Origin of the sequence: Amycolatopsis acidiphila, from assembly GCF_021391495.1 — a bacterium.
Classification (GTDB): Bacteria; Actinomycetota; Actinomycetes; order Mycobacteriales; family Pseudonocardiaceae; genus Amycolatopsis_E; species Amycolatopsis_E acidiphila.
On sequence record NZ_CP090063.1, the window covers coordinates 2,886,361 to 2,943,245 of the forward strand.

The following is a 56,885-nucleotide window of genomic DNA, read 5'->3' on the forward strand; positions in this document are numbered from 1 at the left end:
TCGTCACCCACATCAACGCCTACGACATGCGGATGTACCTGCGGATCGCGCCGGAGCTGTACCTGAAACGGCTGTGCGTGGCGGGCATGGAGCGGGTCTTCGAGCTGAACCGCAACTTCCGCAACGAGGGCGTGGACGCGACACACAATCCGGAGTTCACGATGCTGGAGGCCTACCAGGCGTACGCCGACTACGACTGCATGCGGGTCCTGACCCGGGAGCTGGTGCAGCAGGCCGCGATCGCCGCGTACGGCGCCCCGGTGCTCCGCCGCCCGGATGGCGAGCACGACATCTCGGGCGACTGGCCGGTGGTGACCGTGCACGACGCGGTCGCCAAGGCCCTGGGGGAGCCGGTCACCCCGTCGACGACATCGGCCGAACTGCGCTCCTTCTGCGCGGCGGCGGGCGTCCCCTTCGCCGACGACGCCGGGCGGGGCGAGCTGGTCCTGGCCGCGTTCGACCAGCTCGTCGAGCCGGCCACGGTCGGCCCCACGTTCTACACCGACTACCCCAGGGACGTCTCGCCGCTGACCCGGGAACACCGCTGGGACCCGCGACTGGCCGAGCGCTGGGACCTGGTCGCCTTCGGCGCCGAAATCGGGACGGCATACACCGAGCTGACCGACCCGTTGGAGCAACGCCGCCGCCTGGAAACCCAGTCGCTGCGGGCCGCGAGCGGGGACGTCGAAGCAATGGAACTGGACGAGGACTTCCTGCAGGCGCTGGAACACGGCATGCCCCCAACCGGCGGCCTGGGCCTGGGCATCGACCGCATACTCATGCTGCTCACCGGCGCCCCCATCCGCCACACCGTGCCCTTCCCCTTCACCCGCCCCCGCCACTGAGCTGAAGGACCGAAACCTTGTGAGCACGCTGGCTGAGCTGTCGCTGACCGACTGGTGGCCCCTGCGCGGTCTACTCGTCGCTGCTCTGGTGGTCATCGGAGTTCTGGTGTGCCGAGTGCGGCGGCGCCCGGCGCGGGTCATGCTGAGCTTGTTGGTCGTGGTGCTGGCTGTGATGAACGTGTTGTCGTGGATCAATGCGTCCTACGGGTACTACCTCACGATCGGCCAGGCGATCGGGCTGCCGGGCCGGGACGCCTCGTCGCTGGAAGCGCTCAACCGGTCCCGTATGCCGGCCTCAGGTGTGCTGATCAGCATCACGATCCCCGGCCACACCGCGCACTTCTCCGCACGTCCCGCCGAGGTGTACCTACCACCGGCCTGGTTCGCCCGGCCCCGCCCGAAACTGCCGGTGCTCCTGCTCCTGCACGGCACCCCCGGTTCCCCCACTGACTGGACGGACGGCGGCGGCGCCGCGGCGACTCTCGACGCGTGGGCCGGAGCCCACGCCGGGATCGCGCCCATCGTGGTGATGCCCGACATCAACGGCAGGTTCGACGCCGACACCGAATGCGTGAACGGCCCCGCCGGCCAGGCCGAGACCTACCTGACTCAAGACGTGCCCGACTTCGTCACAAGCCGCTTCTTCACGCAACCGCCCGGTAGTCACTGGGCCATAGCGGGTCTGTCCGAGGGAGGCTCCTGCGCGGTCATGCTGGTCCTGCGCCATCCGGCAAGGTTCGCGGTCTTCGCCGACTACAGCGGGCTGGCGGGACCCCGGTCGGGCGACGGCAATGCCCTTGGCGACACCGTTCCGGCCCTGTTCGGCAACTCGCTCGCCGAATTCCGCGCCCACGAGCCCGGGTGGCTGTTGACGCACCAGCGCTATCCCCAGGTGAACGGCTGGTTCGAGGTCGGCGACCAGGACGGCGACCCGCTGGCTGCGGCCCGGCAGCTGGAGCCGCTGGCGACCGCGGCGGGCGTGTCGGGCCGGCTGACCATCGTCCCCGGCGGCGGCCACAGCTTCTTCCTCTGGCGCAAGGCGTTTGCCGACTCCTTGCCCTGGATCGCAAGCCGGCTCGGCCTGGCACCCGATGCCACCTCCCGACCTCGATAGCGCTGTGCGCTTCCGCCGATTTCCCGCAGCGGGCGGTCCACGCTTGTCAGTCGCAGTGCCGGTCGCGCCACACGCTCCACGGCAATACCACAGCGACCGCGGCCGGCAAGAGCCACACACTGGCACTCCAGTACGGGCCACCCGGTAGGCGATCCCGAGCGCGAGGACCACCGCGACGGCGATACGCCAGTCGTCACCAACGATGAAGTCGTACCAGAAGGCGCCGAATGCGCGGATCCGCGCGATCACGGCAGCCTCCCGTCAGGCGCGGCGACCGCAGCGGGGACCACCCGACCGCCGAAGCAAAGCCACCAGTGCGAGCGCGAACAACGCCACCGCCGGGACGATAGCCAGCAGCGCGCCGTCGGCGCCGGGCCACTGGGCGCCTCCCCTCGCCACCCCAGAAGATTCCGAAGCCGGTGAGCATCACGCCGACGACGAACTTCAGCGTGTTCTCGGGAACCTTGGCCAGCGGGGCCCGGATGGCGAATCCCGCCACGGCGACGATGGCGACCGCACAACCGGCGGCCAGTGCCGCCAATGGGACGTCGTGCTGGTTGCTGCCGAAGGTCAAGGCGATGAAGGCGAGCTCCAACCCTTCCAGGAGCACGCCTTTGAACGACAGGGTGAAGGCGTACCAGTCGGCGACCAGACCGCGGGTGTGTGCCGGTGCCATTCGAGCAGCGGTCACCGCGGTCTGGAAGATCGCGGCCCCGTCGTGACGCGCCTCGTGCCTGCTCGCCCGCAGTGTCGCCTTGCGCAGCCACTGCAGCCCGAAGATCAGCAGCAGCCCGCCGACCACCAGGCGCAGGCTGGTCAGCGGGATCACCGAGAGCGCCGGGCCGAGCGCGGCGATGAGCACGGCGAGCGACAACAGTGCCGCGAGCACCCCCATGCCTGCCGATCGCCAGTGGCGGACGGTCCGGCGGCGAGCACGGTGGTCACCGCCTCGACCGCGCATGCCAGGAACACCGCGAGGAACAATGCTCCAGTAGTCACCGCGATCTCTCTGCTGAACCGGAACCGATCGTGCGCCAACGAGTCTGACCGGTTGCGCCCGTGCCGCCAGTTTCCCAGGCTCTCACAGGACTTCTTACCTTGCTCTAACCTTCGCTTGACCGGCGCAACGCCCTGGCGTTCGTACGCTCGGTACCAGCGACATCATGCGTGTCGCCGATACGAGGAGAGCTAACGGGGATGCGGAGTCCGCGATTTGCGAGACGTCGTACGACGGTTGATGCAGGAGGACCCACCCATGGCGACGCATGAACAGGATATCGGGGCCGGTGCTTCGACGGAGAAACCATCCGTACCGCCGGCGGGTGCGGTGCGTTGTTCCGACGCCGAACGTGAACGAACGAGTTCCGCGTTGTACGTCGCAGCGGGCGAGGGACGACTGTCGATGGATGAGGTCGAGGAGCGGCTGGTGCAGGTGTACACCGCACGGTACCGCCACGAGTTGGAGGCGACCAGCGCAGACCTACCGGCACCGGCCGCCGCAAGCGCGGGCTGGCGGCCTATTGCGACGATGGCGCGCCGACAGCTCGCCGCGGAGGTCGCCGCACTGACCGGCCGCGGCGCAGCCAGCCGGCGCCACAGGGTCGTGCTCGCGCTCGCCGCGTTCGCCATGGTGTTGTTCTTCGTCGTGACGGTGACGCTAGCCCTGCACGGCATCGCGGGAGACGGGCCGGAACATCACGACTTCGGCGCGGGGCGTGGGCCGGGTTAGACGGCGCAAGATCTCGCGCGGGAGGCTTCTAGGATGGACGTCCACGCCGATGACGGTCGCGCGCGTGACAGGGTGATCGTCAACAGGTTTCTCGGATCACCCTGACGTACTGGATCATGATGTTCGCGGCCACGACGCTGGGCGAGACCAGGCTGCTGTGCTGGATCGCATTTGTGCTGACTCGCCCTCCGCGCTTCAAGAGGCGACTTCACCGGCCGGTCGACGTCGGTCCCTCTGGGAGCGCATTCCTGATGAATCAACGCAGAATGTTCACCGCGCGCGCGACGACAAGGGTCACCAGCACAAGAGACACCACGGACTGAAGGAGCATCGTCAGTTTCGCCCAGATCTTCAACGGCATCACATCAGTGGGGCTGAACGCGGTCGCGTTGGTGAAGGCCAGGTACAGATAGTCCACGTAGCCCGGCTCCCACTCGGCCGGCGCGAACTCGGGGTTGGCCATCTGCGGAAACAGCAGATCCGGATGAACCGCCGTGCCTGCCGCCCGCGCCGTTGGTCCTCCGCGGTCGAACTCCCAGTACCACAACGAGAACACCACGATGTTGGTCAGGTAGATCGTTGCTCCCGCAGCCAGCAGGGGGCCGGCCTGGTCGGCGACCGAACCGTTGACAATGCCGTCGACGAGACGGACCGCCGATCCCGCGTTGCCCGCGCTGACGACCAGCAGCAGACCTAGTGCGACCTTGCGAGCGTGCCGGTGCTCGGTACCTGCCCGGCCCGGGCCGAGTAGCACCAACGTCACCAGTAGCAGGGCTGAGAGTGCGGGAAGCAACCAGTGCGGCTGGACGACCAGCTGGTCGGGAAGCACCATCTGCAGACCTATCACCGCGGCGACTGTGACCGCGGCGGGCCAACGGTGCGCACCGGCCGTCGAGCGCCGCCACGCGGGCAGTTGCCGTGAGGTCATGTCCGTGCTGCCTGAATCGTCAGGCATGGCGGGGCAGTAGCGGCGATTCAACGGCTCTGGCCTGGGGAGCCTGAGCAGGCCCGTCAGGCATCGGCGCTACAAGCAGTCCCAGCATGTTCCACCTCCTTGATGCGCGCGAGTTCAATCTATGTGTGTGTCGCTCGGCTCGCTGGCCGGCGTTCTGTTCGTTCAGCGTCCTCTCAGGAAAGGTGACGTGCAGGACGGGGACGTAACGATCTGGATGGGCGCTGTGGACACCGAGCTGCCCAGCGAGAGGGCACACTTTCCGGTGGTCGTCGCTGTGAGGTTCCTGGGCATTCCGAGCCGTCAACGGTGGCTCCGGTGCTGGAAACAGGATTCGCTCCGGTATCACGATGGGATCGCGCCTTACAGCACGTGGGCGGTCACCGCCGTCTCGGTCCCGGGGTGGGAGTCCGCCGTCGACCCGAATCGGGACTTCACATTCCTCATCGTCCATCAGGCCGGCACCCGACCCGGTGCAGGCCGTGACTGGTGCCCTCCGCGCCGACCGTGACTATACGAACACGGTCCCCCTCAGCGGCTATCCCTACGCCAGCGATTCACCCGGTCGTTGGCCGCGACACCCACCACGCAGTCCGGCCTCGACCAGCAACGGTTCGCATGCGCGGGATCTCCGGACGGTACCAGCGGCGGTCCGTGGGTCACCGCGGCGACCCCGGCAGCCGGGGAAGGTACGGTCGCCAGCGTGATTCGGCGGCTACGAGCGAGGTGGCGCCGCACCAGCACGTGTCTGCCGCACCAGCACGTGTCTACAGTACCTACTTCGGTGCGGATATCGACGACCTCTACCGAAGGGCCGTTCACTGACCGGAGTGCCGCTGACGATGAGCGGGAGCACACTGGTCTCCGTGGGTGTGCCTCGGAAATCCGGCCCGGTTCCGATGGGGCCGTCCCGGGTGCTGGCTCTCGTTGTTCTCACGGCCGGGATCGTCGCGGCAGGAGCGACTGCAGGCCCCTGGTGGTTTCTCTTCGGCTGCACGATTTTCGCCTTGCTGTTCTTCGGCGACGACAGCACCGCGGGCTAGCGTGGCAGTCGCCGTCAGGGGGTGGCGGAGTTGTCTGGCGGTACGGTGGGGACGGGGTTCGCGGCGGCTCCGGAGACGGCGAGGGCGGCGACGTTGTCGTGGGCGGGATGTGCGTGGCCTGCCGGTCCCGCGGCGTAGGTACTGAGCAGCCGCAGGGTGATCGCGCTGATCGCCTGGTGCGCGGTGGTGTCGTCGTGGTCGTTGGCGCAGCCGGGTTCGAGTGCGCAGATCCAGTACTGGGTTCCGGCGGCGAACACGGCTGCTCCGCTGGGCGTGGTGTAGTAGCTGGTATCGGCGAAGCCGGGCCGGCCCTCGCAGGTCAGTGGGGAATGGAACAGTATCTCGATCGGGCGTGGGGTGGGCACCGCGAGATCGACCTGTTCGTATTCATTGCCGACCAGCCCGGGCAGCACCTGTCCGTTGTGGACGATCCCGGACAGCAGCCAGTTCGTCTCGTCAGCGGCTCGCAGGTCCGCGTGTACGGGGTTGCACTGGTAGAAATCCCCCAGTAACACGCTTTCGGGGCGGGGGAACGGCGGTGAGCGCCATTCTGTGGTCGCCTCGAGCGGGTTCGTCAGGTGGTCCGGATCTTCGTCGAAGGACTTGTAGTCCACTTCCAACCGGTCGGGCCCGAGTGCGGTGGGCTGGAAACGGATGTGCCGGTAGATCTCGTTGCCGCCGAAGAACGCCAGGTTGACTCCGTGGTCGCGGGCGGCGGTCACGTGCTGGCGCATCGCGGTGGACCAGTACTCGTCATGCCCCAGTGTGACGATGGCGGCGGCACCATCGGCCAGATGGGGGTCGGCGTGGAGGTCGACGTCGGTGGCGTAGCCCAGGGGTAGACCCGCCTGTTCGGCGAACCGCAGCAGCGGCAGCTCGAAGTAGAGGAAGTCCCCGGCGCCTTGCATGTCCCTGGCTTGGTAGGGCCGGTCGAACGACACGGCGCGCGAGCGGTCGGCCTTGCTGCCCGACGGAGAGTTGTACAGGCTGTAGCCACCCCACTGGTTGTAGGCCTGCCAGGTGGTGACGGCGTTGACGATGACGATTTTGCCGTGGTTGTCCGGGCTTCGTACCGTCAGCGGCACGAACTGCTGAGCATTGTCGTCCCCGTCGAGACGGAACAGGTAGTCCCCGGGCGCCCAACCGTCGGTCGGCACGGTGAGCGAGGGCTGCCAGGGTGCCACGACAGTGTTCGTGGGGTGTTGCACCACGGGGGCGGCCTGGACATGTCCTTGCTGTGGCGGGGACTGCCACACTCGGAGCGCGTCGGAGTCGCGGTAACCGCCCATCCGGTACGCGGTGACGGTGTAGTGCGCGGCGGTGGTGCTCACGAACAGCCGCACCTGTCGGCCCGGCAGTACGGAGGTGTGGTCGGTGTAGCCCTCGATCGCGTGCTCGGGGCCGGGATGGGTCAGTTGCCACCCGGGCGTCCCGGCGGGGCCCGGCAAGGATGAGGCCCGTGCGGCGCTCGGCTTGGGCCTGGCGGTCGGTGCCGGTGCCGCGGAGCAGGCCGCTGCCGCTGCTGCGACTGTCACGGCCGCGAGCAACGCGCATCCCACTCTTTGCGTCGGCACGTCAGCAGTGTCTCAGCACGTCGTAGTCGCTGCTGGTTCAGCGAAGGGGAATTTCTTTTGTTCAGGCGAATGATCCGTAGTCAACGGAAGGCAAAAACCGCCCGGAAACGGGATATTCCGCTCGCGCGGCCAACCGTTAACCCGCCGTTTTTTCCGCATTTTCCTCCCGTGTGGCCGCCAGCCACGACCTTCGCGTTGAGTTCCGTGCGGTCAGCCGGTTCTTGGCTCCTCAGGAGGAAACACTGTGCGAACACCATGGTTTCGGGCCGCGCTCGTCGGCGCCACCGGTCTGCTCGCGGGCACCGGGGTGGCGCCCGCCGCGCAGGCCGCCCCGCGAACCGACCACGTCCTGCTGCTGAGCGTCGACGGGCTGCACCAGTCCGATCTCGCGTGGTACGCGGCCGCGCATCCCGGGTCCGCGCTGGCGGCCTTGGTGCACCAGGGAACCGAGTACACCCACGCCCGGACTCCCGTCCCCTCGGACTCCTTCCCGGGCATGGTGGGACAGTTGACGGGCGGCAACCCGGCCACGACAGGCGTGTACTACGACGACACCTACAACACCGCCCTGTTGCCCGCCGGCACCACCAAGTGCACCGGGACGGCGGCGGCTGCGGAGGTCGACTACACCGAGGACCTGGACCGGAACCAGAACAGCATCGACGCCGGGCAGGGCCTGCCCGGTCTGCCCGTGGGCGTGCTCGGGATGACCGCCGACCCGCGGGCGCTGATCGATCCGGCGAAGCTGCCGGTGGACCCGAAGACGTGCAAACCGGTTTACCCCTACCAGTACCTGCGGGTGAACACCGTGTTCGAGGTGGCACGCCAAGCCGGCCTGCGGACGGCATGGTCGGACAAGCACCCTGCGTACGACATCCTCAACGGCCCCTCGGGCACCGGGATCCAGGACCTGTTCACCCCGGAGATCAACAGCGCGACCCCGAGCGGGGACTGGACGACCGACAACGCCGACACTCGCACCTACGACGGGTACAAGGTGCAGGCGGTGCTCGACGAGATCGACGGCTACGACCACTCCCGCACCACCAGGACCGGCACTCCGGCCGTGTTCGGGATGAACTTCCAGGCGGTGTCCACCGCGCAGAAATTGCCTTCCTCGGACGGGAAGCGGGGCGGCTACCTGCCTGGCGGCACCCCCGGACCACTCCTGTCGGACACCCTGGACTGGATCGACCGGCAGGTCGGCGTCATGACCGCCGAGTTGCGCGGGCAGCACCTCGGCGGCGACACGACGATCATCCTGTCCGCGAAGCACGGCCAGTCCCCCACACAGCCCTCCGCGCTGACCCGGATCGACGACGGGCCCCTGCTCGCCGGGCTCAACGCGGCCTGGCGGGCCGCACACCCGGGCGCGGGCGACCTGGTCGCGCATTCGGTCGACGACGACGCGATGCTGTTGTGGCTCAACGACCGCTCGCCCGCGGCGACGCAGTTCGCCCGTGGCTACCTACTCACGCAGCGGGGGACGGGCAACGGCATCGACGGCAAGCCCAAGGCGTACACGCAGTCGGGCCTGCAGAGCGTGTACGCGGGCACGGACGCCGCGCGCTACTTCCAGGTCACACCCGGCGATCCGCGGGTTCCCGACCTGGTCGGCGTCGTGCAGTACGGGGTCGTCTACACCGGTGGCCAGGGCAAGGTCGCCGAGCACGGCGGCGCCGCATCGGACGACCGTGACGTCCCGCTCGTGGTGAGCGGCACCCGCCACCAGGTCGTCGGCAGCACCGTCGAGACCACCCAGATCGCGCCGACGATCCTGGCCCTGCTGCATCTCGACCCTGCCGCGCTGCAGGCGGTGCGCATCGAGCACACCCAGGTACTGCCGGGTGAGCAGCACTGACCAACGGCGATTCCGGGGCCGCCGGCGCGGGCCCGGCGCTCGCGGCAGGTCTGGTCGCGTGGCTGCTCGCCGAACGCGTCGGCGCTCGCGCCGCGATTTGGGCCGCCGCGACCGGATATACGGTCGTCATCGGGTCGACTCGCGTCTATCTCGGCGTGCACTGGCCCACCGATGTACTGGGCGGTTGGGCGTTCGCCGCTACGTGGCTCGCACTCGCGCTGACCATCCGCGCGCTGATCTCGCGCAGAAGCACGAAGGCAAGCGGCCGGTAAAACCTTAGCCTCGCCTATTTGAGGGCAGCCTTACCTGAACTAGCGTCCGGGTACCAGCTCGACACATCACCCGGGAGTCAGCGTCATGTCGTCCGCCCAGATCGCCCTGCTCGGAGCCATCGCCGGGGTCACCATCTACCTCGGCCTTCCGTTCGGGCGGCTGCGTGCGCCGATGCCCAAGCTCAAGACCTTCCTCAACGCCACCGCTACCGGGATCCTCGTGTTCCTCCTCTGGGACGTCCTCGCGCATGCCTGGGAACCGGTCGACACCGGGCTGAGCGAAGGCCGGATCGGGGCCGCGCTCGGCAACGGCACGGTACTCGTCGTCACGCTCGGCATCGGCCTGCTCGGGCTGGTTCACTTCGACCAGGCCCGCCGGGTCTCCGCACCACGCGGCCACGGCCCCGGTGCCGCCACCGTGGGTGAGCTGAGCCCGGGAACGGAGGTGGAACCGGGACAGCGGCTGGCACTGATGATCGCCACGGGAATCGGACTGCACAACTTCGCCGAGGGCCTCACCATCGGCAACTCGGCCGCCGCCGGCGACCTCAGCCTGGCGGTGCTGCTGGTGGTCGGGTTCGGGCTGCACAACGCGACCGAGGGCTTCGGCATCGTCGCGCCGCTGACGGGCCGGCGCCCGTCCTGGGGCCGGCTGGCCCTGCTCGGCCTGATCGGTGGTGGCCCGACCCTCGTCGGCACCCTTGTCGGGCAGAGCTTCGTCAACGACACCGTCTCCGTCGCGTTCCTGGGTCTCGCCGCGGGCTCGATCCTCTACGTGGTGATCGAGTTGCTCGCGGTCGCTCGCAAGACCGGCTTCAAGACGATCACCACATGGGGCGTGTTCGTCGGGCTGGTGCTCGGCTTCGCCACCGACGCCGTCGTCACCGCCGCCGGAGCATGACGTCATTGCCCTGTATCGACTCTTGGTCGGCTTCGGTCGACTGCGGGGGTCTATCCCGTGATCGGCTCTGGCCCGAATCCGTTGGTAGCACTGGGGGGTGTTGGCCGAGCAGGATGCGGTGGTGCAGGAGAGGGAAGCCGGCCCGGTCGTACGTCTGCCGCTTGATCATCTTGGTTTTGGTGTTCACTCCTTCTGTTCGTCCATTGTGGAATGACTGGGTGAGGGCGGCGTTGACGGCGTGGCGGTCGAATTCGAGTCCGCGGGGGTAAGCGTGCAGGTGGGGTAGGTCCTCGGCCCGGGCCTGGTCGATTCAGTCGGTGAGACGGTCATCGTTGCCCGCTGTAGGGGTGAGCAGAGCCGCGAAGTCGCCAACGAGGGCGGCCGGCGCCGTCATCTCATGGCAGGCGGTCACGGCGGCGTCGAGTACTGCGGTGCGCGAACGAGCCGGTCGGGTTGATCAATGCGGGCGTATCGCTTCACGGTGTTCAATGCCAGGTTCAGTCGGCGTGCGAGCTCAAGCAGACCTACGCCGTGATCGAGCAGCTCGTGGACGTCTTGCCAGCGTTGGCGGGTGGTCTCCGCCCGCGCGCCCTCACGCAGTGGCGGACCGGTCTTGCCCCAGCAGGTGCTGTGCGCAGCGACCTCCTTCAGCACGGCCTCGGCGAGGTTGTGCCACAGATGCCAACGGTCGGCGACCTGCACCGCAGCGGGCAGGGCTTGACGGATTGCCTGGGCATAGGTGACCGAACCATCCCGGCACCACCACTACACCGGGATGCTCCCGCAGCCAGGCTTCCAGCACCTCTGCTGTGCGGCCTGGCAACACGTCAACACGCTAGCTCCCCTCGTGCCGATGCTGGCCACCGCCGGTCAGTCTCCGGCAGGAGACGGGTGGGCGTTCGAGTGGAAGTGGGACGGCGTGCGCGCCGTGGTCGCGGTGGACGGCGAGAAGGTGGCGGCCTGGTCGGCAACGGCCGCGACATCACCCCCACCTACGCCGAACTGGCCGCGCTCCCGGACCTGGTGGAACGGCCGGTGCTGCTGGACGGGGATCTGGTTACCCACGACGACCAGGGCCGCCCGGACTTCGGCCGAGTCCGGTCCCGGATGCACGTGCGCCACTCCGGGACGCGGCTGCTGGCGGATTATCCGGTGGCGTTCTATGTGTTTGACCTGCTCCACCTCGCCGGCGCCGACCTCACCCGCGCCCCGTACGAGGAGCGCCGCGGGCAGTTGAACGACCTCGACCTGGACACCCCGCCCCAGATTCGGGTGCCCGATTGCCACACAGGTCTCCCCGGCGCCGAGCTGCTCGAGATCGCGCGGCAGAGCGGCTTGGAGGGCATCGTCGCCAAGCGGCTGTGCTCCCCATATCAGCCCGGTGCCCGGTTGCGGGACTGGATCAAGACCCCGCTGCGGGAAACCCAAGAGGTGGTCGTCGGCGCGTGGACGCCGGGCGAGGGCCGCCGCACCGGCACGCTCGGTGCGCTCCTGCTCGGCATCCACGACGACGAGGGGCGGCGAGTTTACGCCGGCCACGTCGGTACCGGCTTCAGCGACCGCGCCCTCGACGAGATGCGCGACCGACTCACCCCGCTCGCCCGCACCCGCATCCCGTTCGACCTGCCGGTGCCGCGGGAGTACGCCCGCACAGCCGGTGGTCGAGCCGGTCCTGGTCGGCGAGGTCGAACACCGGCAATGGACCTCCGACCGCCGCCTGCGCCATCCTTCCTGGCGTGGTCTGCGCCCCGACCGCAACCCAGGCGAGGTCCGCCCTGCCTGAGCGATTCCCCAACATCGGCTTGTACTGCCCGCGCTGTCATGGCGGCGACTTCCCCGACCTGGACCACTACATCGAGGTCAACCACATCGCGCTGAGCGACTACGGGCCGGCCTTCGCGGCCTGGTTGCACCTGACCAGCGGACGCCGCTGGGACGGGGACGAGCGGCGGACGGACCCCGAGCCTCCGGAGGTTGTCGGTGAGCGCCCGGGAACAGTGAGCCCGTACCCGCGGCGACGCGTAATGCGCCTCGCGTTGCTACCGAGCGGGGCGGGGACCTTTGCCCCTGTTTGCGGGTGGGTGACGAGGGCAACCATCGGTTAGTGGCCGTTTCAGCTCAGAGACGACGGGGGAGACTGTTCGGAATGAGCGTGACCGCGGAGGTCGGGCCAACGGGCATGGATCCCTTCCGTCTCGTCGTGGACCGTCTCACCACAGAGCACGAGGAGATGCCGCCGGAAGTGCTGCGGCACGAGGTCGCCCGGGCGCGCGCGGCGTTTGCTGACGCCCGGGTCACCGGCCTTCGTGCCCATCCTGGTGGAGCGAACTGTCCGGCGGAGGTTGTCGGACTCCTCGGTCGGGTCCGACTTCCCCGGCGCGGGGGCCTTTGATCATCCCGGCTCCTACGTTGGGTCGATGCCGCTGCTCACGTGGAGCTGGTACACAGCTAAGCGGCTGTTGGCCGAGGAGCTGCCGCGGCGTTGGGCCCACACGCGGGGGGTGGCTCATCGCGCCGCCGAGGTCGCCCGGATGCTGCCGCGGGAGGATCGCCAGATCCTGGCCGCGTCGGCATGGCTGCATGACATCGGGTACGCCGAAAATCTTGTGGACACCGGTTTCCACCAGCTCGACGGGGCCCGCTACCTCGTCGCCCAGGGAGTGCCACGGCGGGTGTGCGCCCTGGTCGCGCATTACGCCGGCGCCGTTGCCGTTGCCGAGATCCGGGGGCTGTCCGCTGAGCTGGAGCCCTTCGAGGATGAGGGCGGCCCGGTGCGCGACGCGCTGTGGTACTGCGACATGACCACCGCGCCGGACGGGACTCCGGTGTCGTTCAGCGAACGCATGCGCGAGTTGCGCGCACGGCGCAGCGCCGATGATCCCGTGATCCACGCCCTCGACCGGAACGAAGACGAACGCGCGGCCGCGGTGCGGCGCACAGAAGAACTTCTGCCCACAGCCACAACCCACGTCTGATGGCCAACCTCCCATGAACGGGTGGCCCCAGACGGTGCGAGACCCGTCCGCCTTGGGCGCAGGAAGCTCTGGGTAGCCGGATAATTCCATAAAGTTATCAGGGGGTATGTGGCGCAGGGGCAAGTCCCTGGGTGTGGTGTAGGTGGGTGGTCACCGGTGATCCGGTTTCGGGTCCGGCGGTGAGGGCTGGTGCGGTGGGTTCCTCCTGTTCGGCGGGATGGGTTTCGGTGGTGATGGCGCGGGACCGGGTGAGGACGTCCAGGCCGGGGTAGCGGCGTCCTTCGATCCATTCGTCCTGCTGTTCGGCGAGGACGGCGCCGACGAGCCGGATGATCGCGCCGCGGTCAGGGAAGATGCCGACCACGTCGGTTCGGCGGCGGATCTCCTTGTTCAACCGCTCTTGGGGGTTGTTCGACCAGATCTGGCGCCAGATTTGCTTGGGGAACGCGGTGAACGCCAGCAGATCCGCCCGGTCGAGGCGCGATTGGAGCCTGGGACGGCGAAGAAGTACCGGTCTTATCTGGACAAGCACGTGCTGCCTGAGTGGCGGGCGTGGCCGTTGATCGGGATCTTCAATAGTTACGTGGAGATCGAGAAGTGGGTCTCGGAGTTGCATGAGGACTACGCGGACTCGACAGTGGCCTCGATCTTCGCAACGTTTTCGACAGTGTTGAATGCTGCGGTACGGGCCCACATGATCCCGGCGAACCCGTGCGGGGGCGTACGGGTCACGTCCGGGGCCTACAACGTGGAACGGTTGGTGGCGGCCACCCCGGCGCAGGGGTTGCCGGCCGCTATGCGGCTCTACGCGGGTCACGGAAGGCAGTGCGGCCGTAGCCCTCGTGACGAAGAACACAGGGGGACGTCGGCGTGCGAGGAAAGGACGGACGAAGACGCCGGCCGGCACGCGGTGGGTTCCGTTGCCTCCAAGTATCGCGGTGCTGTATGAGGAGCTGCTCGACGGTCACTCGCATCCGTTTGTGCTGTGCACGCCGGAGCGGAAGCCCTGGCGGCGCTCGAACTTTCGTCAGCGGTACTGGCGCCGGCGTGGGACGGCGTCGAGCCGGACGATCCGTGTTCAAGAGGTCACATTCCGGCGATCCTGCCCTGGTTCACCTTTGACGAGGGGCGCCACACTCACTCGACGTGGTTGATCGAGGATGGTGTTCCCGAGGTTGCCCGCCGGGCGCGGCTGGGGCAGAAGATGAAGGGGATGGCCCGGATCTACGATCATGTGACACCGGTCATGCAGCAACAGATCCTGCAGGCGTTGGAAGCCCGCTGGTGGGGATCGATCGCGGTCTTGACGCCGGGGGAGCGGGCCGTGCTGTTCGGCTGGTTTCCCTGGCTAGCGTCGTCCTTTGGCGGCCGCCGTTTCGTGACGTCGCAGCAGGCCATCGCCGAATTACCGCCGAATGTGGCCTGATCAGAACCGGTCATGATCGCCGACAGGCCCGCTGACCTGCAAAAACAGATGGTGCGCGATACTGGGATTGAACCAGTGACCTCTACCGTGTCAAGGTAGCGCTCTCCCGCTGAGCTAATCGCGCGAGGTGGAGACGGGATTCGAACCCGTGTACACGGCTTTGCAGGCCGTTGCCTCGCCTCTCGGCCACTCCACCGCGACAGGCCCGAGAAGGCCTCTCTCCGAGCGGACGACGGGATTCGAACCCGCGACCCTCACCTTGGCAAGGTGATGCGCTACCAGCTGCGCTACGTCCGCGTTACCTGCGACTCCGGTGTTCCGAACCCCGTCGTCGTGGTGTGGCAAAACAATATCGGACCCGGAGAACCGCGATCACAGGGGGGTGCCCCTTGTGACCGCGCCGGGCCATCAGCCCAGATCGTTCGGGATGAGGTGGGTCAGCGCGTCGTCCACGTCGACCCACAGGTGCTCGTTCCCGGGCAGTACGACGTCGTAGGTGCGGTCGAGGAAGTCCGCCAGCTCCTGGGCCGACGCCTCGAACATGGCGTGCCCCGAGGGGGAGTTCAGCTCGATCAGCACGGACTCGGGGTCTTCGACGGACGGCCGGATGCGCACGTCCCCGTCCCCGGCCTCGGCCAGCAGGCCGTCGGCGAGCAGGTCGCGGGCGAAGACCCACTCGACCCAGCCGGCGCGACCGGTGCGGAACGCGGCCACGACCGCATACGGGTCGCGCGTGTCGTAGCGCAGCTCCACCTTCACCGGCACCGCCGGGGTGCGCGGCGCCAGCAGGTCGAACACCGCCGTCGAGCGGAGCGTCACGTGATCGTTACGCATGGTCTTACCTTTCGTCTCCCTCCACGGCCCGCCCGGCCGGGAACTCCGGTGGGACGCATTGGCAACCCGATTCGCTCACTGTTAGACGCACGATCACCCAGATGAGTTCATCGGTCCGGCCACGCCGCCATCATCACCCTCGTCCGATCAGCCTCGGTGTCCGCCCTCGTGATCGTCCACCTCGTACATACTGCTCGGTTTGGTCGCCGAACGACAGCGTTGCGTCTCCGATGTCGCAGGTGACATGGCTCGCGGCCGGGCGAGCTGCGGGCTCGCTACCACTTGGTTGTTCGCTCCGTACCTGGTCGTACGCGGACGGTGCGCGGACAAGACCACCCGTTTGTCAGAGCCGGAACGGCATCCGCTAGAGTTCTTTCTCGTACCGCACGGGGGCGATTAGCTCAGCGGGAGAGCGCTTCGTTCACACCGAAGAGGTCACTGGTTCGATCCCAGTATCGCCCACGCCCCGAAACCCCAGGTCGGAGTTCGACTTACATCGAGTTCCAACCCGGGGTTTCGTCGTTTTGTTCCGGCGTCGCCCTCTCTCACGCAGTCGGGTGACCGTCCGCGCGATGGACCTCCCGGACGTCCCATCCCTTGCCGGGTCGAAGTCCTCCCCGGCGCGATGGTCGACTCCCGCCACCGGCAGCGCCACGACCTCCGGCTTCCAGTACACCGCCTCCGCTCTCTTCGGGAGGTTTGTCGGCGTCAGGACGGTTGCGGGGTTTTCCGCTGCCCTGCCAGCGCTGTAGCATCTGAAACGCTCACTCTGCCTATTGAAACGAGGTGAGTCTTGTCGGCCGACCGGAATCTCGATCCTGATGAAGGCGCCGGCGACGGGCCTCTCGCCGAAGACCGCGACTACTCCCTGCGTGCCGTCGACCGGGTGTGCGCGATCCTGGACCTGTTGCAGCAGTCCGTGGACGGTATCAGCCTGAACACCGTGGTCGAGGCCACTGGTATGCCGAAATCCTCCGCGTACCGCTATCTGTGGACGCTCGAGGCGCATCGCTACGTCGAGCGCGACGAGGAGACCGGGCTGTGCCGGCTCGGGCTGGGGTTCCTGGGGATGCAGTCGCGCCACCTCGAACTGCTGCGCGAGGTCGCGCGCCCGTGGCTGGAGAAGCTGCGCGACGAGTTCGGCGAGACGTCGAACCTGGGGGTACTCGACAGCGACCGGATCATCTACGTCGACATCATCGAAAGCCGGCGTGGCGTCCGGCTGGCCGCCTCGCGCGGTGACCGCGACCCGCTGCACTCCACGGCGCTCGGCAAGGCCATCGCCGCGCACCTGGCGGAGGACAGGATCCGCGACGTGCTGGCCCGGTGCGGGATGCCGCGCCGGTCGGCCAACACGATCACCACCGTCGAGGACTACCTCGCCGAGCTCGACACCGTGCGCTCGCTGGGATACGCGGTGGACAACCTGGAGAACGAGGCCGACGGCCGCTGTGTCGCCGTGCCGTTGCTGGGCGCCAGCATCCCCGCCGCGATCAGCCTGAGCGCGCCCGCCGCGCGGTTCCCGACCAAGGACGTCGGCCGCGCCGCGAAGGCCCTGATCGACGTGGCCTCACGCATCGTCTCGCGCCCGCGGGCCAACAGTGGCACGAACGACGCCGCCTGACCCGCGCGCGCCGGAGGTCCGGGGGAACCCCGGCGCGCGGGGAGGGCGGATCTCGCGCCGGGGTTCCGACTGCCGGCCGTGGTAGTCAATGGCCAAAGAGGCACACACGGCCGACGGTCCCTGACGGCATTTCTCGATCGCCGACGCCTCTCATCGTCGTGTCTGCCGATGCCGGACACAATGCTCCATCCGAGTTAAATCGAAACGCTTGTTTCATCTGTCGGTACCACTGAGAAGTGGTGATGGATTTACCGGCTACATTCCGTGATTGTTCGGCGCTGGGCAACGGCGATCCGCCGTCACCTTCCCGTGACGGCCGCGTGCTCGAACCGTGCCGCTCCCAACAGGAGATATCTGCGAACTCGCTTGTAACGCCACGGCGAACGGGACCGACTCCCCGGCAGGTGTGGCACGAATGGGGGTAGTGCCGCCCGGGCACGAAGATTACTGAATGTGATCACGCGGCGTGTGGCAGGCATGCCGATCCCCACAGCCAGCCGATGGGCGGAGGTCGGATGGAAGAGTCGTTTCCGGGCGGCGAAGCGGTCACCGATATCGGGCCGCGACGCCCGCGGCCGAGCCCGCATGCCGTGCGGACCCCGCCGCGGGCGTCGTCGACCACCTGGGAGGCGCGCTACCGCGCCTGGGTGATCGGCTCCGACGTGTTCGCGACGCTGCTGGTGATCGCCACCACCGCCTTCGCGATCTTGGAGATCACCGGCCGCCCCTACTTCCTGCACGCGTCCGGGACCGCCGCCGCGATCCTGTGCGCGCTGCCGCTCAACCGCGCGTGGAGCCGGCACCTGCTCGGCGAGGGCGCGGAGGAGTACCGCAGGCTCGGCCGGGCGCTGATCGTCGCCGGGGTCGGCGTGGCGCTGGCGGGTCTGTTGTTCGGCGCACTCGACGTGCAGCCGTGGGTGTTCCTCGCCGTCCCGCTGGTGGGGCTGATCGCGTTGCCGCAGCGGTACGTGCTGCGGCAGTTCGTGCACCACGCGCGCAACAAGAGTGGGACATGCATGCTGCCGGTGATGGCGGCCGGGGCGCCCGGCACGGTGCGCGACCTCATCGAGCGCACGCGCGCCGACTCGCACGTGGGCTGGCGGGTCGAGGCGGTCTGCACCGACAGCGGGACCGGCGAGGTCGGCGGGACAGCGGTGGCGGGCCGGCTGGACGAGGTCGCCGAGCAGGTGCGCCGCGGGGGCTACCGCGTCGTCGCCGTCACCTCCGACCCGTACTGGACCCCTGCCCGGCTGCAGCAGCTGGCGTGGGACCTGGAGGGCACGGGCGCGGAGCTGGTGGTCGCGCCGGTGCTGATGGAGGTCGCCGGGCCGCGCCTGAACGTCAGCGGCGTGCTGGGGATGCCGTTGCTGCGGGTCAGCGCGCCCGCGTTCACCGGAGGGCGGCGAATCATCAAGGAGGCGTTCGACCGGGCCACGGCCGCCGCCGGGCTCCTCCTGATCTCGCCGGTGCTGCTGCTGATCGCGCTGCTGATCAAGCTGAACGACCGGGGCCCGGTGTTCTACCGGCAGCGCCGGGTCGGCCGCGACGGCGACAGCTTCATGATGATCAAGTTCCGGACGATGGTCGTGGACGCCGACCGCATCCGCGACGAGCTGCTGGCGGCGAACGAGGGTTCCGGGCCGCTGTTCAAGCTGCGCCGCGACCCGCGGATCACCAGGGTCGGCGCCGTCCTGCGCCGGTACTCGCTCGACGAGCTGCCGCAGCTGTTCAACGTGCTGGGCGGCACGATGTCGCTGGTCGGGCCGCGTCCGCCGCTGCCGGAGGAGACCGAGAGCTACGAGCGCGCGGCGCGCCGCCGCCTGCTGGTGAAGCCCGGGCTGACCGGGCTGTGGCAGGTCAGCGGGCGCAGCGACCTGAGCTGGGACCAGAGCGTCCGGCTCGACCTGCGCTACGTCGAGGACTGGTCGCTGGCGCTGGACATGGTGATCCTCTGGAAGACGGCGCGCGCGGTCGTGAGCGGGCGAGGCGCCTACTGAGGCCCGCCGCCCGCGACGGACCCGTTCCGCGTGGCTTGCTTAGATCACAGGGTGCTTTCCCTGCAACTGCCCGGAATCCGGCACGTCGCGCTCCTCGGCGCGCACTGCGACGACCTCGCCATCGGCGCGGGCGGCAGCCTGCTGACGCTGTGCGCGGGGCGACCGGACCTGACGGTCCACGCCCTCGTGCTCGGCGGCGGTGGCACCGCCCGCGAGGACGAGGAACGCGCGGCCCTCGCCGACTTCTGCGCGCCGGCCCGGCTGGAGCTGACCGTGCTGGACTTCCCCGACGGGCGGATGCCGGCGCACTGGCTCGAGGTCAAGGAGGCCGTCGCCGCCCTGCGCGGGCGGCTGGACGCGGATCTGGTCCTCGCCCCGCACCGCGGCGACCGGCACCAGGACCACCGGCTGGTGGCCGAGATCGTGCCGCAGGTCTTCCGCGACCAGCTCGTGCTCGGCTACGAGATCCTCAAGTGGGACGGCGACCTCGCACAGCCGGCGGTCTACCAGCCGTTGACCGAGCAGGTCGCCCGGCGCAAGGCCGAGCTGCTCGCCGAGCACTACCCGTCACAGCACGGCAAGGACTGGTACGACGAGGAGGCGTTCCTCGGGCTGGCCCGGCTGCGCGGGGTGCAGCAGCACACCCGCTACGCCGAGGCGTTCCACGTCGAGAAGCTCAGCCTCGCCCTAGGCTGACCAGCAGCTCACGCCACGACGGCGCCGCGGCGTCGCGAGGGCTGACCACGCTGACCGGCAGTGGCCAGGCGATCGCCAGCTCCGGGTCGTCGTGGCGCACGGCCAGGTCCTCCGACGGGTCGTGCGGCCGGTCGATGCGGTAGCAGACGTCGGCGGTCTCGGTCAGCGCCTGGAAGCCGTGCAGCATGCCCGGCGGCACGTACAGGTGCGCGAACTCGGTGTCGTCGAGCCGGAGCTCCAGGCGGCGGCCGAACGTGGCGGAGTCCGGCCGGATGTCGATCACGGTGTCCAGCACCGCGCCGTGCGCGCACCGCACGAGCTTCGCCTCGCCCCGGCCGGACCGCCCGTGCAGCCCGCGCACGACGCCCCGGTGCGAGCGTGACTGCGAGTCCTGGGCCTGGGCCCCCAGCTCGATCCCGTGCTCGCGGGCGATCGCCGCGTCGAACGTCCGGGTGAAGAAGCCGCGGTCGTCGTGGTGCGGCTGCGGCCGCAACACGTACACGCCCGCGATCTCGGTTTCGGTCACCTGCACGGCTAAGTTGCTCCTGTCCTCGAATCTCGACTGATCTACCGGGAGAACCCGTGCCATCTTGCCGGGCCTGCGGCGCGGCCGCCGGCGACCTCGTCCTCGACCTCGGCGAGCAGCCGCCGTGCGACCTGTTCCCGCCCGCCGGCGACCCCGGCCCCGACCCGCTGTTCCCGTTGCGGATGTGGCTGTGCGGGCGGTGCTCGCTCGCACAGCTCGTCGAAGACCCGGGCACGAAGGAGGAGCCGGCCGGGGTGGAGCCGCGCGCGCTCACCGAGCAGGCCGCGGACGCGGTGCGGGCGCTCGCCGGGGCGGGGCTCGTCCGGCCGGGCGCCTCGGTCGCGGAGTACGGCAGCCCGCACGGCGGCTCCTGGCTTCCGTTGCTGCGCGCGGAAGGCATGCGCGAAGCCGCGCCGGACGAGCCCGCCGACCTCGTGATCGACTGCTTCGGGCTGATGCACGACGCGGACCAGCGGGCGGCGATGGCGGCCAGGGCCGCCCGGCTGGCGCCCGGCGCCACGCTGGTGATGCAGTTCCACTCGCTCGCGTCGATCCTGGCCCAGGGGCAGTGGAACGCCTTGCGGCACGGGCATTTCGCGTACTACTCGCTGCCCTCGGCGAGCGCGCTGGCCGGGTCCGCGGGGCTGCGGCCCGGGCGCAGCTGGTCGTTCCCGCTGTACGGCGGCACCGTGCTGCTCGAGCTGAGCCGGGACGGCGCACCGGACGCGGGCACCGAAGAGCGGACGCGACGGGAGGTCGCCGCCGGGGTGACCGACAGCGCCCGGGTGGCGGGGCTCGGCCGCGCGGCGCGGGACGGCGCGGCGCGGCTGCGTGCCCAACTGACCGATGTCGCGGACGCGGGAAAGCGCGTTCTCGGCTACGGTGCGGCGTCCCGCGCGGCCGCCCTCCTGCGGCATGCCGGAATCGATTCGGGACTGCTGCCGGCGATTGTGGACATTTCTGCCGTCAAGCACGGCAGGCGAATGCCCGCGAGCGCAATTCCGATCGTCCCGCCGGACTTCCTGCGAAGTGATCTTCCCGACGTTCTCCTGCTGTTCGTGCCCGACCTGCTGGCCGAGGTCCGGGCCGCGTTCCCGGCCCTGGACGAACACGGCTGTGAATGGATTCTGACCTAGGGGTTCGTGCAGGTCAGGTGGCGCCTGGTCCTGGTGCGCTCACGCACGGCGGTGGCGTTCACCCGATCGATCCTCCCTGATCACCCAGTTGCCCGTAACGCCGGAGGGGTGCAGCCCTATAGTCACGGTGAAAACATACTGGGCGTGTGCCTGGGGGCCATGGGACGAGGGGCGGGCGATCATGCCGGAGGCCGATCGGCCGTCGTGCCGGCTGTGCGGGTGCGCGGAGCTGACCGGCGTGCTCGACCTCGGGGCGAGCCCCCCGTGTGAGTCTTTTCTGGCCGAAACCGAATTGGACTCGCCCGAATTGACGCATCCGCTGCATTTGCGGCTGTGTCCGAATTGTTTTCTGGCCCAGTTGCCGCCGTTGATCGATCCGGCGGAGACATTCACCGAGTACGCCTATTTCTCGTCATTTTCCCACTCGTGGCTCAAGCACGCCGAAACGTTCGTCACGACGGCGGTCGACCGGCTCGGCCTGACCGGCTCCGCGTTCGTCGTCGAGGTCGCGAGCAACGACGGGTACCTGCTGCGCAACGTCGTCGAGCGGGGCCTGCGCTGCCTGGGCATCGAGCCGTCGGTCAACGTGGGTGCCGCGGCGCGGGAGAAGGGCGTGCCGACGCTGACGGCGTTCCTCGACGCCGGGGCCGGCGCGGCCGTCCGGCGCGAGCACGGGCCGGCGGACCTGGTGGTGGCGAACAACGTCTACGCCCACATCCCCGACGTGCTGGGCTTCACGCGGGGGCTGCGCGAACTCGTCGCGGACGACGGCTGGGTCTCGATCGAGGTGCAGCACCTGGCCAGCCTCATCGAGCTGACCCAGTACGACACGATCTACCACGAGCACTTCCAGTACTACACGGTCGCGACCGCGCAGCGCGCCCTCGCGACGGCCGGGCTGGCGGTCGTGGACGTCGAGAAGCTGCCCACGCACGGCGGGTCGATCCGGCTGTGGGCGCGGCCCGAGGCCGCCGCGGGCGAGCCGAGCGAGCGGATGCGCGCCGTGCTGGCCGAGGAGCGCGCCGCCGGGCTGCACGACCTGAGCGGCTACCGGGACTTCGCAGCCCGGGTCGAGGAGGTCCGCCTCGCGCTGCTGGAGTTCCTGATCGCCGCCAAGCGGCGCGGCGAGCGCGTCGTGGGCTACGGCGCGCCCGGCAAGGGCAACACCCTGCTCAACCACTGCGGCATCCGGCCGGACCTGCTGCCGTACACAGTGGACCGCAACCCCTACAAGCACGGGCGCTACACGCCCGGCACCCGCATCCCGGTCTCCGCGCCCGAGCGGATCGCACAGGACCGCCCCGACTACGTGCTGGTCCTGCCGTGGAACCTGCGCGCCGAGTTGACCGCACAGCTCGGCTACATCGCAGAGTGGGGTGGACGGCTGGTGTTCCCCATCCCGCGGCTGGAGATCGTGACTCCTGAGCGAGAGGTGAACTGACAAGATGAAGGTGGTGCTCTTCTGCGGCGGTTACGGCATGCGGATGCGCAACGGCCCCGCGGACGACGTGCCCAAGCCGATGCAGCTGGTCGGCCCGCGGCCCCTGCTGTGGCACGTGATGCGCTACTACGCCCACTTCGGGCACAAGGACTTCGTGCTCTGCCTCGGCTACGGCGCCCGGCACATCAAGGACTTCTTCCTGTCCTACACCGAGACCGCGTCGAACGACTTCGTGCTGCGCGGCGGTGAGGTCGAGCTGCTCTCGACCGACATCAGCGACTGGTCGATCACCTTCGTGCACACCGGGATCGAGTCCTCGATCGGCGAGCGGCTGCGCCGCGTGCGCGAGCACGTGGCCGGTGAGGAGATGTTCCTCGCCAACTACGCCGACGTGCTCTCCGACGCCCCGCTCGACGACATGATCGCCGGCCTCGAGGCGAGTGACGCCGGCGCCTCGATGATGGTCGTGCCGCCGCAGTCGACGTTCCACTGCGTGGAGCTCGAGGGCAGGCAGGTTCGTTCGATCAGCTCGGCCAGCCAGCTGCCGGTGTGGGAGAACGCCGGGTTCTTCGTGCTGCGGCAGGAGGTCTTCGACCATCTTCCGGAGAACGGCGACCTCGTCGAGGACGCCTGTGGCACGCTCGCCGGGAAGGGCAGGCTGGTCGCCTACCCGTACCGCGGGTTCTGGCAGCCGGCGGACACGTTCAAGGAGCGCGCCGCGCTCGACGCCGCGTACGAGAGCGGCGAGCGGCCGTGGATGTTGTGGGAGAAGACGGCACCGGTGGGGGCGGGGACATGAAGGTACTGCTGACGGGACACCAGGGCTACCTCGGCTCGGTGATGGCGCCGGTGCTGCGCGAGGCCGGGCACGAGGTGTTCGGCCTCGACTCGGGGCTGTTCGCCGACTGCGTGCTCGGGCCGCGGCCCGACGACCCGCCGGGCGAGCCGGTGGACCTGCGCGACGTGACGGCCGACCGGCTCGCCGGGGCCGACGCGGTGATCCACCTGGCGGCGCTGTCCAACGACCCGCTCGGCTCGCTCAAGCCCGATCTGACCTACGACATCAACCACGCCGCCTCCGTACGGCTGGCCCGGTTGGCGAAGGACGCCGGGGTGCGCCGGTTCCTCTACGCCTCCACGTGCTCGGTGTACGGCGCGGCGGGGGAGGACCTGGTCACCGAGGACGCGCCGCTGCGCCCGGTCACCCCGTACGCGGAGTCGAAGGTGCGTGTCGAGGACGACCTGCACGCCCTCGCCGACTCCGGGTTCAGCCCGGTGTACCTGCGCAACGCCACGGCGTTCGGCTTCTCGCCGCGGCTGCGGGCCGACATCGTGCTCAACAACCTGGTGGGCCATGCGGTGCTCACCGGTGAGGTGCGGGTGCTCTCCGACGGCACGCCCTGGCGGCCGCTGGTGCACGCGCTCGACATCGCGGCGGCGTTCACCGAGGCGCTGGCCGCACCCGTGGACGCGGTGCACGACATCGCGTTCAACGTGGGCACCGAGGTCAACAACCTCACGGTGCGCCAGATCGCGGAGGCCGTCGTCGAGGCCGTGCCGGAGTCGAAGCTGCTGATCACCGGGGAGTCGGGACCGGACCCACGCTCCTATCGGGTGGACTTCTCGCGGATCCGGGCCGCGCTGCCAGGGTTCGCGGCAGGATGGTCCGTGGCCGACGGCGCGCGCGAGCTCGCCGGCGCCTACACCCGGTACGGGCTGACGGCCGCCGATTTCGAGCAGCGGTTCACGCGCCTGGCGTGGCTGCGCGAGCAGCAGGACCGCGAGCTGCTCGAAACCGATCTGCGACGCCGACGAACCTGAGCCTCGCCCGAGCGTCTGACAGATATCTCCCCTCCCCGAACGTTGACCCCGCCCGTGAGGAAGCCCAGCGCGTGACGACAATCGACTCCCCGCATCGCGTCACCGACGCCAGCAGACCCGAGTTCGAGAACCTCGGCGACGCCGTCGCCGTGGCCGCCCGGCGCACCCCGAAGCGCAGGCTCGAGCCCGACGTGACCATCGTGGTCCCGGCCAAGAACGAGGCCGCGAACCTGCGCGAGATCCTGCCCGAGCTGCCGCCGGTGCACGAGGTGCTCGTGGTCGACGGGCACTCCGGCGACGACACGCTGCACGCCGCGCACGAGGCGCTGCCCGGCGTCCGCGTCATCCAGCAGACCCGCCGTGGCAAGGGGAACGCGCTCGCGTGCGGGTTCCTCGCCGCCTCCGGCGACGTGATCGTCATGTTCGACGCCGACGGCTCGGCCGACCCGGCCGAGATCCCGCGGTTCGTCGACGCCCTCGTCGGCGGCGCGGACTTCGCGAAGGGCAGCCGGTTCGCCCCTGGCGGCGGCAGCCACGACATCACCGCGCTGCGCGCGGCGGGCAACTCGGGCCTGAACCGGCTGAGCAACACGTTGTTCAGCGGCGGGTTCACCGACCTGTGCTACGGCTACAACGCCTTCTGGCGGGACCTGGTGCCGCAGCTGGCGCTGCCGCCGGTGTTCGCGCCGCCGGGGCCGCAGATGCTGTGGGGCGACGGGTTCGAGATCGAGACCGTCATCAACTGCCGGGTCGCGGCGCTGGGTCTGTGGATCACCGAGGTGCCCAGCGTCGAGCGCAGGCGCATCCACGGCGAGACCAACCTGCGTACGTTCAGCGACGGCGGCCGCGTGCTGCGGACGCTGGTCGCGGAGTGGCAGCGCGTCGGCAAGCAGCGGCGCACCCGCCGCTTCGGCAGGTTCACCCCGACGCCGCTGCCCGGTGCCGCCTCGGAGAGTGTGGGCGAGCCGGTATGAGCACCGGAAGACCGGACGCGGTGACCGCAGGGCCGGCCGGATACCGGTGTCCGGCATGAACCCGGCGGATCCGGCCACCACGGTCGTGATCTGCGCCTACACCGAGCGGCGCTGGGACGACGTGGTCGCGGCACTGGCCTCGGTGCGGGCGCAGACCGTGCCCGCCGGCGAGGTCATCCTCGTGATCGACCACAACCCGGGCCTGGAAGAGCGGGCGGCCGCCGAGTTCGGGGACGTGCTCGTGGTGCCCAACGCCGGCCGCCGCGGCCTGTCGGGCGCGCGCAACACCGCGATCGAGCTCGCCAAGGGCGAGGTGATCGTGTTCCTCGACGACGACGCGGTGCCCGAGCAGGACTGGCTCGAGCAGCTGCTCGCCGGCTACCGGGACCCGCGGGTGCTCGCGGTCGGCGGTGCCGCGCGGCCGGTGTGGCCGGACGGGCGGCGCGCGCCGCTGCTGCCCGCCCGCGGCGCCGGCACCGGCGAGCTCGACTGGGTCGTCGGCTGCACCTACACCGGTCAGCCGGTGACCGAGACGCCGGTGCGCAACCTGATGGGCTGCAACATGTCCTTCCGGCGCGAGGCCTTCCAGCTGGCGGGTCTGTTCACCGAGGACCTCGGCCGGGTCGGGCGCACGCCGCTCGGCTGCGAGGAGACCGAGCTGTGCATCCGGCTGCGGCAGGCGTCCCCGGGATCGGTGATCCTGTTCCGGCCCTCCTCGGTCGTGCGGCACCGGGTCACCCCGGACCGGCTCACCTGGGGCTACCTGCGCCGCCGCGGCTGGGGCGAGGGCCTGTCGAAGGCGCTGGTGTCGCGCTCGGTCGGCGCGGACGCGGCGCTGGCCACCGAACGGGACTACCTGCGCCGGGTGATCCCCGCGGCCGTGCTGCGCGAGCTCTCCCGCCTGCTGCGCGGGCAGCGCACGGGCCTGGCCGGCCTGCTCGCGGTGTTCGTCGTGGTCGGCGCGACCGCGCTGGGCTACGCGCGCGGGAAGCTGAGCGGACGGCGGTTGCAGATCCGGGTCAGCACGCCGAAGCTCGTGCACGGCCCGATCCACGTCGCCACCGTCGACATCCACAACATGCCCGCGCGGCTGCAGGTGCCGGCGCGCACGGTGGGGCACTACCGCGCGGCGCAGGTGCTGGTGCGCGACGGCGCGCGCACCCTCGACGTGGTGCTGCTGCCGGTGCGCCGCGGGGTGGTCCGGCTCGACCTGATCGGCATCGGGACCCCGGCGCCCGCCCCGGCGCCCGAGTTCGAGCGCCCGCTGGTCAGCGTGGTGATCCCGACCGCGAACCGCAAGGCGCAGGCCGTCACGAGCGTGCGGGCCGCGCTGGCCGCCGGGTACCCGCACCTGGAGATCCTGGTCGTCGACAACTTCCCGCCCGGCCCGAACGGCGACGACTGGCTGCGCGAGGAGGTCGAGAAGCTCGGCGCCCGCTACCTGGTCGAGACCCGCAAGGGCGTGAGCGTCGCGCGCAACACCGGCGCGCGGGAGAGCAGCGGCGAGCTGATCGCCTTCATCGACGAGAACATCAGCGTCGAGCCGGGCTGGTTCGACGCGGTGGCCGAGGAGTTCGCCGCCGACCACGAGGTCGGCTGCGTGACGGCGATGGTGCTGCCGGCGAGCCTGGAGACCGACGCCGAGGTGCTGTTCGAACGGCTCAAGGGTTACAGCCACACGGTGCGCCGCCAGCGGCTGGACCGCGAGACCGTGCGCGAGGACCCGCTGTACCCGCTGTCCATGGCGCGGTACGGGCCGGGCAGCTGCACCACGTGGCGCCGCGAGACGTTCGAAAGCCTGGGCGGCTTCGACCCGCTGCTGGGCGCGGGCACCCCGGCGGTGGCGGGGGAGGACCTGGACCTGTTCGTGCGGCTGGCCCGCGCCCGCGGCACGGTGGTCTACACCCCGCACGCGGTCGCCCGGCACACGCACCGCGCCGACTGGCTGGAGCTGCGGGAGCAGATGCGCGGCTACGGCGTCGGCCTCGCGGCGATGCTGCTGCTGTCGGTGCTGCGCCGCCCGATCGGGGTGTTCTCCGTCGTCCGCCGCATCCCGCGTGGGATGGCCCGGCTCGCGTCGCGCACGCCGGAGCTGCCGCTGTCGGACCGCGCGGCCCGCTCGCGGCTGCGGCAGCTGCGCCGCGACGAGCGGTACGGCATGCTCAGCGGCCCGCTGGCGCTGGGCCGGGCGTGGAAACGGCACCGGTTCGATGCGCGTTCGGGCTCCCGGTAGACAATTGCCGTCGGGCTTGAACGGAAGGGTGCAGGTGGTCGAGCAGCTGAAGATCCGGCGAATCACCGCTTACTGCCTGCTCGGCGTCTGTTTCGTCACCGCACTCCTGATCGTGCTGAATCTCCACTCGCCCGTCCGGACCCTCGCCGTGCTGGTGTTCGTCGGCACGGCGCCGGGCTGGGCGATGATCTCCTACGTCAACGTGCGGCACCTGTCGGTCACCTGGATCAGCGCGGTGGGGCTGTCGCTGTCGGTCAGCCTGGTGGTGGCGCAGATGCTGGTGCTGACCCACGCGTGGCACCCGGAGGCGGCGGTGGTCGGGATGGTCATCGCCACCGCGGCGCTGCTGGTCCACCACGTGCTGCGCAGCCGCCCGCGGAGCGTGTCGTGACCGGGACGCGGCCCGCGCCCGCGCGCGGCATGGTCGCCGACGGCCTCGCGCTGTCGGCCAGCGCCGGGATCACCGCGGTCGCCGGGATGATCGGCTGGGTGCTGGCCGCGCGCCTGCTGCCCACCGCCGAGGTCGGCGACACCTCCGCGTTCGTGTCCGGGTTCCTGCTCGTCGCCGGCGTCGCCGAGCTGGGCCTCGGCCCGGCGATCCTGCGCTGGCTGCCGCGCTCGGGCGCGCGCAACCGGCGGCTGCTGGCGCGCAGCTATCTCGCGGTGCTGCTCGGCGGCCTCGCCGGGTCGGTGGTGTTCGTGCTCGTGCCTGCCGGCGGCGAGGTCGTGCACCGGCTGCCCGCCGGGGTGCTGCTGTTCATCCCGGCCGCGGTGGGCTGGACGCTGTTCCAGTTCCAGGACGCGGTGCTCACGGGGCTGAACCAGGCGCGCTGGGTGCCGGTGGAGAACGGGTCGTTCAGCGTCGCGCGGCTGGCGCTGCTCGGCGCGCTGGCGCCGGTACTCGGCTCGCTCGGGCTCGTGCTGTCCTGGATGGTGCCGACCGTGCTCGGGGTCGTCGTCGTGACGGTGCTCGTGTTCCGGCGGGTGCGGCCCGGGCCCGCGCCCGGCGTGCTGCCGGACCGGCGGGAGATCGTGCGCCTGCTCGCCCCGACCTACCCGGCGACGGTGTGCCTGGTGGTGCTGTACAACCTGGTGCCGCTGATCGTGCTGCACCGGTTCGGCGCCGAGGCGAACGCGGTGTTCTTCGTGGTGTGGACGGCGATCAACGCGCTCGACGTCGCCGCCACCGCCTTCGTCAACCCGCTCGTGGTACGGCTGTCCGCCGAGCCGGGGAACGCGCGGCGCCTGGTGCGGGAGGCCGGTGGCAGGCTCGTCCTCGTCTTCGCGCCGGTGCTGCTGATCGGTGGCCTGCTCGCCGGGGTGCTGCTGGCGATCTTCGGCCCGCAGTACACCCAGGGCGCCGGCCTGCTGCGGATCCTGCTGGCGTCCCAGCTGCCGCGCCTGGCCGTGGTGCTCGGCGTCGGGGTGCACCTCGCCGCCGGGCGCGGCCTCGGTGTCGCGGCCCTGCACGCGATGACAGCGCTGGTCGCGGTCGTGCTGGCGCTGGTCGTGCCGAGCCAGCTCGCCTTCGGCGTCGCCCTGCTGGTCGCGCAGTGCGTGCTCGCCGTCGTGGTGCTGGCCGACCTGCGGGTGCGGCTGCCGGGGGCCCGCCGGTGAACACGCCCACCCGGTTCCTGCGGCCGTTCCGCCCGAACCGGCCCGTCCGTCGCTACCCGGGCCGCAACCAGCCGGTGCACTACCCGCCGGCCAGCAGCCCGACCCGTTACATCCCGGTCGCGGGCAAGCTCGCGCCGCCGACGGAGGGCACGTCGCCGCCGCGGCGCGCGGTCGAGTCGCGGCCGCGGCTCGGGCAGGGCGCGGGACGGCCCGCGTTCCTGGCCGACCCGTTCTTCGGGCCCGCGCTCGCCGGGATCGGGCTGATCCTGTGGGTCGTCGGGCTGCACCCGATCCCGCCGTCGGAGATCGGCGGCATGGGCCTGGTCGCCGAGCTGTCGATCCCGACGCTGCTGTCGTACCCCATCCTGATCGCCGCGGTGGTGCTGGAGCTGCTGCGCTACACCCCCCGCACCTGGTTCCTGTCCGGGTACACCCTGCTCGGCGTCGTGTTCGTGTACGGGCTGCAGCCCGCGGTCGAACAGGTCGCGCGGCTGCCGGTCGGCTGGCTGCACGTCGGGTTCGCCGACTACATCGCCTCGCACGGCGACATCCTGCACAACTACGACGCGCGGTTCTCCTGGGCCGGGTTCTTCTCGCTCGTCGCGATGATCACCAAGGCGGCCGGCATCCCCGACGCCGTGCCGCTGCTGAACTGGGCGCCGGTGGTGCTGTCCGGGCTGATGGTGCTGGGCGTGCGGGCCTTGGCGGTCTCCGCGCTGGGCAACCGGCGCGCGTCCTGGATCGCGCCATGGATCTTCCTCGCCGCGGACTGGACCGAGCAGGACTACTTCTCCCCGCAGGGCACCGCGATGGTGCTGCTGCTGGCCGCGCTGACGCTGACCTTCCGGCACCTGGTCCGGCCACGGCTGACCGAGCCGGTCAAGGCGCGGCTGCGGGCGCGCCTCGCGCCGCGGTCGAGTCCCAAGGCCCGCCTCGTCGCGCAGGGCGCGGTGGTGCTGATCGGCATCGCGCTCGCGCCGACCCACCAGCTCACCCCGTTCCTGCTCGGCGTGCTGCTGGTGCTGCTGCTGCTGTTCGGCAGGCTGTGGCCGGCCTGGCTGCCGTTCATCGTGCTCGGCGCCGCGGTCGTCTGGTTCTCCCTCGGCGCCTCGGAGTTCTGGAGCGGCCAGCTGATCCAGATGATCCTCAGCCCGCTGGGCGACGTCAGCTCCTCTGTGGACGAGGGCATCGTCAACCGGTTCGCGGGCGGGACCGGGCACCTCATCGTGCTCGCCGTGCGCGTCGCGATCAGCGTGTTCGTGATGGCGCTCGCCGCCGTCGGCATCGTGCTGATGCGCCGCGACTCGCTGCGGTCCTGGCTGCTTCCGGTGCTGTGCCTGGCGCCGTTCGCCATCGCGGTGGCGCAGCCCTACGGCGGCGAGGTGTTCATGCGCTGCTTCCTGTTCTCGCTGCCGATGCTGGCGCTGCCCGCCGCGATCGTGCTCGAACGGGCGGCGACGAACGCGCGGCGGATGCGCTGGCGCAACCGGCCCGGCCGGACGATCGTGCTGGCCGCGATCCCGTGGGTGGTGCTCACCGGGCTGGTCGCCTCGACGGTCACCGCCCGCGGCGGCAACGACGCGTACACCAGCTTCACCCGCAGCGACATCTCGGCCGCGGCGTGGGCGATCGGGCAGGCCCAGCCCGGCCAGCGGGTCGACTCGCTGGTGAACTCGGTGCCGTTGTCGTTCACCAGGGTCGGCGAGGTCTCGCAGTACGAAGTGGACGGTTACTGCCAGCGGATGGACCAGCTCGACCCCCTCGTCGGGTGCATCCGCGAGTCGGGGCCGGACTATCTTGTCCTCACCCCGCCGCAGATCGCGTACCTGAAGATCTTCGACGGGGTGCCCGCGGACTTCGGGGACAGGCTGGTGAAGGGGCTCGAGGACACCGGCCTGTACCGGCTGGCCTTCAACGACGAGGGCTCGCTCGTGCTGGCCAGGACCGCGCCGGCGGAGGAGAACGTGCAGGGCAGTGGTGGAGGAACGGGTTGAGTGAGTTCGGCCGTCGGCTGGCGAGCCAGGTGCGGATAGAGCTGTGGTCCATGACCGTCGGGGCGGCGGTCAACGGGGTGCTGGGCAGCGCGCTGATGCCGCGCCCGCTGCGGCTGGCCGGCTACCGGCTGTTCGGCGCGCAGGTGCGCACGGGCAACATCTTCCCCGGCCTGCGCGTGTACGGGGCGATGCGGAACCTGGAGATCGGCAGGCGGACGTTCCTCAACGCCGAGTGCTACCTGGAGCCGGTCGCCCCGATCCGGATCGGGGAGGCCTGCCAGTTCGGCCCGCAGGTCATGGTGGTCACCTCGCACCATCCGACGCTGGCCGACGGCACCGTCTCGCGGGTCTCCGAAGGCCGCGCGGTCGAGATCGGCGACCGGGTGTGGGTGGGCGCGCGCGCCCAGATCCTGCCCGGCGTGCGGATCGCCGCCGACGTGGTGATCGCGGCGGGTGCGGTCGTGACCCGGGACTGCCCGGTGCCCGGGGTGTACGCCGGGGTGCCCGCCCGGCTCGTGCGCGAGAAGACGGTCGCCACGTGAACCCGGCGGACGTGCTGACGCTGGTCACCGCGATCTTCGGGGTGGCACTGCTGGTGGTGCTCATCGTGCGGACGGTGCTCAAGGAGCTCGCCGTCGGCCGCCGGTCCACCGACTCCGCGACCGCGCGCACCGGCCGGATCCGCACGCTGGACCTGGTAGCCCTGGTGCTCACGGTGCTGACTGTGATCGGAGCCGTCTGGCGGATCGTGGTGGGGCTGACGGTATGACCTCAGGTCCCGGTCAGGGTGATCGAGAACGGTGGCAGGGCCACGGTGCCCTGCAGCTCCGCCGAGGCCGAGATGTTGAGCGTGAGCGTCTGCTGCCCGTCGACGAACCGCACGAGGTCGTCCGCGACGTCCCGGACGACCGTCACCGAGCCGGTCCGCAGCCGCGGCGCCAGCCACGTCCACGCCTTGGTCAGGCAGGTCGGCCCGATGTCCGGTGGTGCCGTCCACAGCGCGGAGTACGGCAGGTCGTCGCTGGCCTGCGGCTGCCACAGCAGCATCGCCGCCGCGCCCGCCTCGGCGGCCCTGGCCACGGCGTCCAGCGTGACCACGGCGCGTGCCTGGTCGGTCTTCTCGGGCGCCTCGGGGTAGAACTCCGACCACCACACCGGCAGCCCGGTGAGGTCGCGCGCCCAGCGGGTCGCGTCGGAGTAGATGGCGCTCGCGGCGCCCGGCGACGCGATCAGGCCCTTGTCACGGGTCAGGGTCGAGGCGTCGAGCGCGACGAAGTCCGCGCCGTGCTTGTGCTCGTTCCAGTAGCAGATCGCGTCGAGCGAGCGCTGGTCCACCACCCCGTACGCGCCCTTCATCGTGGACGGGTGGTCGGTCGCGGCGAACAGGTTCAGCACGACGTACGGGCCGCCGATCTTCGCGTCCGGGCGGACCTGCTTCACCGCGTCGTAGACCTGGTTGTAGAAGTCGGTGAAGTCCTTGATGTCCCAGTCGCCGGCCGCGTCGTCCCAGAAGCCCTTCAGCTCGTTCCACACCTGGAAGTACCGCACCTGCGGGTAGCGCAGCGCGACCTTGGCGGCCAGCTTCGCGAAGTCTGCGTAGTGCGCGGGCTGGGGCGCGACGGCGAGGTTGTCCCAGTTCGTGGTGCCGGGCCGGCCGCCCTTCATCCAGTCGGGCGCGCAGCACAGGGTGATCACCGGGGTGCCCGCGGTCCGGGTGATCAGGCCCATCCGCTCGTCGAGGCGGGACCAGTCGTACTGGCCGGGCGAGGGCTCCGGGTTGCCGACGCCGAAGCCCATGATGTGCTGGTTCTGCAGCAGCGGCGTGGCGCCGAGGATCTGCTCGCCGCTCTCGCGTTGTTCCGGGGTGAGCCACGAGTCGAGGCTGTACTGCCCGTGCGTCACGCCGAGTGCCATGTCCTGTTGCCCCGCTGTCGGGTCCCCGAGCACGCCACCGCCCACGGGCAGCCACGTGACCAGCGCCGTCACGAGCCCGGCCACCACCGCAAGGATCCCCACGACCTTGAGCATGAGCGACTTGTCACCGCCGCGCCTGTCGGCGGGTACCACCTAAAGGGGGAATTATCGTGAGCGCGCCCGCGGTCTCCGTCTGCGTGCCGGCATACCAGGCCGAGCGGTACCTCGCCGACACTGTCTCGAGCGTCCTTTCCCAGACCTTCGCCGACTTCGAGCTGGTGGTGCTCGACAACGCCTCCACCGACCGCACGCCCGAGATCCTCGCCGGGTTCTGCGACCCCCGGCTCCGGGTCGTGCGCAACGAGCGCGTGCTCCCGCTGGCCGACAACTGGAACCGCGCTGTCGCGGAAACTACCGGGCCGCTGGTGAAACTGGTGTGCGCCGACGACCTGCTGCACCCGCGCTGCCTCGAACGCCAGCACGCGGTGCTCGCGGGCGACCCGGCGCTCGCGCTCGTCTGCAGCCGCCGCGACCTGATCAACGAGGAGGCGCGGCTGATCAGCCGCAACCGGGGGCTGCGCGGGCTGGTGGGCCGCGTGCCCAGCCCGGTGGTGATCCGCAAGATCGTCCGGCACGGCGGCAACCCGCTGGGCGAGCCGGGCGGCGCGCTGTTCCGGCGCGAGCACTTCGACGCGGTCAAGGGCTTCGACGCGCGGTGGCAGTTCCCGATGGACCTCGCGCTGTGGATCCGGCTGCTCGAGTTCGGCGACTTCTACGGGATGCGGGAGTCGCTGGCGGCCTTCCGCATCGGCCGGGGCTCGGTGTCGGCGCGGGCGCAGCGTGCCGAGTACGCCGAGCAGCGCTACCTCAGCGAACGGCTGGCGGCGGACCCGGAGTGGGACGTCCGGCGGCGCGACCGGCTCGTCGGCGCGGCGAAGGCGCCGGGGGCGCGGCTGCGCCGGCAGGCGCTCTTCCTCATCGCCAAGCGGCAGGCCGAACGGGCCGAATAACCTCACACGATCACCCGCAAGGATGTGGAGGGGTGACGGCCACCCGATCGGGGGATGTATTTTGTCGCCCGTGAGACGTCGCGTGATCATCGCCATGGTCGGCTTGCTCCTTGTGGTGGGGACCGTGTTCGCCGTGCGTGCGACCGCGGCACGGTTCGACTCCTCGGACGAGCAGGATCAGACGCCCGCGCTCGGCACGACCGCGCCGAGTGTGATCCCGACGCGGCCGTCCTCCGGGGAGGCGGGACTCGACCTGGGCTGGCAGCGCGTCGACGGCGACGAGTTCGACGCGAAGAAGCTCAGCAGCACCCGCTGGCGGGTGTACGACGGCTACAACTCGGCGTCCAAGGAGACGCTGAGCGCCAAGCAGTGCAGCCTCTCCGGCGGGGTGCTGACGATCACCGGGCTGGCGGACCAGGCCGGCACCACGTGCGGCATGGCCTGGAAGCAGAACCGGACCTTCGGCCGCTGGGAGATCCGCGCCCGGTTCCCCGCGCCCGCCGATCCCGCCTTCAACCCGGTGTTCCTGCTCTGGCCGGCCGACGACGCGAACTGGACGCAGACCGGCGAGATCGACTTCGCCGAGGAGTACGACCCGGCGCGGCAGTACGTGCAGAGCTGGCTGCACGGGCCCGGCAACACCGATGGTGGCTACTTCGCCAGCGAGCACTTCGACATGACCCAGTGGCACGACTACGCGGTGGACTGGCAGTCCGACCGGATCACCCTCTACATCGACGGCCGGCCCTGGGGTGCCTACCTGGACAAGAAGTTCATCCCGCAGAAGCCGATGCACCTGGTGATCCAGCAGAACTACAACCCCAAGCGGCCCGGCACCGTCCCGCTGGAGTCCTCGGTGCAGATCGACTGGGTGCGACTCTACAGCTGAGCGTGAGCAGGGCCACACGCTGTGTGGGAAATAGTCAAGCGCTCAACCAGGTTGGTCGGAGGTGAAGACCACCGACCTCCGAGGGAGAACCGATGACCTCCACCGCCAGCCTGGCCGATGCGCTGCACGTCCCGCAGAACGTCCAGGACCTGTTGTTCCGCGAAGCGCGCACGGCGAACAGCTTCAGCGACGAGGCGGTGAGCGACGAGCAGCTGCAGGCGATCTACGACCTGGTGAAGTGGGCCCCGACCTCGATGAACACCCAGCCCCTGCGTGCGCTGGTGGTGCGCACCGCCGAGGGCAGGGAGCGGCTGCTGCGGCACATGTCCGAGGGCAACCGCGCCAAGACCGCGAGTGCCCCGGTGACCGTGGTGCTGGCCGCCGACACCGACTTCCACGAGAACCTGCCCAAGACCTTCCCGCACGCGCCGAACGCCAAGGACAACTTCGCCGACGAGGCGGGCCGCGAGGGCTTCGCGCGGCTGAACTCGCTGCTGCAGGTGGGCTACTTCATCATCGGCGTGCGGGCCGCGGGCCTGGCCGCCGGCCCGATGACCGGCTTCGACAACGACGGCGTCGACGCCGAGTTCTTCGCCGACACCAAGTGGAAGTCGCTCGTCGTGGTGAACGTCGGCAAGCCCGGCGACAACCCCTGGTACGACCGCCTGCCGCGGCTGGACTACGACGAGGTCGTCGAGACCGTCTGAGCGGTCCCTCGCGAAAACGGAACGGCGGACGGCGGATAGCATCGATGGGTCACCACTTCGTTCGAAGGAGCCCATCGTGAACCAGCCGTCGTCCGCCGCCGCCGCACCCGCCGCCAGCGTGGTGGTGCCGGCCGGGACCACGGCCGGCACCGCGGTACGCGAGGCGGGGCTGCCCACCAAGGGCCCGGACGCGGTCGTCGTCGTCCGGGACCCCGGCGGCCGGCTGCGCGACCTGGCGTGGGCGCCCGAGGCGGAGACCCGGGTCGAGGTCGTCGCCGCGAACACCGAGGACGGCCGCAGCGTCATCCGGCACTCGGCGGCGCACGTGCTCGCCCAGGCCGTCCAGCAGCAGTTCCCGAAGGCCAGGCTGGGCATCGGCCCGCCGGTCCGGGACGGCTTCTACTACGACTTCGGCGTCGACACCCCGTTCACCCCCGAGGACCTGCAGGCGCTGGAGAAGCGCATGAAGCAGATCATCAAGGGGGCGCAGCAGTTCTCCCGGCGCGTGCTCGAGTCGGTCGAGGCGGCGCGCGAGGAGCTGGCCGAAGAGCCGTTCAAGCTCGAGCTGGTGGACCTCAAGTCCGATGTGGACACAGTGGACACCGCGGAGGTGATGGAGGTCGACAGCAACCCCGCCGGCGAGCTGACGATCTACGACAACCTCGACCCGCGCACCAAGGAGCGGGTCTGGAGCGACCTGTGCCGCGGGCCGCACGTGCCCACCACCAAGTACATCCCGGCGTTCAAGCTGACCAGGGTGGCCGCCGCCTACTGGCGTGGCGACGAGAAGAACCCGCAGCTGCAGCGGATCTACGGCACCGCGTGGGAGTCCCAGGAGGCGCAGGACGCGTACCTGGAGATGCTCGCCGAGGCCGAGCGGCGCGACCACCGCCGCCTCGGCGCCGAGCTGGACCTGTTCTCCTTCCCGGACGAGCTGGGCTCGGGCCTGCCGGTGTTCCACCCGCGCGGCGGCATCATCCGGCGCGAGCTGGAGGCGTACTCGCGGCAGAAGCACGAAGAGCACGGCTACGAGTTCGTCAACACCCCGCACATCAGCAAGGGCACGCTGTTCGAGACCTCCGGGCACCTGCCGCACTACGCCGACGGCATGTTCCCGCCCATGCAGCTCGAGGGCGCGGACTACTACGTCAAGGCGATGAACTGCCCGATGCACAACCTGATCTTCCGCTCGCGCGGGCGCTCCTACCGGGAGCTGCCGCTGCGGCTGTTCGAGTTCGGGTCGGTGTACCGGTACGAGAAGTCCGGCGTCGTGCACGGCCTCACCCGGGTGCGCGGGATGACGCAGGACGACTCGCACATCTACTGCACCAAGGAGCAGATGCAGGGCGAGCTGCGCTCGCTGCTGAGCTTCGTGCTGGACCTGCTGCGCGACTACGGCCTGGACGACTTCTACCTCGAGCTGTCCACCCGCGGCGACTCGGACAAGTTCATGGGGGAGCCGCAGGAGTGGGAGGAGGCCACCGAGGCGCTGCGCGTCGCGGCGGAGTCCTCCGGGCTGAAGCTGGTGCCTGACCCCGGTGGCGCGGCCTTCTACGGGCCGAAGATCTCCGTGCAGGCCAAGGACGCGATCGGCCGTTCCTGGCAGATGTCGACGATCCAGCTGGACTTCAACCAGCCCAAGCGGTTCGAGCTGAGCTACCAGGCCGCCGACGGCACGCGGCAGCAGCCGGTGATGATCCACCGCGCGCTGTTCGGCTCGATCGAGCGGTTCTTCGGGGTGCTCACCGAGCACTACGCGGGCGCGTTCCCGGCGTGGCTCGCACCGGTGCAGGTGGTCGGCATCCCGATCGCCGACGAGCACGCGGACCATCTGCGCGGGGTCCAGAAGGCGTTGCGCGCCAAGGGCATCCGCGCCGAGGTCGACACGGGCGACGACCGGATGCAGAAGAAGATCCGCAACCACACCACGCAGAAGGTGCCGTTCCTGCTGCTGGCGGGCGGCAAGGACGTCGAGGCGGGCGCGGTGTCGTTCCGCTTCCGCGACGGCGGGCAGCTCAACTCCGTGCCGGTGGCCGACGCGGTCGAGGCGATCGCGGGCTGGGTCGCCCGCCGCGAGAACACCTCGCCGACCGCCGAGGCGTTCGGGGCGGTCCTCGGGTGAGCGAGCCCGAACTCGTGCCGCAGGACGGGGTGGGAGTGCAGGACGCGCTCCAGCGGCTGTGGACCCCGCACCGGCTGGCGTACGTGCAGGGGCAGGACAAGCCCGAGGGCGACGAGGCGGAGGGCTGCCCGTTCTGCAGGCTGCTCGCCCTGCCCGACGAGGACGCGTTGATCATCGCGCGCGGCGAGCACGTGTGGGCGGTGCTGAACCTGTACCCGTACAACCCGGGGCATCTGATGGTGCTGCCGTACCGGCACGTCGCCGACTACCCGGACCTGAGCCGGGAGGAGACCGCCGAGCTGGCGGAGTTCACCCAGCACGCGATGAAGGTGATCCGCTCGGTGTCGGGGGCCCACGGGTTCAACATCGGGATGAACCAGGGCCCGGTCGCGGGTGCCGGCATCGCCGCGCACCTGCACCAGCACGTCGTCCCCCGCTGGGGCGGCGACATGAACTTCATGCCGGTGATCGGGCACACGAAGGTGCTGCCGCAGCTGCTGGGCGAGACGCGCACACTGCTGGCCGACGCCTGGAAGTGAGCCGCCGCAAACGAGAACCGGCCGGCTTCCCCCTCCGGGAAACCGGCCGGTTCGTGGCGGGGCTCAGGCCTGCAGGCCGGCCTCGATGTCCAGCTCGATCTTGATCTTGTCGCTCACCACGGCGGCGGGCAGCGAACCGCCGACGCCGAACTCGCCGCGGCTGATCTCGGTCGAGGCGGAGACGCCCAGCACCTTGCTGCCCGGGGCCATGCCGTCGCCGAAGCCGCCCAGGTCGGCCGCGAGGGTGACCGGCTTGGTGACGCCGTGAATGGTCAGCTCGCCGTCGATGAAGTACTCGCCGTCCTCGACGCGGATGCCGGTCGAGGTGAAGGTGATGGTCGGGAACTGCTCGACGTCCAGGAACTCGGCGCTGCGCACGTGCGCGTCGCGCTGCTCGTTGTTGGTGTCGATGCTCGCGGCCTGGATCGTCGTGGTCACCTTCGAGTCCGACAGGTTCTCCGCCGTCACGATGGTGGTCTCGACCTGGTCGAAGCGCCCCCGCACCTTCGACACGCCCAGGTGGCGCACGGTGAAGGTCACGTCGGAGTGGGTGCCGTCGATGGTCCAGGTGCCGGCGGTGTAACCGGGGATCTCGGTGGTGGACGCGGTCATGCTGAACTCCCTCTGCTTCGGGTGGCTTACTGTTGAGCCCTCAACCGAACTGTACCAACTTAAGTTGAGCGCTCAACTAGAGGTAGAATTGTCCGTATGGTGGGAACCCGATGGCTCAGCGACGAGGAGCAGCGCGTCTGGCGCGGCTTCATGGAGGCCGTGGAGATGCTGCGCGGCCACGTCGAAAGTCGGCTGCAGCGCGACTCGGGCATGCCGCAGACCTACTACCAGGTGCTCGTCGTGCTGTCCGAGACCCCCGGCCGTACGCTGCGGATGAGCGAGCTGGCCGAGCGGTGCCGGTCCTCCCGTAGCAGGCTCTCCCACGCGGTGGCCAGGCTCGAGGAGAACGGCTGGGTCCGCCGTGACGAGTGCCCCACCGACAAGCGGGGCGCGTTCGCGACGCTGACCGCCGAGGGGTTCGCGGCGATCGAGGCCGCGGCGCCCGGGCACGTCGCCGCCGTCCGCGAAGCGCTCTTCGACGTGCTGTCCCCCGATCAGGTCAAGACGCTCGGTGAGATCACCGACGCGATCCGTGACGGGCTGACCCCCCGCTGCGCTGCCGCGATGGCCGAGACGGAGGCCGTCGAGACCCGCTCGGCACGCTGATCGTCCCCATTGGGTGCGCCGGGGCGTTAATGCCTGGTGGCGGGTCGATAGGCTGCGCTCGGACCAACTCCTATCACGCAGCCAGGTGACGTTGACAGCGATGAGCAAGCCGGCCGACTCCTCCTCCCCGCAGATCTGATGCTGAACATCTTCGCGCGCGCGTCGGTGTCCCGCGCCCTCGATCCACTCGCCCGCGTGCTGCTGCGCGCCGGGGTCACGCCGAACGTCATGACGGTGCTGGGCACCACCGGCGCCATCGCGTGCGCCATCGGCTTCTTCCCCGCGGGCCTGCTGCTCTGGGGCACCTTCACGGTGTGGGGCTTCGCCATGCTGGACCTGCTCGACGGCGCCATCGCGCGCGCCCGCGGGCACGGCACCCCGTTCGGCGCGGCGCTGGACGCGACGTGCGACCGGCTGGTCGACGGTGCCCTGTTCGGCGCGATCGCCTGGTGGTGCTTCGTCGAGTGGGGCAACCTGCGTGCCGCGGGCGCCGCGCTGGTGTGCCTGGTGCTGGGGCAGGTCATCTCCTACATCAAGGCCCGCGCGGAGGCGTCCGGGCTGTCGGCCGACGGCGGGCTCATCGAGCGTGCCGAGCGGCTGATCATCGCGCTCGTCGGCACCGGACTGCAGGGCCTGCACGTGCCGTACGCGGTCGAGGCGACCCAGTGGCTGCTCGCGCTGCTGTCCGCGGTGACCCTGGGGCAGCGGATGGTCGCCCTCGCCGCCTCTGCCCGGGAGGCGCATCCGTGAGCGGTTTCGCCCAGCGCGCGAGCGATCTCGGCTACGCCGCCGGCTGGCAGCTGGTCCGCCGGCTGCCGCCGGGGCTGGCCGGGGCCGCGTTCGGGCTGGGTGCCGACTTCGCCGCCCGCCGGGACGGGCCGGGCGTGCGCCAGCTGCGGAAGAACCTGACCCGGGTGGTGCCGCAGGCGGGCCCGGCCGAGCTGGACGAGCTGACCCGCCGCGCGCTGCGGTCCTACGCCCGGTACTGGCAGGAGCTGTTCCGGCTGCCCGCGATGGACCACGACGACGTCCGGTACAAGGTCGACGAGGCCATCACCGGGGTGGAGAACATCGACGCCGCGCTGGCCGAGGGCAACGGCGCCGTGTGCGTGCTGCCGCATTCGGGCAACTGGGACGCGGCGGGCCTGTGGATGGTCGGCTACGCGGGTTCGTTCACCACGGTCGTCGAACGGCTGCGGCCCGACTCGGTCTACCGCCGGTTCGTCGGGTTCCGCGAGTCGCTCGGGTTCGAGATCCTGTCCGCGTCCGGGGGCACCGGCTCGTTCCGGCTGCTGCTGCAGCGCCTGCGCGAGAACAAGGTCATCTGCCTGGTGGGGGACCGGGACCTGACCGGCTCGGGCGTGCCGGTCGAGTTCTTCGGCGAGCGCACCAGGATGCCGGCGGGCGCGGCCCGGCTCGCGGTGAGCACCGGTGCCGCCCTGCTGCCGGTGGGCATGTGGTTCACCGACGACGGCTGGGGCGTGCGGGTGCACCCGCGCATCCGGGTCACCGCGCGGGCCGAGATCCCCGCCGCGGTTCAGGCGATGGCCGACATCTTCGCCGGTGACATCGCCGCGCATCCCACGGACTGGCACATGATGCAGAAGCTGTGGACCGCCGACTTCGACGCCGCCGAGCCGCGGCCCGCGGAGGAGGCGGCGGCCGGGTGAAGATCGGCATCGTCTGTCCCTACTCGTTCGACGTCCCCGGCGGTGTGCAGGGGCACGTGGTCGACCTCGCGCGCGCGCTCATCGCGCGCGGGCACGAGGTCTCGGTGCTCGCCCCCGCCGACGAGGACGCGGACCTGCCGGAGTTCGTGCACCCGGCGGGCAAGGCGCTCGGCATCCCGTACAACGGGTCGGTCGCGCGCCTGCAGTTCGGGCCGGTGTCCTACGCGCGTGTGCGCCGGTGGCTGCGGGAGGGTGCTTTCGACGTCCTGCACCTGCACGAACCCGCCGCGCCGAGCCTGTCCCTGCTCGCGCTGAAGGTCGCCGACGGGCCGATCGTCGCGACCTTCCACACCTCGACGCCCCGCTCGCGCACGCTCTCGGCGTTCCAGCCCGTGCTGCGGCCGCTGCTGGAGAAGATCACCGCGCGGATCGCCGTCTCCGCGCTGGCGCGCCGGGTTCAGGTCGAGCACGCCGGCGGCGACGCCGTCGAGATCCCCAACGGCGTGGACGCGGACCTGTTCGCCCGAGCGTCCCCTTTGGACGGTTACCCGCGCGCGGGCGGCACGCTCGGTTTCGTCGGCCGGTTCACCGAACCACGCAAGGGCATGGCCGTCCTGCTCGAAGCCGCGCGCCGGATCCTGCCGGAGTTCCCGGAGCTGAAGCTGCTGGTGGTCGGGCGCGGCGAGCCGGAGGAGCTGCGGCGGATGGCCGGGCCGCTGCTGGCCCCGCACATCGAGCTGCTCGGCCAGGTCGACGACGCGACCAAGGCCCGCGCGTTGCGCAGCGTCGACGTCTACTGCGCGCCCAACCTCGGCGGCGAGAGCTTCGGGATGATCCTCACCGAGGCGATGGCCGCGGGCACCGCGGTCGCCGCGAGCGGCCTGGACTCCTTCCGCCGCGTGCTCGACGACGGCCGGGCCGGGGTGCTCTTCCCGCCCGGCGACCCCGGCGCGCTGGCCGAGGCCCTGCGTGACCTGCTCACCGACCCCACTCGCCGCGGCTCGCTGGCGGCCGCGGCGGGGGAGCGGGTGGCGATCTACGACTGGTCCGTCGTGGTGACCCAGGTGCTGCGGGTCTACGAGGCGGCCGTGGCCGCCGACCCACGGCGGGTCAGCGCGGCGGAGGTGTCCCCGTGAGCTGGTTCGTGGCGCTGCTCGCCGTCCTCGCCGCCGTCATCGTGCTCGGCGGGCTCTTCCTGGTCGCGACCGCCAACCGGCTGGATCGCCTGCACGTCCGCCTGGACGCGGCCTGGGCCGCGCTCGACGCGGCGCTCGCGCGGCGCGCGGTGGTCGCCAGGACAGTCGCCGCGGGCGCGCTCGGCGGAGCCGAGGCCACGGCGGTGCTGCAGGCGGCCGACGCCGCCGAGGCGGCGCCCCGGGCCGAGCGCGAGGACGCCGAGAACGAACTGACCAAGCTGCTCGCCGCCGTCGAGCGTGACCTGCTGCCGTCCCGGCTGGCCGGCGAGCTCGCCGACGCCGAGCACCGGGTCGTGATCGCCCGGCGGGTGCACAACGACGCGGTCCGCGACACGCTCGCCCTGCGGCGGCGGCGCAAGGTGCGCTACTTCAAGCTGGCCGGGACCGCGGCACAGCCGTCGTACTTCGAGATCGTGGAACCCGTGCTCTGAGTGGCAGACTCGGCACCATGACCGACCCTTCCTGCGCCGTGGCGCACGGCGAAGCCGAACCGCGGACCGACACCCGCACGCTCGTGGCCGTGTTCGCCACGCCCGTCGCCGAGTACCTGCTGAAGTACGGCAGCGACCTCGGCTACCGCACGGTGCTGCACGACCCGAAGGACGGCGAGCTGCCCGAGCTGGACGGCACGGCCGACGTCGTGGTGACCGACCACCACCGCGACGAGCTCGGCGAGGTGCTGCGGGACGTGCTCGCCCACCCGGTCCGCTGGGTCGGCGTGATGGGCAACCCGCACCACGCCGGGCCGCATGTGGAAGCGCTCAAGCAGCTCGGCGTGGCGGCCGAGCAGATCGACCGGGTGCACCGGCCGATCGGGCTCAACATCGGCTCGCGGACCCCGCCCGAGATCGCGCTCGCGACGCTGGCCGGGCTGGTGGCCGACCGCAACGGGCGCCCGGGCGGGTTCGAGTTCTGACCGCCGCCCGCAGCGCATCCGCCGCGGGCGACCTCAGCCGGTCCGGACTCCTTCCGGCATCAGGTCGAAGCGCGCGTGCCGCCGGGTGAACGTGGCCGTGCCCGAACTCAGCGACCGCAGGTCGGTGGCGTACCGCAGCAGCTCCGTCGCCGGCACCTCGCCACGCACGAGCGTCCGCCCGCCCTGTGCCGCCTCGGTGCCCAGCACCCGCCCGCGGCGTGACGAGAGGTCGCCCAGCACGCTGCCCAGATGCTCGTCCGGCAGCAGCACCGTCACCTCGTCGACCGGCTCCAGCAATGAGATCCGGCTGTTCGCGGCGGCGTCCTTGAGCGCCATCGCCCCGGCGGTCTGGAACGCCGCGTCGGAGGAGTCGACGCTGTGCGCCTTGCCGTCCACCAGCGTCACCCGGATGTCGACCACCGGGTTCCCCGAGGACAGCCCGCGCTGCAGCTGCGCGCGCACGCCCTTCTCCACGCTCGGGATGAACTGGTGCGGCACCGAGCCGCCGACGACCCGGTCCACGAACTCGAAGCCCCCGCCGCGGGGCAGCGGCTCGACCTGGATGTCGCACACGGCGTACTGACCGTGCCCGCCGGACTGCTTCACATGCCGCCCGTGGCCCTTCGCCGGGCTCGCGAACGTCTCGCGCAGGCTGATCTTCACCGGTTCGGTGTCGACCTCGGCGCCGCCCGCGCGCAGCCGCGACAGCACGACGTCCGCGTGCGCCTCGCCCATGCACCACAGCACCAGCTGGCTGGTCTCCGCGTTGCGCTCCAGGCGCAGTGTCGGGTCGCCCGCCACGAGCCGGGACAGGTTGCGCGCCAGGGTGTCCTCGTCGCTGCGGTTGTGCGCGACGATCGCCACCGGCAGCAGCGGCTCCGGCATGGTCCACGGCCGCATCAGCAGCGGGTCCTCCGGCGAGGACACCGTGTCCCCGGTCTCCGCCGAGCCGATCTTGGTCAGCGCGCAGAGGTCGCCGGCCACGCAGTAGGGCACCTCGCGCAGGTTCGCGCCCAGCGGCGAGTACAGGTGCGCGACGCGCTCGTCGGCGTCGTGGTCGTCGTGACCCCGCTCGGCGAGGCCGTGCCCCGAGACGTGCACCGGCCGCTCCGGGCGCAGCGTGCCGGAGAAGACGCGGACCAGCGAGACCCGGCCGACGTAGGAGTCCACCGCCGTGCGCACCACCTCCGCCGCCAGCGGCCCGGCCGGGTCGGCCCGCAGCTCGTCGTGCGGGCCTCCGCCGACCGAGCTGACCTCGGGCAGCGGATGCTCCAGCGGCGACGGGAACGCGCGGGCGATCCCGTCGAGCACCTCGGCCAGGCCGAGCCCGCTGGTCGCGCACACCGGGATGACCGGGTGGAACGTGCCGCGGGCGACCGCGGTCTCCAGGTCGGCGATCAGCGTGGCCTCGGGGATCTCCTCGCCGCCGAGGTAGCGGTCCATCAGGCCCTCGTCCTCGCTCTCGGCGATGACCCCCTCGATCAGCTCGTTGCGGGCCTCGGTCATCCGGTCCAGGTCCGCGGGATCGGGCTCGGCGAGCACCGGCGGGAAGCCGTTCGAGTAGTCGTAGAGCCGTTGCGTGATCAGGCCGACGAGGGCGGGCCGGTCCCCGCTCGCGGGCAGGTACAGCGGCAGCACCCCGGCACCGAAGGCCTCCTGGCAGGCGGCGATCTCGCCGAGGATGTCCGCGCGCTGGTGGTCGGTGCGGGCGATGACCACCGCCCGCGGCATGCCGACCGCAGCGCACTCCTCCCACAGGGTGACCGTCGCCGGGTCCACGCCCTCGGCCGCGCACACGACGAACAGTGCCGCGTCGGCCGCGCGCAGCCCGGCTCTCAGCTCGCCGACGAAGTCCGCGTATCCGGGCGTGTCGATGAGGTTGATCTTCACGTCGTGGTACCGGACGGGGGCCACCGACAGGCCGACCGAGCGCTGCTGGCGCACCGCTGCCGGGTCGTGGTCGCAGACCGTGGTGCCCTCGGTGACGGAACCGGCCCTGCTGACGGTGCCGGACACCGCGAGCAGGGCCTCGGTGAGGGTGGTCTTGCCCGAACCCGACGGGCCCACCAGGACGACGTTGCGCAGCTTGCGGGGGTCGTCCACAGCGACCGCGGCCCCGGCATCACCGTTTCTGGACTGCTTCTCGGCCATGAGCAGGCCTCCCGGGACTTCGGTGTCTGTTACGGGTGTGCCCTCGATCACACACCCGTCGGACACGCCCCGGCAACCCCGTGTCCACCAGGACACCCGTCTGCCTGTCCCGGAGGCGAAAGTGGCCTTCCGGAATCGAGGCTTACTGGCCTGGGGAAGCGGTCCACCTCGACCTAGAATCGAGGTGTACAACCCATCCGTTCTGCCCCCGAAAGGCGTGTTCCGTGTCCGAAGTTCCCAGCACTGGTTCCCCTGTGTCCGAGCGCGGCACCGCGCGTGTCAAGCGCGGCATGGCCGAGATGCTCAAGGGCGGCGTGATCATGGACGTGGTCACCGCCGAGCAGGCCAAGATCGCCGAGGACGCCGGCGCGGTGGCCGTGATGGCGCTCGAGCGGGTGCCCGCCGACATCCGCGCGCAGGGCGGCGTGGCCAGGATGAGCGACCCGGACCTGATCGACGGCATCATCGAGACCGTCTCGATCCCGGTCATGGCGAAGGCGCGGATCGGCCACTTCGTCGAGGCGCGGGTGCTGCAGTCGCTCGGGGTGGACTACATCGACGAGTCCGAGGTGCTCACCCCCGCCGACTACGCCAACCACATCGACAAGTGGGCGTTCACCGTGCCGTTCGTGTGCGGGGCGACGAACCTGGGTGAGGCGCTGCGCCGGATCAACGAGGGCGCCGCGATGATCCGCTCGAAGGGCGAGGCCGGCACCGGCGACGTGTCGAACGCGACCACCCACATGCGCAAGATCCGCGGCGAGATCAAGCGGCTGACGTCGCTGCCGGAGGACGAGCTCTACGTCGCGGCCAAGGAGCTACAGGCGCCGTACGAGCTGGTGCGCGAGGTGGCGGAGAAGGGCAAGCTGCCGGTGGTGCTGTTCACCGCTGGCGGCATCGCCACCCCTGCCGACGCGGCGATGATGATGCAGCTCGGCGCCGAGGGCGTGTTCGTCGGCTCGGGCATCTTCAAGTCGGGCAACCCGGCCAAGCGCGCCGAGGCGATCGTCAAGGCGACCACGTTCCACGACGACCCGGACGTGATCGCCAAGGTTTCCCGCGGCCTGGGCGAGGCGATGGTGGGCATCAACGTGGACGACGTCCCGGAGCCGCACCGCCTCGCCGAGCGCGGCTGGTAGTCCCTCGGATGCGGCGTGCCCGGCTCGCCGGGCACGCCGTTTCCGTGTGTCCGCGGCATAGAGTGGAACAGAGGAGGTCACGTGACCACGAACCCGCTGATCGGGGTGCTCGCGCTGCAGGGTGACGTGCGGGAGCACGTCGGCCTGCTCGAGCGCGCCGGAGCCAGGGCGGTACCGGTGCGGCGGCCGGCCGAGCTGGCCGGGGTGGACGGGCTGGTCCTGCCGGGTGGGGAGTCGACCACGATGTCCCGCCTGCTGGAGACGTTCGAGCTGCTCGAACCGCTGCGCGAGCGCATCGCCGCCGGGATGCCGGCCTACGGCTCCTGCGCGGGCATGATCCTGCTCGCCCGCCAGGTCCTCGACGGGCGCCCCGACCAGCGTCAGCTCGACGGGCTGGACGTGGTCGTGCGGCGCAACGCCTTCGGCAGGCAGGTCGACTCCTTCGAGGGAGACCTCGATTTCCAGGGGCTCGACGGCGGCCCGGTGCACGCCGTGTTCATCCGGGCCCCCTGGGTGGAGAAGGCCGGCGACGGGGTGGACATACTGGCTCAGGTGCCCGACACGGTCGAGGCCGGGGACGCGGCCGCTAGGATCGTCGCGATCCGGCAGGGGCCGGTGCTCGCCACGGCCTTCCATCCGGAGCTCACGGGGGACGAGCGGGTGCACCGCCTGTTCGTCGGCATGGTGCGCGACGGGTAAGAGGATGTAACTGGAGGAGACACCCTCCAACGATGAGAGCACGGAGGAGAGATGAGCGGCCACTCCCGGTTCGGGATGTCACAGTGGCGGCCACGAAGCCTCCGCAACGATGAGAGCACGGAGGAGAGATGAGCGGCCACTCCAAGTGGGCGACCACGAAGCACAAGAAGGCCGTCATCGATGCCAAGCGGGGCAAGCTGTTCGCGAGACTGATCAAGAACATCGAGGTCGCCGCGCGGACCGGTGGCGGTGACCCGGAAGGCAACCCGACGCTCTACGACGCCATCCAGAAGGCGAAGCGCAACTCCGTCCCGCAGGACAACATCGAGCGCGCGCGCAAGCGCGGCGCCGGTGAAGAGGCCGGCGGCGCCGACTGGCAGACGATCAACTACGAGGGCTACGGCCCGAACGGGGTCGCGGTGCTCATCGAGTGCCTGACCGACAACCGCAACCGCGCCGCGTCGGAGGTCCGCACGGCGCTGACCCGCAACGGCGGCTCGCTCGCCGACCCCGGCTCGGTGGCCTACCTGTTCAACCGCAAGGGCGTGGTGATCATGCCCAAGAACGACGTGGCCGAGGACGACGTGCTGATGGCCGTGCTCGACGCGGGCGCCGAGGAGGTCAACGACCTCGGCGAGAACTACGAGATCGTCTCCGAGGCCACCGACCTCGTCTCGGTCCGGAAGGCCTTGCAGGACGCCGGGTTCGACTACGAGTCCGCGGACGCGAGCTTCCTGCCGTCGGTCAGCGTGCCGCTGGACGCCGAGGGCGCGAAGAAGGTCTTCAGGCTGATCGACGCCCTCGAGGACTGCGACGACGTGCAGAACGTGTACGCGAACTTCGACGTGCCCGACGAGGTGCTGGCCGAGGTCTGAGGCTTTGGTGTAGGCGCAGATTCGATGTGCCGGCCGAGGTCTGACACTTTCGGCTGAGAAAATCCCGGCATGCCAGGCATGCCGGGATTTTTTTGCGGACAGGCACTGGGCGTGCGCGGGCCGGTACGGCACAATGGCCGCCGTGACGACCGAGACGACGGCCGAGGCGCTCGCCCCCGAAGATCACGACCTTCTCGAGTGGATCGTGGCCGAGGCCGAGCGCCGGGGAAACGCGGTCATCTCGGTTCCCCGTGACGACAAGGGATCCGGCTACTGCTTCACCGCGTGCGTGTGGGCGCTGCACCAGGTTCCCGAGGCCGTCGTCGTCGGGCTGCCCGAGCACATGGCGCAGGTGCTGCTCGACGCCTACGTCGACCGCGCCGCCACCGGCGGGCCGTTCGAGCCCGGGCGTGTGTACGAAGACTTCTTCGAGAATGTGCCGGTCGTCTTCGAGACCGTCAACCCCGGGCACTACCCCGAGTACTTCGGCAGCGCCTTCCTCGTCTACCCCGACGGGGACTTCCCCGCCGTGCAGATCATCGTCCCCACCCCCGAGGGGCACTGGCCGTGGAGCGCCGACGCGCCCGAGGGCTTCGCCGAGTGGGAGCCCGTGCTGACCGACTCCGGCCGCCCCGAGAGCTGGACCCCGGGCGTCGACGGTCCATAGTGGACACGGCTTCACCCCGGCGCGTCCTGTCCGGCGATCGGCACCCGACCCGGTAGCCTCCGAACTGGTGTTCGGGTGAGGAAGGCGGATCAGGTGCGAGTGCTCGGTGTCGACCCGGGTCTGACGCGATGCGGGCTCGGGGTGGTGGACGGCGGGACCGGGCGGACGGTCAGCTGCGTCGCGGTGGACGTCGTGCGCACGCCGGTCGACGCCTCCCTGGCGAACCGGCTGCTGCAGGTCTCCGAGGCCATCGAGGAGTGGCTGGACCGCTACCGGCCCGAGGCCGTCGCCGTCGAGCGGGTGTTCAGCCAGCACAACGTGCGCACGGCGATGGGCACCGCGCAGGCCGGGGGAGTGGTGGCGCTGGCCGCGGCGAGGCGCGGGCTGCCCGTCGTGTTCCACACCCCGAGCGAGGTCAAGGCGGCCGTCACCGGCTCCGGCCGTGCGGACAAGGCGCAGGTCACGAGCATGGTGACCCGGCTGCTGAACCTGCCGCACGCGCCGCACCCGGCGGACGCCGCGGACGCGCTCGCCCTCGCGATCTGCCACCTGTGGCGCGAGCCGATGCGGGCCCGCCTCGCCGAGGCGGAGGCCCGCGCGGCGGAGCTGGCCAGGACCCACCGGGCCCGGCTCGCGGCCGCGGCCAAGGCGGCGGCGAAGATGAAGGGAGCGGCGCGATGATCTCGTCGGTGCGCGGGGAGGTGCTATCGGTCGGGCTCGACCACGTGGTCGTCGAGGTCGGCGGGGTGGGCCTCGCGGTGCAGGCCACGCCCTCGACGCTCGCGACGCTGCGCCGGGGCGAGCAGACCCGGCTGCACACCGCGCTCGTGGTCCGCGAGGACTCGCTCACCCTGTTCGGGTTCGCCGGCGCCGACGCCCGCGAGTTGTTCACCCTGCTGCAGACCGTGTCCGGCATCGGGCCGCGGCTCGCGCTGGCCGCGCTCGCCGTGCTCGACCCGGACAAGCTGCGCACCGCGCTCGCCGAGGGCAACATCACCGTGCTCACCCAGGTCCCGGGCATCGGCCGCAAGGGCGCCGAGCGGCTGTCGCTGGAGCTGCGCGACAAGGTCACGGCCGTCGGCGGCGCCGGGGCGGAGGCGATGCCCGCCGCGGGTGCGACCGTCCGCGCGGAGGTCGTCGAGGCGCTCACCGGCCTCGGGTTCCCGCTCAAGCAGTCCGAGCAGGCGGTGGAGAAGGTGCTGGCGGGCACTGGTGGTACTGCGGCGGCCGACACCGCGACGGTGCTGCGCGCCGCCCTGACCACCCTCGGCCGCAAGGGCTAGGCCTCCGGCGTGCACGATGACAGCGTGACCGAATTCGACGCCGACGAGACCCTCTCGGCGCTGCCGCAGACCGGCGAGCGCGAGGTCGAGACGACGCTGCGCCCGCGCAGGCTGGCGGAGTTCGTCGGTCAGCCCCGGGTCCGCGAGCAGCTGGAGCTGGTGCTGGAGAGCGCCCGCCGGCGCGGCGTCCCGCCCGACCACGTGCTGCTGTCGGGCCCGCCCGGGCTCGGCAAGACGAGCCTCGCGATGATCATCGCGGTCGAGCTCGACGCGGCGATCCGGATCACCTCCGGCCCCGCGCTGGAACGCGCGGGCGACCTGGCCGCGATGCTGTCCAACCTCGCCGAGGGCGACGTGCTGTTCATCGACGAGATCCACCGGATCGCCCGGCCCGCCGAGGAGATGCTCTACCTCGCGATGGAGGACTTCCGCGTCGACGTCGTCGTCGGCAAGGGCCCGGGCGCGACCAGCATCCCGCTGGAGATCGCGCCGTTCACCCTCGTCGGGGCCACCACCCGCTCCGGCGCGCTGACCGGCCCATTGCGCGACCGCTTCGGCTTCACCGGCCAGATGGAGTTCTACGCCGACCACGAGCTGGACCAGGTCGTCCGGCGTGCGGCCGCCATCCTGGGCATCGAGGTCGACGCCGAGGCCAGTGCCGAGATCGCCCGCCGCTCGCGCGGCACGCCCCGGATCGCCAACCGGCTGCTCCGGCGCGTGCGCGACTACGCCGAGGTCAGGGCCGACGGGCACATCACGCTGGCGGTCACCCGGGCCGCGCTCGAGGTCTACGATGTGGATGAGCTGGGCCTGGACCGGCTGGACCGGGCGGTGCTCGGCGCGCTGGTCAACTCGTTCGGCGGCGGACCCGTCGGGGTCTCCACGCTGGCGGTCGCGGTGGGTGAGGAGCCGACCACGGTCGAAGAGGTGTGCGAACCCTATCTGGTTCGCGCGGGTATGCTCGCCCGGACTCCACGGGGACGGGTGGCCACCCCCGCCGCGTGGGAGCACCTCGGCCTCCGTCCGCCACCGGACTACGGCCGGTCGGACCAGTCGGCGCTGTTCGATTAGCACGCCACTGGTGAATACCGCGGTGGCACCTGGCACACTCGAAAGAGCACATCCGGACAAATAGGTGCGCGCGCCGCGTGTGCCGAATGGAGAATCATGAACCAGCTTTTCCTGCCGTTGCTCCTCATGCTCGTGGTGGCGATCCCGCTGATCATGGGTAGCCGGAAGCAGAAGCGCGCCGCGGCGGAGCAGAAGCGGCTGCAGGGCGACCTGACCGAGGGCGACCGCGTGATGACCACGTCGGGCCTCTACGGCACCGTGGCCGACACCAGCGACGAGACCACGATCGACGTGGAGATCGCGCCGGGCGTCGTCACCACCTGGCTGCGCCAGGCGGTGCGCGAGAAGGTCGCCCCGGTGGTCGACGAGGCCGAGGAGATCGAGGACGCCGAGCCCGCGACGGTCGAGGCCGTCGACGAGACGCCGGCCCAGCAGCAGTCCGGCGCCCAGGTCGCGCCGCCGCTCGAGCACGGCAAGAAGTAGCCCGGGTGCCCGCCGCCCGAGCCGGTGCCGGCGAACGGGCGGCCCGCTCGGATGCCGGCCCCTGGCGCTGGAGGCGGCGCCGGGGGCACAACGCTGCCCTAACGGGCCACCGAGTAGTGTCTCGGTGCTAGCAGCGGGCCACCAGCCCGGGTTCTGACCATCCCCGAGGAGAACGACCACCGTGGCACCACCGGCCGGGCGGATCCGCCCGGGACGCTATCTCGTCTTCTTCGTCTTGATCGTGGTCGTGCTCTACGCGCTGGTGTTCCTCACCGGTGGCGGGAAGCCCACCCCCAAGCTGGGCATCGACCTGCAGGGCGGCACGCGGGTCACGCTCAGCGCGCGCACGCCCGACGGCTCGGCCCCGTCGAAGGACTCGCTCAACCAGGCCCGCCAGATCATCGAGAGGCGCGTCAACGGCTTCGGCGTGAGCGGCGCCGAGATCATCCTCGACGGCAACAACATCGTCATCACCGTGCCCGGTGAGCAGGGCGGCGACGAGGCGAAGAAGCTGGGGCAGACGGCGAAGCTGGGCTTCCGCAAGGTGCTCGACGCGCAGACCCCCACCACGCCACCCGCTCCGGCGGTGCCCGGCGCCGACGACCAGACCCCCCAGCTGATCCAGCAGGCGAAGGCCACGCGGCAGGACGCGGGCCTGGTCACCGGCACCGGCAACAGCGTCGCCGAGTCCGCGACGGCGCAGCAGGCGCTGGCCGCGTTCACCTGCGCGGCCCATGACCCGCTGCGCGGCAACGACGACCCGAACCTGCCGCTGCTGACGTGCAACCAGGACGGCAGTGAGAAGTACCTGCTGGGTCCGGTGTTCCTGCAGGGCACGGAGATCGACAACGCGGTGGCCTCGCCGCCGGCGCAGAACAAGCCCGGCTGGACCGTCGACCTGACGTTCAAGTCCGCCGGCAGGCAGATCTGGGCCGACTTCACCACGAAGAACATCCAGCAGCGCGCGGCGTTCGTGCTGGACACGCAGGTGGTGTCGGCGCCGACGATCCAGAGCGCGATCGTGGACGGCAACACCCAGATCAGCGGCAGCTTCACCCAGCAGCAGACCAAGGACCTCGCCGACGTCCTCAAGTACGGCTCGCTGCCGCTGTCGTTCACGTCCTCGGACGCCACCACCGTGTCGGCCACCCTCGGCCTCGCGTCGCTGAAGGCCGGCCTCATCGCCGGTGGCCTCGGCCTGGCGCTGGTGTTCGTGTACTGCCTGTTCTACTACCGCCTGCTCGGCGCGCTCACCATCGTCTCGCTGGCCCTGTCCGGACTGGTCGTGTACTCGGTGCTGGTGCTGCTGGGCCGCTGGATCGGCTTCACCCTCGACCTCGCGGGCGTCGCCGGGTTCATCATCGCGATCGGAGTCACGGCGGACTCGTTCGTCGTGTTCTTCGAACGGCTCAAGGACGAGATACGCGAGGGCCGCACGTTCCGGTCCGCGGTGCCGCGCGGGTGGACCAGGGCGCGGCGCACCATCCTGGCCTCCGACGCGGTCATGTTCCTCGCCTCCGCGGTGCTCTACGCGATCGCGGTCGGCGACGTGCAGGGCTTCGCCTTCACCCTCGGCATGTCGACGGTGCTCGACCTGGTCGTGGTGTTCCTGGTGACCCATCCGCTGGTGTCGCTCGCCGCGAGGTCGAAGACCCTGTCCAACCCCAAGCTCACCGGGCTCGGCGGCGTGCAGCACCTCGCCGACGAGCGCCGGAGCGCACGGAAAGCCGCCGGTGCGGCCGCGAAGGAGGCGTGAGGTGGCCAGCCCCGAAAAGGACACGCCCACTCCGACGACCTCGGTGAAGAAGGGCAGCGTCTTCCACCGGCTCTACGTCGGCACAGGCGCGTTCGACATCGTCGGCAAGCGCAAGCGGTGGTACGTCTTCTTCGGCGCACTGGTGCTCGTGTGCATCGCCTCGATGGGCGTCCGCGGGTTCAACCTGGGCATCGAGTTCGAGGGCGGCACGCAGATCCAGCTGCCGGCCCACGGTGCGCACGGCACGATCACCCCGGACCAGGCGAAGCAGGTCTTCGCGGACGCGCTCGGGCAGCAGGCCTCCTCCGCGCAGACGGTCGGCGTCGGCAGCGCCGCGACCGTGCAGATCCGGTCCGCGGCGCTCGACGAGAACGACGTGTCGAAGGTCGAGCAGGCGCTGTTCCAGCAGCTGCAGCCGATCGGCTCGAACGGCCAGCCGAGCGCGCAGTCGATCAGCGACAGCGCGGTGAGCGCGTCGTGGGGCGGGGAGATCTCCCGCCAGGCCCTGATCGCGCTCGCCGTGTTCATCGTGCTGGTGACGATCTTCCTGGCGATCTACTTCGAACGCTGGATGGCGGTCGCGGCGCTCATCTCGCTGATCCACGACATCGTCGTCACCGCCGGGGTCTACTCACTGGTGGGCTTCGAGGTGACCCCGGCGACCGTGATCGGCCTGCTCACGATCCTCGGCTTCTCCCTCTACGACACGGTCGTGGTGTTCGACAAGGTGCGGGAGAACTCGCGGGGCCTGCTGGGGCTGACCAGGCGGACCTACGGCGAGACGGCGAACCTGGCGCTGAACCAGACGCTGATGCGCTCGATCAACACCTCGGTGATCGCGTTGCTGCCGGTGCTGGGCCTGCTGATCGTGGGCTACATCCTGCTGGGCTCGGGCACGCTGCAGGACCTCGCGCTCGTGCAGCTGACCGGCATGCTGGCCGGCGTGCTGTCGTCGCTGTTCCTGGCGACGCCGCTGCTGGTCGACCTCAAGATGCGGGACCCGAAGTTCAGGCAGCAGGCCGAGCGCGTGCGTGCCCGGCGGGCCAACCTCGCCCGCAAGGCCGCCGACCGCGAGGTGCTGGACGACAGCTTCGACCCGACCGACGACGAGTCGCTCGACGCCGAGCTGCGCAAGGAGAAGGCCTACGCCGCGGCGGCCAGCGTGCCGTCGCGCACGCCGAAGGCCGGCCGGCAGCAGCCCGGCAAGGGACGGCCCTCGGGCAAGCGGAAGCGCTGAGGCATGGAGCTCGACGCCGCACTGGGACTGATCGCGAGGGTCCCAGACTTTCCCGAGCCCGGCGTGCTGTTCCGGGACCTGTCCCCGCTGTTCGCGCACGGGGACGGGTTCCGCACGGTGGCCGACGCGCTCGCGGCGACGGTGGAGCCGGACGTGGACCTGCTGGCCGCGGTGGAGGCGCGCGGGTTCGTGCTCGCCGCGGCGGTGGGGTACGCCCGTGGGCTCGGCGTGGTGCTGGTGCGCAAGCCGGGGAAGCTGCCGTCGGTGGCGGGCCGGGTGGACTACGCGCTGGAGTACGGCACAGCGAGCCTGGAGCTGCCGGAGAACGTCGTCCCGCGGGACGCGAACGTCGCGGTGGTGGACGACGTGCTCGCCACGGGCGGCACGGTCAACGCGGCGTGTCAGCTGCTGGAGAAGGCCGGCGCGGTCGTGTCCGGCGTTTCGGTGGTGCTGGAACTGGCGGCCCTGTCGGGTCGCACCGTCCTCGACGGCCGCCGGGTGCACTCGCTCCAGGTCGTCTGAGGGCGCCGCCGATCAACCCCCTGCCGTCCACCGCGGATCGGCGCCGTCCGGCGCCACGCGCGGGGATCGGGAACCCATCCGGCCCAAGCGCGTTAGGCTGGTTGTTCCAGAGGGTCATCGCGATGAGCAGGAGGTGGGGGTGAGCCAGGAGCTCGATTCCCCGGCGCCCGCCGACAACGCGTTGACGCACCAGGGGGCGACGCGCGCACCGTCGGCCACCCGGCGCGTCCGCGCTCGGCTCGCGCGGCGGATCACCGCCCAGCGCGCGGCCTCGGTCAAGCAGGTGCTCGAGCCGCTGGCCGCGATCCACCGCGAGCTGCACCCCAACGCCGACCTCAGCCTCCTGCAGCGCGCCTACGACGTCGCCGAGGAGCTGCACCGCGAGCAGCGGCGCAAGTCCGGCGACCCGTACATCACCCACCCGCTCGCGGTCGCCACGATCCTCGCCGAGCTGGGCATGGACACCATCACCCTGGTGGCGGCCCTGCTGCACGACACGGTGGAGGACACCGGCTACTCGGTCGAGCAGCTGACGGAGGACTTCGGCGACAAGGTCGCCCAGCTCGTCGACGGCGTGACCAAACTGGACAAGGTCAAGCTCGGCACCGCCGCGGAGGCCGAGACCATCCGCAAGATGGTCATCGCGATGGCCCGCGACCCCCGCGTGCTGGTCATCAAGCTCGCCGACCGGCTGCACAACATGCGCACCATGCGCTTCCTCCCGCCGGAGAAGCAGGCGCGCAAGGCGAAGGAGACCCTGGAGGTCCTCGCCCCGCTCGCGCACCGCCTCGGCATGGCCACCGTCAAGTGGGAGCTGGAGGACCTCGCGTTCGCGATCCTGCAGCCCAAGAAGTACGACGAGATAGTCCGGCTGGTCGCCGACCGCGCGCCGTCGCGGGACATCTACCTGCGCAAGGTGATCGACGAGCTGAACCTGAGCCTGACCAACTCGCGGATCACCGCGAAGGTCGAGGGCAGGCCCAAGCACTACTACTCGATCAACCAGAAGATGATCGTCCGCGGCCGCGACCTCGACGACATCCACGACCTGGTGGGCGTGCGCATCCTCGTCGAGGACGTGCGCGACTGCTACGCGGCGATGGGCGTGGTGCACGCGCTGTGGCAGCCGATGCCCGGCCGGTTCAAGGACTACATCGCCCAGCCGCGGTTCGGGGTCTACCAGTCGCTGCACACCACCGTGATCGGGCCGGACGGCAAGCCGCTCGAGGTGCAGAT

The 56,885-nt window shown here is 70.7% G+C and carries 56 protein-coding genes, 4 tRNA genes and 3 pseudogenes (2 of these 63 only partly in view); 50 read left to right on the top strand and 13 right to left on the bottom strand.

Features of this window, described 5'->3' with window-relative positions; all coding sequences use genetic code 11:
- Window positions 1–845, top strand: the 3' end of a protein-coding gene (gene lysX, locus LWP59_RS13965; protein WP_233921993.1) for a bifunctional lysylphosphatidylglycerol synthetase/lysine--tRNA ligase LysX. It extends 2,416 nt beyond the left edge of the window; 845 of the gene's 3,261 nt are visible here — the last part of the coding sequence; its start codon lies off the left edge, out of view; the stop codon is at window positions 843–845.
- 19 nt (window positions 846–864) lie between these two features.
- Window positions 865–1,959 carry an alpha/beta hydrolase gene (locus tag LWP59_RS13970; RefSeq protein WP_144634140.1) on the top strand — a complete coding sequence of 365 codons (1,095 nt, stop codon included), beginning with the start codon at window positions 865–867 and terminating at the stop codon, window positions 1,957–1,959.
- A 193-nt stretch (window positions 1,960–2,152) separates the two neighbouring features.
- Here the strand turns inward: LWP59_RS13970 and LWP59_RS13975 are convergent, their stop codons facing one another.
- Entirely contained in the window at window positions 2,153–2,848 is a 696-nt protein-coding gene (locus LWP59_RS13975; RefSeq protein ID WP_222425437.1) for a hypothetical protein, read from the bottom strand.
- Window positions 2,849–3,286: 438 nt separating this feature from the next.
- Between LWP59_RS13975 and LWP59_RS13980 the strand changes: the two genes are divergently transcribed.
- On the top strand, window positions 3,287–3,688 hold the full coding sequence (locus tag LWP59_RS13980) for a DUF1707 domain-containing protein (protein ID WP_233922001.1): 402 nt from the start codon (window positions 3,287–3,289) through the stop codon (window positions 3,686–3,688).
- A 256-nt stretch (window positions 3,689–3,944) separates the two neighbouring features.
- Here LWP59_RS13980 and LWP59_RS13985 read toward each other — a convergent pair whose 3' ends face one another.
- Window positions 3,945–4,667, bottom strand: coding sequence for a hypothetical protein (locus LWP59_RS13985; RefSeq protein ID WP_456151352.1), 723 nt, complete (start codon window positions 4,665–4,667; stop codon window positions 3,945–3,947).
- A gap of 803 nt (window positions 4,668–5,470) precedes the next feature.
- Here LWP59_RS13985 and LWP59_RS13990 point away from each other — a divergent pair.
- A complete protein-coding gene (locus tag LWP59_RS13990) occupies window positions 5,471–5,683 on the top strand; it encodes a hypothetical protein (protein ID WP_144634146.1) in 213 nt (70 codons plus the stop codon).
- 14 nt (window positions 5,684–5,697) lie between these two features.
- Here LWP59_RS13990 and LWP59_RS13995 read toward each other — a convergent pair whose 3' ends face one another.
- Window positions 5,698–7,131, bottom strand: coding sequence for a N,N-dimethylformamidase beta subunit family domain-containing protein (locus tag LWP59_RS13995; RefSeq protein ID WP_229857398.1), 1,434 nt, complete (start codon window positions 7,129–7,131; stop codon window positions 5,698–5,700).
- Between the two features lie 370 nt (window positions 7,132–7,501).
- Here LWP59_RS13995 and LWP59_RS14000 point away from each other — a divergent pair, with 370 nt between their 5' ends.
- The 3 genes from LWP59_RS14000 (at window position 7,502) to LWP59_RS14005 (ending at window position 10,291) form a co-directional block, all read left to right on the top strand.
- Window positions 7,502–9,118, top strand: coding sequence for an alkaline phosphatase family protein (locus tag LWP59_RS14000; RefSeq protein ID WP_373299418.1), 1,617 nt, complete (start codon window positions 7,502–7,504; stop codon window positions 9,116–9,118).
- 50 nt (window positions 9,119–9,168) lie between these two features.
- Window positions 9,169–9,390 (top strand): phosphatase PAP2 family protein, encoded by a 222-nt coding sequence (locus LWP59_RS40975; protein ID WP_373299436.1) that lies wholly within the window; start codon window positions 9,169–9,171, stop codon window positions 9,388–9,390.
- Between the two features lie 85 nt (window positions 9,391–9,475).
- Complete coding sequence (locus tag LWP59_RS14005; RefSeq protein ID WP_144634150.1) at window positions 9,476–10,291, top strand: ZIP family metal transporter; 816 nt, start codon at window positions 9,476–9,478, stop codon at window positions 10,289–10,291.
- Between the two features lie 103 nt (window positions 10,292–10,394).
- Here LWP59_RS14005 and LWP59_RS14010 read toward each other — a convergent pair.
- A pseudogene (locus LWP59_RS14010) lies at window positions 10,395–11,126 on the bottom strand (transposase); the annotation flags it as partial.
- Window positions 11,127–11,314: 188 nt separating this feature from the next.
- On the opposite strand from LWP59_RS14010, the pseudogene LWP59_RS40690 reads away from it, so the two are divergent.
- The 4 genes and pseudogenes from LWP59_RS40690 to LWP59_RS14020 all read left to right on the top strand — a co-directional run.
- Window positions 11,315–11,827, top strand: a pseudogene (locus tag LWP59_RS40690) (ATP-dependent DNA ligase); the annotation flags it as partial.
- 121 nt (window positions 11,828–11,948) lie between these two features.
- Complete coding sequence (locus LWP59_RS40695) at window positions 11,949–12,074, top strand: ATP dependent DNA ligase (RefSeq protein ID WP_308431703.1); 126 nt, start codon at window positions 11,949–11,951, stop codon at window positions 12,072–12,074.
- 447 nt (window positions 12,075–12,521) lie between these two features.
- On the top strand, window positions 12,522–12,683 hold the full coding sequence (locus LWP59_RS40980; protein ID WP_373299438.1) for a hypothetical protein: 162 nt from the start codon (window positions 12,522–12,524) through the stop codon (window positions 12,681–12,683).
- A 25-nt stretch (window positions 12,684–12,708) separates the two neighbouring features.
- Complete coding sequence (locus LWP59_RS14020) at window positions 12,709–13,266, top strand: HD domain-containing protein (protein WP_144634153.1); 558 nt, start codon at window positions 12,709–12,711, stop codon at window positions 13,264–13,266.
- 234 nt (window positions 13,267–13,500) lie between these two features.
- Here the strand turns inward: LWP59_RS14020 and LWP59_RS14025 are convergent.
- Window positions 13,501–13,744, bottom strand: a pseudogene (locus tag LWP59_RS14025) (transposase); the annotation flags it as partial.
- 507 nt (window positions 13,745–14,251) lie between these two features.
- Between LWP59_RS14025 and LWP59_RS14030 the strand changes: the two are divergent.
- On the top strand, window positions 14,252–14,692 hold the full coding sequence (locus tag LWP59_RS14030; RefSeq protein ID WP_186383068.1) for a hypothetical protein: 441 nt from the start codon (window positions 14,252–14,254) through the stop codon (window positions 14,690–14,692).
- A gap of 49 nt (window positions 14,693–14,741) precedes the next feature.
- Here LWP59_RS14030 and LWP59_RS14035 read toward each other — a convergent pair.
- The 4 genes from LWP59_RS14035 to LWP59_RS14050 form a co-directional block, all read right to left on the bottom strand.
- Window positions 14,742–14,816 (bottom strand) — tRNA-Val (locus LWP59_RS14035).
- Between the two features lies 1 nt (window position 14,817).
- A tRNA-Cys gene (locus LWP59_RS14040) sits at window positions 14,818–14,888 on the bottom strand.
- 28 nt (window positions 14,889–14,916) lie between these two features.
- A tRNA-Gly gene (locus tag LWP59_RS14045) sits at window positions 14,917–14,989 on the bottom strand.
- A gap of 111 nt (window positions 14,990–15,100) precedes the next feature.
- Window positions 15,101–15,526 carry an SsgA family sporulation/cell division regulator gene (locus LWP59_RS14050; RefSeq protein ID WP_144590971.1) on the bottom strand — a complete coding sequence of 142 codons (426 nt, stop codon included), beginning with the start codon at window positions 15,524–15,526 and terminating at the stop codon, window positions 15,101–15,103.
- Between the two features lie 390 nt (window positions 15,527–15,916).
- Between LWP59_RS14050 and LWP59_RS14055 the strand changes: the two genes are divergently transcribed.
- The 4 genes from LWP59_RS14055 (at window position 15,917) to LWP59_RS14070 (ending at window position 19,843) form a co-directional block, all read left to right on the top strand.
- Window positions 15,917–15,988: transfer RNA gene (locus LWP59_RS14055), tRNA-Val, on the top strand.
- Between the two features lie 331 nt (window positions 15,989–16,319).
- The gene (locus LWP59_RS14060) at window positions 16,320–17,150 is read left to right on the top strand and encodes an IclR family transcriptional regulator (RefSeq protein ID WP_144634156.1); all 831 of its coding nucleotides are present in this window, start codon (window positions 16,320–16,322) and stop codon (window positions 17,148–17,150) included.
- A 515-nt stretch (window positions 17,151–17,665) separates the two neighbouring features.
- Entirely contained in the window at window positions 17,666–19,147 is a 1,482-nt protein-coding gene (locus LWP59_RS14065) for a sugar transferase (protein ID WP_144634159.1), read from the top strand.
- Between the two features lie 51 nt (window positions 19,148–19,198).
- Complete coding sequence (locus tag LWP59_RS14070; protein WP_144634162.1) at window positions 19,199–19,843, top strand: PIG-L deacetylase family protein; 645 nt, start codon at window positions 19,199–19,201, stop codon at window positions 19,841–19,843.
- On the opposite strand, the gene LWP59_RS14075 is transcribed toward LWP59_RS14070, so the two are convergent.
- Entirely contained in the window at window positions 19,824–20,375 is a 552-nt protein-coding gene (locus tag LWP59_RS14075; RefSeq protein ID WP_144634165.1) for a dTDP-4-dehydrorhamnose 3,5-epimerase family protein, read from the bottom strand. The genes LWP59_RS14070 and LWP59_RS14075 overlap by 20 nt on opposite strands.
- Before the next feature lie 50 nt (window positions 20,376–20,425).
- On the opposite strand from LWP59_RS14075, the gene LWP59_RS14080 reads away from it, so the two are divergent.
- The 11 genes from LWP59_RS14080 (at window position 20,426) to LWP59_RS14130 (ending at window position 32,354) form a co-directional block, all read left to right on the top strand.
- Window positions 20,426–21,505 carry a class I SAM-dependent methyltransferase gene (locus LWP59_RS14080; protein WP_144634168.1) on the top strand — a complete coding sequence of 360 codons (1,080 nt, stop codon included), beginning with the start codon at window positions 20,426–20,428 and terminating at the stop codon, window positions 21,503–21,505.
- A 181-nt stretch (window positions 21,506–21,686) separates the two neighbouring features.
- Window positions 21,687–22,946, top strand: coding sequence for a class I SAM-dependent methyltransferase (locus LWP59_RS14085; RefSeq protein ID WP_144634171.1), 1,260 nt, complete (start codon window positions 21,687–21,689; stop codon window positions 22,944–22,946).
- Between the two features lie 4 nt (window positions 22,947–22,950).
- Window positions 22,951–23,745: a glycosyltransferase family protein gene (locus LWP59_RS14090; protein ID WP_144634174.1), complete on the top strand. Its 795-nt coding sequence runs from the start codon at window positions 22,951–22,953 to the stop codon at window positions 23,743–23,745.
- Window positions 23,742–24,767 carry an NAD-dependent epimerase/dehydratase family protein gene (locus LWP59_RS14095; protein ID WP_144634177.1) on the top strand — a complete coding sequence of 342 codons (1,026 nt, stop codon included), beginning with the start codon at window positions 23,742–23,744 and terminating at the stop codon, window positions 24,765–24,767. The genes LWP59_RS14090 and LWP59_RS14095 overlap by 4 nt, the downstream gene beginning before the upstream one ends.
- A gap of 71 nt (window positions 24,768–24,838) precedes the next feature.
- The gene (locus LWP59_RS14100) at window positions 24,839–25,741 is read left to right on the top strand and encodes a glycosyltransferase family 2 protein (RefSeq protein WP_144634180.1); all 903 of its coding nucleotides are present in this window, start codon (window positions 24,839–24,841) and stop codon (window positions 25,739–25,741) included.
- A 55-nt stretch (window positions 25,742–25,796) separates the two neighbouring features.
- Window positions 25,797–27,974: a glycosyltransferase gene (locus LWP59_RS14105; protein ID WP_144634183.1), complete on the top strand. Its 2,178-nt coding sequence runs from the start codon at window positions 25,797–25,799 to the stop codon at window positions 27,972–27,974.
- A 34-nt stretch (window positions 27,975–28,008) separates the two neighbouring features.
- Window positions 28,009–28,365 (top strand): DUF1616 domain-containing protein, encoded by a 357-nt coding sequence (locus LWP59_RS14110; RefSeq protein ID WP_229857399.1) that lies wholly within the window; start codon window positions 28,009–28,011, stop codon window positions 28,363–28,365.
- A complete protein-coding gene (locus LWP59_RS14115) occupies window positions 28,362–29,591 on the top strand; it encodes a lipopolysaccharide biosynthesis protein (protein WP_229857400.1) in 1,230 nt (409 codons plus the stop codon). Before LWP59_RS14110 ends, LWP59_RS14115 begins: the two co-directional genes overlap by 4 nt.
- Window positions 29,588–31,585 (top strand): hypothetical protein, encoded by a 1,998-nt coding sequence (locus LWP59_RS14120; RefSeq protein WP_144634189.1) that lies wholly within the window; start codon window positions 29,588–29,590, stop codon window positions 31,583–31,585. Before LWP59_RS14115 ends, LWP59_RS14120 begins: the two co-directional genes overlap by 4 nt.
- Complete coding sequence (locus LWP59_RS14125) at window positions 31,582–32,127, top strand: acyltransferase (RefSeq protein WP_229857401.1); 546 nt, start codon at window positions 31,582–31,584, stop codon at window positions 32,125–32,127. Before LWP59_RS14120 ends, LWP59_RS14125 begins: the two co-directional genes overlap by 4 nt.
- A complete protein-coding gene (locus LWP59_RS14130) occupies window positions 32,124–32,354 on the top strand; it encodes a hypothetical protein (protein ID WP_144634192.1) in 231 nt (76 codons plus the stop codon). The genes LWP59_RS14125 and LWP59_RS14130 overlap by 4 nt, the downstream gene beginning before the upstream one ends.
- A gap of 2 nt (window positions 32,355–32,356) precedes the next feature.
- On the opposite strand, the gene LWP59_RS14135 is transcribed toward LWP59_RS14130, so the two are convergent.
- Window positions 32,357–33,613 (bottom strand): hypothetical protein, encoded by a 1,257-nt coding sequence (locus LWP59_RS14135; protein ID WP_144634195.1) that lies wholly within the window; start codon window positions 33,611–33,613, stop codon window positions 32,357–32,359.
- Window positions 33,614–33,669: 56 nt separating this feature from the next.
- Here LWP59_RS14135 and LWP59_RS14140 point away from each other — a divergent pair, with 56 nt between their 5' ends.
- The 5 genes from LWP59_RS14140 (at window position 33,670) to LWP59_RS14160 (ending at window position 38,766) form a co-directional block, all read left to right on the top strand.
- Entirely contained in the window at window positions 33,670–34,509 is an 840-nt protein-coding gene (locus LWP59_RS14140; protein ID WP_144634198.1) for a glycosyltransferase family 2 protein, read from the top strand.
- A 70-nt stretch (window positions 34,510–34,579) separates the two neighbouring features.
- Window positions 34,580–35,398, top strand: coding sequence for a glycoside hydrolase family 16 protein (locus LWP59_RS14145; protein ID WP_229857402.1), 819 nt, complete (start codon window positions 34,580–34,582; stop codon window positions 35,396–35,398).
- A gap of 92 nt (window positions 35,399–35,490) precedes the next feature.
- A complete protein-coding gene (locus tag LWP59_RS14150) occupies window positions 35,491–36,105 on the top strand; it encodes a malonic semialdehyde reductase (RefSeq protein ID WP_144634201.1) in 615 nt (204 codons plus the stop codon).
- A gap of 76 nt (window positions 36,106–36,181) precedes the next feature.
- A complete protein-coding gene (thrS, locus tag LWP59_RS14155; RefSeq protein WP_144634204.1) occupies window positions 36,182–38,227 on the top strand; it encodes a threonine--tRNA ligase in 2,046 nt (681 codons plus the stop codon).
- Entirely contained in the window at window positions 38,224–38,766 is a 543-nt protein-coding gene (locus LWP59_RS14160) for an HIT family protein (protein ID WP_144634207.1), read from the top strand. The genes thrS and LWP59_RS14160 overlap by 4 nt, the downstream gene beginning before the upstream one ends.
- Window positions 38,767–38,829: 63 nt before the next feature.
- Here the strand turns inward: LWP59_RS14160 and LWP59_RS14165 are convergent, their stop codons facing one another.
- A complete protein-coding gene (locus LWP59_RS14165) occupies window positions 38,830–39,378 on the bottom strand; it encodes a YceI family protein (RefSeq protein WP_144634210.1) in 549 nt (182 codons plus the stop codon).
- 96 nt (window positions 39,379–39,474) lie between these two features.
- Between LWP59_RS14165 and LWP59_RS14170 the strand changes: the two genes are divergently transcribed.
- The 6 genes from LWP59_RS14170 to LWP59_RS14195 all read left to right on the top strand — a co-directional run bounded on the left by LWP59_RS14170 (window position 39,475) and on the right by LWP59_RS14195 (window position 43,766).
- Window positions 39,475–39,984 carry a MarR family winged helix-turn-helix transcriptional regulator gene (locus LWP59_RS14170; protein ID WP_144634213.1) on the top strand — a complete coding sequence of 170 codons (510 nt, stop codon included), beginning with the start codon at window positions 39,475–39,477 and terminating at the stop codon, window positions 39,982–39,984.
- 138 nt (window positions 39,985–40,122) lie between these two features.
- Window positions 40,123–40,734: a phosphatidylinositol phosphate synthase gene (gene pgsA, locus LWP59_RS14175; RefSeq protein ID WP_144634216.1), complete on the top strand. Its 612-nt coding sequence runs from the start codon at window positions 40,123–40,125 to the stop codon at window positions 40,732–40,734.
- The gene (locus LWP59_RS14180; RefSeq protein WP_144634219.1) at window positions 40,731–41,654 is read left to right on the top strand and encodes a phosphatidylinositol mannoside acyltransferase; all 924 of its coding nucleotides are present in this window, start codon (window positions 40,731–40,733) and stop codon (window positions 41,652–41,654) included. The genes pgsA and LWP59_RS14180 overlap by 4 nt, the downstream gene beginning before the upstream one ends.
- Complete coding sequence (locus tag LWP59_RS14185; RefSeq protein WP_144634222.1) at window positions 41,651–42,790, top strand: glycosyltransferase family 4 protein; 1,140 nt, start codon at window positions 41,651–41,653, stop codon at window positions 42,788–42,790. Before LWP59_RS14180 ends, LWP59_RS14185 begins: the two co-directional genes overlap by 4 nt.
- Entirely contained in the window at window positions 42,787–43,281 is a 495-nt protein-coding gene (locus tag LWP59_RS14190) for an NUDIX hydrolase (RefSeq protein WP_144634225.1), read from the top strand. Before LWP59_RS14185 ends, LWP59_RS14190 begins: the two co-directional genes overlap by 4 nt.
- A gap of 17 nt (window positions 43,282–43,298) precedes the next feature.
- Window positions 43,299–43,766 (top strand): XdhC family protein, encoded by a 468-nt coding sequence (locus LWP59_RS14195; RefSeq protein ID WP_144634228.1) that lies wholly within the window; start codon window positions 43,299–43,301, stop codon window positions 43,764–43,766.
- Between the two features lie 33 nt (window positions 43,767–43,799).
- On the opposite strand, the gene LWP59_RS14200 is transcribed toward LWP59_RS14195, so the two are convergent.
- Window positions 43,800–45,917, bottom strand: a complete 2,118-nt coding sequence (locus tag LWP59_RS14200; RefSeq protein WP_144634231.1) for an elongation factor G-like protein EF-G2 — start codon at window positions 45,915–45,917, stop codon at window positions 43,800–43,802.
- 224 nt (window positions 45,918–46,141) lie between these two features.
- Here LWP59_RS14200 and pdxS point away from each other — a divergent pair, with 224 nt between their 5' ends.
- From pdxS to LWP59_RS14260, 12 genes are all read left to right on the top strand, one after another.
- Window positions 46,142–47,056, top strand: coding sequence for a pyridoxal 5'-phosphate synthase lyase subunit PdxS (gene pdxS / locus LWP59_RS14205; protein WP_144634234.1), 915 nt, complete (start codon window positions 46,142–46,144; stop codon window positions 47,054–47,056).
- Window positions 47,057–47,137: 81 nt separating this feature from the next.
- Window positions 47,138–47,755 carry a pyridoxal 5'-phosphate synthase glutaminase subunit PdxT gene (gene pdxT / locus LWP59_RS14210; RefSeq protein ID WP_144634237.1) on the top strand — a complete coding sequence of 206 codons (618 nt, stop codon included), beginning with the start codon at window positions 47,138–47,140 and terminating at the stop codon, window positions 47,753–47,755.
- Between the two features lie 128 nt (window positions 47,756–47,883).
- Window positions 47,884–48,630, top strand: coding sequence for a YebC/PmpR family DNA-binding transcriptional regulator (locus LWP59_RS14215; RefSeq protein WP_144634240.1), 747 nt, complete (start codon window positions 47,884–47,886; stop codon window positions 48,628–48,630).
- A 133-nt stretch (window positions 48,631–48,763) separates the two neighbouring features.
- Entirely contained in the window at window positions 48,764–49,297 is a 534-nt protein-coding gene (locus LWP59_RS14220) for a DUF4262 domain-containing protein (protein ID WP_144634244.1), read from the top strand.
- A gap of 93 nt (window positions 49,298–49,390) precedes the next feature.
- Window positions 49,391–49,978 (top strand): crossover junction endodeoxyribonuclease RuvC, encoded by a 588-nt coding sequence (ruvC, locus tag LWP59_RS14225; protein ID WP_144634595.1) that lies wholly within the window; start codon window positions 49,391–49,393, stop codon window positions 49,976–49,978.
- On the top strand, window positions 49,975–50,580 hold the full coding sequence (ruvA, locus tag LWP59_RS14230; protein WP_144634247.1) for a Holliday junction branch migration protein RuvA: 606 nt from the start codon (window positions 49,975–49,977) through the stop codon (window positions 50,578–50,580). Before ruvC ends, ruvA begins: the two co-directional genes overlap by 4 nt.
- Window positions 50,581–50,604: 24 nt before the next feature.
- Entirely contained in the window at window positions 50,605–51,651 is a 1,047-nt protein-coding gene (ruvB, locus tag LWP59_RS14235) for a Holliday junction branch migration DNA helicase RuvB (RefSeq protein ID WP_144634250.1), read from the top strand.
- 96 nt (window positions 51,652–51,747) lie between these two features.
- Window positions 51,748–52,134: a preprotein translocase subunit YajC gene (gene yajC / locus LWP59_RS14240; RefSeq protein WP_144634253.1), complete on the top strand. Its 387-nt coding sequence runs from the start codon at window positions 51,748–51,750 to the stop codon at window positions 52,132–52,134.
- Between the two features lie 181 nt (window positions 52,135–52,315).
- The gene (gene secD, locus LWP59_RS14245) at window positions 52,316–53,890 is read left to right on the top strand and encodes a protein translocase subunit SecD (RefSeq protein ID WP_144634255.1); all 1,575 of its coding nucleotides are present in this window, start codon (window positions 52,316–52,318) and stop codon (window positions 53,888–53,890) included.
- Window position 53,891: 1 nt separating this feature from the next.
- Window positions 53,892–55,127, top strand: coding sequence for a protein translocase subunit SecF (gene secF, locus LWP59_RS14250; RefSeq protein WP_144634259.1), 1,236 nt, complete (start codon window positions 53,892–53,894; stop codon window positions 55,125–55,127).
- A 3-nt stretch (window positions 55,128–55,130) separates the two neighbouring features.
- Window positions 55,131–55,649, top strand: coding sequence for an adenine phosphoribosyltransferase (locus LWP59_RS14255; RefSeq protein ID WP_144634263.1), 519 nt, complete (start codon window positions 55,131–55,133; stop codon window positions 55,647–55,649).
- A 139-nt stretch (window positions 55,650–55,788) separates the two neighbouring features.
- Window positions 55,789–56,885: the 5' end (the start) of a RelA/SpoT family protein gene (locus tag LWP59_RS14260; RefSeq protein ID WP_144634266.1), read on the top strand. The gene runs 1,219 nt beyond the window's last position; only the first 1,097 of its 2,316 coding nucleotides appear in the window; its start codon is at window positions 55,789–55,791; its stop codon lies off the right edge, out of view.

Coding starts and splice junctions, on each gene's coding strand:
- LWP59_RS14005 (WP_144634150.1), top strand. CDS start 9,476: ATGTCGTCCGCCCAGATCGCCCTGCTCGGAGCCATCGCCGGGGTCACC.
- LWP59_RS40980 (WP_373299438.1), top strand. CDS start 12,522: ATGCCGCCGGAAGTGCTGCGGCACGAGGTCGCCCGGGCGCGCGCGGCG.
- LWP59_RS14020 (WP_144634153.1), top strand. CDS start 12,709: ATGCCGCTGCTCACGTGGAGCTGGTACACAGCTAAGCGGCTGTTGGCC.
- LWP59_RS14050 (WP_144590971.1), bottom strand. CDS start 15,526: ATGCGTAACGATCACGTGACGCTCCGCTCGACGGCGGTGTTCGACCTG.
- LWP59_RS14065 (WP_144634159.1), top strand. CDS start 17,666: ATGGAAGAGTCGTTTCCGGGCGGCGAAGCGGTCACCGATATCGGGCCG.
- LWP59_RS14085 (WP_144634171.1), top strand. CDS start 21,687: ATGCCGGAGGCCGATCGGCCGTCGTGCCGGCTGTGCGGGTGCGCGGAG.
- LWP59_RS14090 (WP_144634174.1), top strand. CDS start 22,951: ATGAAGGTGGTGCTCTTCTGCGGCGGTTACGGCATGCGGATGCGCAAC.
- LWP59_RS14095 (WP_144634177.1), top strand. CDS start 23,742: ATGAAGGTACTGCTGACGGGACACCAGGGCTACCTCGGCTCGGTGATG.
- LWP59_RS14105 (WP_144634183.1), top strand. CDS start 25,797: ATGAACCCGGCGGATCCGGCCACCACGGTCGTGATCTGCGCCTACACC.
- LWP59_RS14135 (WP_144634195.1), bottom strand. CDS start 33,613: ATGCTCAAGGTCGTGGGGATCCTTGCGGTGGTGGCCGGGCTCGTGACG.
- LWP59_RS14150 (WP_144634201.1), top strand. CDS start 35,491: ATGACCTCCACCGCCAGCCTGGCCGATGCGCTGCACGTCCCGCAGAAC.
- LWP59_RS14165 (WP_144634210.1), bottom strand. CDS start 39,378: ATGACCGCGTCCACCACCGAGATCCCCGGTTACACCGCCGGCACCTGG.
- LWP59_RS14170 (WP_144634213.1), top strand. CDS start 39,475: ATGGTGGGAACCCGATGGCTCAGCGACGAGGAGCAGCGCGTCTGGCGC.
- pgsA (WP_144634216.1), top strand. CDS start 40,123: ATGCTGAACATCTTCGCGCGCGCGTCGGTGTCCCGCGCCCTCGATCCA.
- LWP59_RS14195 (WP_144634228.1), top strand. CDS start 43,299: ATGACCGACCCTTCCTGCGCCGTGGCGCACGGCGAAGCCGAACCGCGG.
- LWP59_RS14200 (WP_144634231.1), bottom strand. CDS start 45,917: ATGGCCGAGAAGCAGTCCAGAAACGGTGATGCCGGGGCCGCGGTCGCT.
- LWP59_RS14215 (WP_144634240.1), top strand. CDS start 47,884: ATGAGCGGCCACTCCAAGTGGGCGACCACGAAGCACAAGAAGGCCGTC.
- LWP59_RS14220 (WP_144634244.1), top strand. CDS start 48,764: ATGGCCGCCGTGACGACCGAGACGACGGCCGAGGCGCTCGCCCCCGAA.
- ruvA (WP_144634247.1), top strand. CDS start 49,975: ATGATCTCGTCGGTGCGCGGGGAGGTGCTATCGGTCGGGCTCGACCAC.
- yajC (WP_144634253.1), top strand. CDS start 51,748: ATGAACCAGCTTTTCCTGCCGTTGCTCCTCATGCTCGTGGTGGCGATC.
- LWP59_RS14255 (WP_144634263.1), top strand. CDS start 55,131: ATGGAGCTCGACGCCGCACTGGGACTGATCGCGAGGGTCCCAGACTTT.